This window comes from Stenotrophomonas sp. STEN018, from assembly GCF_056760235.1.
The window spans coordinates 1-57,671 of the sequence record NZ_JBRREK010000016.1 but is presented as its reverse complement, the minus strand read 5'-3'; the positions used below and the strand labels follow the sequence as shown (position 1 = coordinate 57,671).

Annotated in this window: 48 protein-coding genes and 2 tRNA genes (1 of these 50 running past the window's edge); 10 read left to right on the top strand and 40 right to left on the bottom strand. The window is 62.5% G+C overall.

Annotated elements, in window-relative coordinates; genetic code table 11:
- From ACVOMB_RS08515 to ACVOMB_RS08410, 22 genes are all read right to left on the bottom strand, one after another.
- Window positions 1–3,432, bottom strand: partial view of a protein kinase domain-containing protein gene (locus ACVOMB_RS08515; RefSeq protein ID WP_481530765.1) — the 5' portion only. The gene continues 108 nt to the left of window position 1, outside the view; the window shows 3,432 of its 3,540 coding nt (coding positions 1–3,432); its start codon is at window positions 3,430–3,432; its stop codon lies off the left edge, out of view.
- Window positions 3,433–3,437: 5 nt separating this feature from the next.
- Window positions 3,438–4,154 carry a PP2C family protein-serine/threonine phosphatase gene (locus ACVOMB_RS08510; protein ID WP_481530764.1) on the bottom strand — a complete coding sequence of 239 codons (717 nt, stop codon included), beginning with the start codon at window positions 4,152–4,154 and terminating at the stop codon, window positions 3,438–3,440.
- On the bottom strand, window positions 4,151–4,798 hold the full coding sequence (gene tagF, locus ACVOMB_RS08505) for a type VI secretion system-associated protein TagF (RefSeq protein ID WP_481530763.1): 648 nt from the start codon (window positions 4,796–4,798) through the stop codon (window positions 4,151–4,153). Before tagF ends, ACVOMB_RS08510 begins: the two co-directional genes overlap by 4 nt.
- A 2-nt stretch (window positions 4,799–4,800) precedes the next feature.
- Entirely contained in the window at window positions 4,801–8,325 is a 3,525-nt protein-coding gene (tssM, locus tag ACVOMB_RS08500; RefSeq protein WP_481530762.1) for a type VI secretion system membrane subunit TssM, read from the bottom strand.
- The gene (gene icmH, locus ACVOMB_RS08495) at window positions 8,322–9,560 is read right to left on the bottom strand and encodes a type IVB secretion system protein IcmH/DotU (RefSeq protein WP_481530761.1); all 1,239 of its coding nucleotides are present in this window, start codon (window positions 9,558–9,560) and stop codon (window positions 8,322–8,324) included. The genes tssM and icmH overlap by 4 nt, the downstream gene beginning before the upstream one ends.
- A gap of 4 nt (window positions 9,561–9,564) precedes the next feature.
- Entirely contained in the window at window positions 9,565–10,902 is a 1,338-nt protein-coding gene (gene tssK / locus ACVOMB_RS08490) for a type VI secretion system baseplate subunit TssK (RefSeq protein ID WP_481530760.1), read from the bottom strand.
- A 158-nt stretch (window positions 10,903–11,060) separates the two neighbouring features.
- Window positions 11,061–12,395: a type VI secretion system-associated FHA domain protein TagH gene (gene tagH / locus ACVOMB_RS08485; protein WP_481530759.1), complete on the bottom strand. Its 1,335-nt coding sequence runs from the start codon at window positions 12,393–12,395 to the stop codon at window positions 11,061–11,063.
- Window positions 12,396–12,450: 55 nt separating this feature from the next.
- Window positions 12,451–12,996, bottom strand: coding sequence for a DUF6931 family protein (locus ACVOMB_RS08480; protein ID WP_481530758.1), 546 nt, complete (start codon window positions 12,994–12,996; stop codon window positions 12,451–12,453).
- 5 nt (window positions 12,997–13,001) lie between these two features.
- Window positions 13,002–15,020: a type VI secretion system Vgr family protein gene (locus ACVOMB_RS08475; protein ID WP_481530757.1), complete on the bottom strand. Its 2,019-nt coding sequence runs from the start codon at window positions 15,018–15,020 to the stop codon at window positions 13,002–13,004.
- 114 nt (window positions 15,021–15,134) lie between these two features.
- The gene (locus ACVOMB_RS08470) at window positions 15,135–17,972 is read right to left on the bottom strand and encodes a serine/threonine-protein kinase (protein ID WP_481530756.1); all 2,838 of its coding nucleotides are present in this window, start codon (window positions 17,970–17,972) and stop codon (window positions 15,135–15,137) included.
- The gene (locus ACVOMB_RS08465) at window positions 17,942–18,490 is read right to left on the bottom strand and encodes an ECF-type sigma factor (RefSeq protein ID WP_481530755.1); all 549 of its coding nucleotides are present in this window, start codon (window positions 18,488–18,490) and stop codon (window positions 17,942–17,944) included. Before ACVOMB_RS08465 ends, ACVOMB_RS08470 begins: the two co-directional genes overlap by 31 nt.
- A 450-nt stretch (window positions 18,491–18,940) precedes the next feature.
- A complete protein-coding gene (locus ACVOMB_RS08460) occupies window positions 18,941–19,201 on the bottom strand; it encodes a PAAR domain-containing protein (RefSeq protein ID WP_481530781.1) in 261 nt (86 codons plus the stop codon).
- Window positions 19,202–19,297: 96 nt separating this feature from the next.
- On the bottom strand, window positions 19,298–20,443 hold the full coding sequence (locus ACVOMB_RS08455; protein WP_481530754.1) for a PI-PLC domain-containing protein: 1,146 nt from the start codon (window positions 20,441–20,443) through the stop codon (window positions 19,298–19,300).
- 24 nt (window positions 20,444–20,467) lie between these two features.
- A complete protein-coding gene (gene tssH / locus ACVOMB_RS08450; RefSeq protein ID WP_481530753.1) occupies window positions 20,468–23,194 on the bottom strand; it encodes a type VI secretion system ATPase TssH in 2,727 nt (908 codons plus the stop codon).
- On the bottom strand, window positions 23,191–24,255 hold the full coding sequence (tssG, locus tag ACVOMB_RS08445; RefSeq protein ID WP_481530752.1) for a type VI secretion system baseplate subunit TssG: 1,065 nt from the start codon (window positions 24,253–24,255) through the stop codon (window positions 23,191–23,193). Before tssG ends, tssH begins: the two co-directional genes overlap by 4 nt.
- Window positions 24,228–26,096: a type VI secretion system baseplate subunit TssF gene (gene tssF / locus ACVOMB_RS08440; RefSeq protein WP_481530751.1), complete on the bottom strand. Its 1,869-nt coding sequence runs from the start codon at window positions 26,094–26,096 to the stop codon at window positions 24,228–24,230. The genes tssG and tssF overlap by 28 nt, the downstream gene beginning before the upstream one ends.
- A complete protein-coding gene (gene tssE / locus ACVOMB_RS08435; RefSeq protein WP_481530750.1) occupies window positions 26,096–26,599 on the bottom strand; it encodes a type VI secretion system baseplate subunit TssE in 504 nt (167 codons plus the stop codon). Before tssE ends, tssF begins: the two co-directional genes overlap by 1 nt.
- A 12-nt stretch (window positions 26,600–26,611) precedes the next feature.
- Complete coding sequence (locus ACVOMB_RS08430; protein WP_481530749.1) at window positions 26,612–27,433, bottom strand: type VI secretion system accessory protein TagJ; 822 nt, start codon at window positions 27,431–27,433, stop codon at window positions 26,612–26,614.
- A gap of 5 nt (window positions 27,434–27,438) precedes the next feature.
- Window positions 27,439–27,939 (bottom strand): Hcp family type VI secretion system effector, encoded by a 501-nt coding sequence (locus ACVOMB_RS08425; protein WP_481511481.1) that lies wholly within the window; start codon window positions 27,937–27,939, stop codon window positions 27,439–27,441.
- A gap of 88 nt (window positions 27,940–28,027) precedes the next feature.
- A complete protein-coding gene (gene tssC / locus ACVOMB_RS08420) occupies window positions 28,028–29,521 on the bottom strand; it encodes a type VI secretion system contractile sheath large subunit (RefSeq protein WP_481530748.1) in 1,494 nt (497 codons plus the stop codon).
- Window positions 29,522–29,524: 3 nt separating this feature from the next.
- The gene (gene tssB, locus ACVOMB_RS08415) at window positions 29,525–30,031 is read right to left on the bottom strand and encodes a type VI secretion system contractile sheath small subunit (RefSeq protein WP_481530747.1); all 507 of its coding nucleotides are present in this window, start codon (window positions 30,029–30,031) and stop codon (window positions 29,525–29,527) included.
- A gap of 127 nt (window positions 30,032–30,158) precedes the next feature.
- A complete protein-coding gene (locus ACVOMB_RS08410; RefSeq protein ID WP_481530746.1) occupies window positions 30,159–30,374 on the bottom strand; it encodes a hypothetical protein in 216 nt (71 codons plus the stop codon).
- Here ACVOMB_RS08410 and ACVOMB_RS08405 point away from each other — a divergent pair.
- Both ACVOMB_RS08405 and ACVOMB_RS08400 read left to right on the top strand, forming a co-directional pair.
- The gene (locus tag ACVOMB_RS08405; RefSeq protein WP_481530745.1) at window positions 30,373–30,819 is read left to right on the top strand and encodes a helix-turn-helix domain-containing protein; all 447 of its coding nucleotides are present in this window, start codon (window positions 30,373–30,375) and stop codon (window positions 30,817–30,819) included. The genes ACVOMB_RS08410 and ACVOMB_RS08405 overlap by 2 nt on opposite strands.
- A 365-nt stretch (window positions 30,820–31,184) precedes the next feature.
- On the top strand, window positions 31,185–31,577 hold the full coding sequence (locus ACVOMB_RS08400; protein WP_481530744.1) for a hypothetical protein: 393 nt from the start codon (window positions 31,185–31,187) through the stop codon (window positions 31,575–31,577).
- Window positions 31,578–31,727: 150 nt separating this feature from the next.
- Here ACVOMB_RS08400 and ACVOMB_RS08395 read toward each other — a convergent pair.
- The 12 genes from ACVOMB_RS08395 to ACVOMB_RS08340 form a co-directional block, all read right to left on the bottom strand.
- Window positions 31,728–31,802 (bottom strand) — tRNA-Val (locus ACVOMB_RS08395).
- 63 nt (window positions 31,803–31,865) lie between these two features.
- Window positions 31,866–32,219 carry a PilZ domain-containing protein gene (locus ACVOMB_RS08390; RefSeq protein ID WP_481530743.1) on the bottom strand — a complete coding sequence of 118 codons (354 nt, stop codon included), beginning with the start codon at window positions 32,217–32,219 and terminating at the stop codon, window positions 31,866–31,868.
- A complete protein-coding gene (locus ACVOMB_RS08385; protein ID WP_481530742.1) occupies window positions 32,216–33,175 on the bottom strand; it encodes a DNA polymerase III subunit delta' in 960 nt (319 codons plus the stop codon). Before ACVOMB_RS08385 ends, ACVOMB_RS08390 begins: the two co-directional genes overlap by 4 nt.
- Window positions 33,176–33,209: 34 nt before the next feature.
- Window positions 33,210–34,268, bottom strand: coding sequence for an endolytic transglycosylase MltG (gene mltG / locus ACVOMB_RS08380; RefSeq protein ID WP_481530741.1), 1,059 nt, complete (start codon window positions 34,266–34,268; stop codon window positions 33,210–33,212).
- 72 nt (window positions 34,269–34,340) lie between these two features.
- Window positions 34,341–35,693, bottom strand: a complete 1,353-nt coding sequence (locus ACVOMB_RS08375) for an aminodeoxychorismate synthase component I (RefSeq protein ID WP_481530740.1) — start codon at window positions 35,691–35,693, stop codon at window positions 34,341–34,343.
- 313 nt (window positions 35,694–36,006) lie between these two features.
- On the bottom strand, window positions 36,007–37,269 hold the full coding sequence (gene fabF, locus ACVOMB_RS08370; protein WP_481530739.1) for a beta-ketoacyl-ACP synthase II: 1,263 nt from the start codon (window positions 37,267–37,269) through the stop codon (window positions 36,007–36,009).
- A 123-nt stretch (window positions 37,270–37,392) separates the two neighbouring features.
- The gene (gene acpP, locus ACVOMB_RS08365; protein ID WP_054659808.1) at window positions 37,393–37,632 is read right to left on the bottom strand and encodes an acyl carrier protein; all 240 of its coding nucleotides are present in this window, start codon (window positions 37,630–37,632) and stop codon (window positions 37,393–37,395) included.
- Window positions 37,633–37,783: 151 nt separating this feature from the next.
- On the bottom strand, window positions 37,784–38,527 hold the full coding sequence (gene fabG, locus ACVOMB_RS08360) for a 3-oxoacyl-ACP reductase FabG (protein WP_481530738.1): 744 nt from the start codon (window positions 38,525–38,527) through the stop codon (window positions 37,784–37,786).
- A gap of 85 nt (window positions 38,528–38,612) precedes the next feature.
- Window positions 38,613–39,557: an ACP S-malonyltransferase gene (gene fabD / locus ACVOMB_RS08355; protein WP_481530737.1), complete on the bottom strand. Its 945-nt coding sequence runs from the start codon at window positions 39,555–39,557 to the stop codon at window positions 38,613–38,615.
- Between the two features lie 321 nt (window positions 39,558–39,878).
- Window positions 39,879–40,844, bottom strand: a complete 966-nt coding sequence (locus ACVOMB_RS08350) for a beta-ketoacyl-ACP synthase III (protein WP_481530736.1) — start codon at window positions 40,842–40,844, stop codon at window positions 39,879–39,881.
- A 91-nt stretch (window positions 40,845–40,935) separates the two neighbouring features.
- Window positions 40,936–41,133 carry a 50S ribosomal protein L32 gene (rpmF, locus tag ACVOMB_RS08345; protein WP_057628937.1) on the bottom strand — a complete coding sequence of 66 codons (198 nt, stop codon included), beginning with the start codon at window positions 41,131–41,133 and terminating at the stop codon, window positions 40,936–40,938.
- A gap of 108 nt (window positions 41,134–41,241) precedes the next feature.
- On the bottom strand, window positions 41,242–41,748 hold the full coding sequence (locus ACVOMB_RS08340) for a YceD family protein (RefSeq protein ID WP_481530735.1): 507 nt from the start codon (window positions 41,746–41,748) through the stop codon (window positions 41,242–41,244).
- Between the two features lie 115 nt (window positions 41,749–41,863).
- Between ACVOMB_RS08340 and ACVOMB_RS08335 the strand changes: the two genes are divergently transcribed.
- On the top strand, window positions 41,864–42,436 hold the full coding sequence (locus ACVOMB_RS08335) for a Maf family protein (protein WP_481530734.1): 573 nt from the start codon (window positions 41,864–41,866) through the stop codon (window positions 42,434–42,436).
- Window positions 42,437–42,501: 65 nt separating this feature from the next.
- On the opposite strand, the gene ACVOMB_RS08330 is transcribed toward ACVOMB_RS08335, so the two are convergent.
- Window positions 42,502–44,343, bottom strand: a complete 1,842-nt coding sequence (locus ACVOMB_RS08330; protein ID WP_481530780.1) for a glycosyltransferase family 39 protein — start codon at window positions 44,341–44,343, stop codon at window positions 42,502–42,504.
- A 61-nt stretch (window positions 44,344–44,404) separates the two neighbouring features.
- Here ACVOMB_RS08330 and ACVOMB_RS08325 point away from each other — a divergent pair, with 61 nt between their 5' ends.
- The 4 genes from ACVOMB_RS08325 to ACVOMB_RS08310 are packed head-to-tail and all read left to right on the top strand — an operon-like array spanning window position 44,405 to window position 48,759.
- Window positions 44,405–45,331 carry an AAA family ATPase gene (locus ACVOMB_RS08325; RefSeq protein WP_481530733.1) on the top strand — a complete coding sequence of 309 codons (927 nt, stop codon included), beginning with the start codon at window positions 44,405–44,407 and terminating at the stop codon, window positions 45,329–45,331.
- 1 nt (window position 45,332) lies between these two features.
- Entirely contained in the window at window positions 45,333–46,289 is a 957-nt protein-coding gene (locus tag ACVOMB_RS08320) for a DUF58 domain-containing protein (protein WP_481530732.1), read from the top strand.
- Entirely contained in the window at window positions 46,286–48,238 is a 1,953-nt protein-coding gene (locus ACVOMB_RS08315; protein WP_481530731.1) for a transglutaminase TgpA family protein, read from the top strand. The genes ACVOMB_RS08320 and ACVOMB_RS08315 overlap by 4 nt, the downstream gene beginning before the upstream one ends.
- Window positions 48,235–48,759: a Slp family lipoprotein gene (locus tag ACVOMB_RS08310; protein WP_481530730.1), complete on the top strand. Its 525-nt coding sequence runs from the start codon at window positions 48,235–48,237 to the stop codon at window positions 48,757–48,759. The genes ACVOMB_RS08315 and ACVOMB_RS08310 overlap by 4 nt, the downstream gene beginning before the upstream one ends.
- 202 nt (window positions 48,760–48,961) lie before the next feature.
- Here ACVOMB_RS08310 and ACVOMB_RS08305 read toward each other — a convergent pair whose 3' ends face one another.
- The 4 genes from ACVOMB_RS08305 to dnaX form a co-directional block, all read right to left on the bottom strand.
- Window positions 48,962–49,309: a histidine triad nucleotide-binding protein gene (locus tag ACVOMB_RS08305; protein ID WP_282270728.1), complete on the bottom strand. Its 348-nt coding sequence runs from the start codon at window positions 49,307–49,309 to the stop codon at window positions 48,962–48,964.
- A gap of 50 nt (window positions 49,310–49,359) precedes the next feature.
- Window positions 49,360–49,959 (bottom strand): recombination mediator RecR, encoded by a 600-nt coding sequence (recR, locus tag ACVOMB_RS08300; protein ID WP_282270729.1) that lies wholly within the window; start codon window positions 49,957–49,959, stop codon window positions 49,360–49,362.
- A gap of 106 nt (window positions 49,960–50,065) precedes the next feature.
- Window positions 50,066–50,386 (bottom strand): YbaB/EbfC family nucleoid-associated protein, encoded by a 321-nt coding sequence (locus ACVOMB_RS08295; protein ID WP_057629296.1) that lies wholly within the window; start codon window positions 50,384–50,386, stop codon window positions 50,066–50,068.
- A 6-nt stretch (window positions 50,387–50,392) separates the two neighbouring features.
- Window positions 50,393–52,444 (bottom strand): DNA polymerase III subunit gamma/tau, encoded by a 2,052-nt coding sequence (dnaX, locus tag ACVOMB_RS08290; RefSeq protein ID WP_481530729.1) that lies wholly within the window; start codon window positions 52,442–52,444, stop codon window positions 50,393–50,395.
- Between the two features lie 139 nt (window positions 52,445–52,583).
- Here dnaX and ACVOMB_RS08285 point away from each other — a divergent pair.
- Window positions 52,584–52,676 (top strand) — tRNA-Ser (locus ACVOMB_RS08285).
- An 82-nt stretch (window positions 52,677–52,758) separates the two neighbouring features.
- The gene (locus ACVOMB_RS08280; protein ID WP_481530728.1) at window positions 52,759–54,180 is read left to right on the top strand and encodes a DUF6538 domain-containing protein; all 1,422 of its coding nucleotides are present in this window, start codon (window positions 52,759–52,761) and stop codon (window positions 54,178–54,180) included.
- 493 nt (window positions 54,181–54,673) lie between these two features.
- Here ACVOMB_RS08280 and ACVOMB_RS08275 read toward each other — a convergent pair whose 3' ends face one another.
- Window positions 54,674–56,248 carry a MobA/MobL family protein gene (locus tag ACVOMB_RS08275; protein ID WP_481530727.1) on the bottom strand — a complete coding sequence of 525 codons (1,575 nt, stop codon included), beginning with the start codon at window positions 56,246–56,248 and terminating at the stop codon, window positions 54,674–54,676.
- Window positions 56,249–56,504: 256 nt separating this feature from the next.
- On the opposite strand from ACVOMB_RS08275, the gene ACVOMB_RS08270 reads away from it, so the two are divergent.
- The gene (locus ACVOMB_RS08270; RefSeq protein ID WP_481530726.1) at window positions 56,505–56,966 is read left to right on the top strand and encodes a hypothetical protein; all 462 of its coding nucleotides are present in this window, start codon (window positions 56,505–56,507) and stop codon (window positions 56,964–56,966) included.
- The last annotated feature ends 705 nt before the right edge of the window (window positions 56,967–57,671 follow it).

Here is a 57,671-nt window from a genome sequence, read left to right as displayed (position 1 = left end):
TCCCCGCAATGCGGCACCATCGCCGCCGCTCACCCATTCCCATACGTTGCCTGTCAGGTTCACCAAACCCCAAGGGTTCGCCTCGCGGCCGCGCACACCAGCAGGCCCTCCGGCCTGCTCAGCGGTTGCGGTAGGCGGAATGCAGTTGGAGTCAGGGGCTTGCCGCCATCGCTGACTGGCCTGCGCTGCATGCAGCCACTCGGCATCGGTGGGCAAGCGATACCGCCAGCCGCCGCTGGCGCGCGTCAGCCAGCGCGCATAGCCCTTGGCCTGGCCAAGGGTGACGTTCTGCGCTGGCAAGCGTCCCAGTTCGGCGCTGGTAACCGTCCGTACCGCGCATTGGCCGGTGGCACGGCAGTAGACATTGAAGTCATCTACCGCGATCTCGCCGCGTGCCAATGCAAACGGTTTGCCGCCGGCCATACCCGGCACAACCATCATCATTGGCCCACGGCCTTCGCCCACCGCGTCATAGCAAGGGCGCGCACGACCAGCCAGCCCGTCGCAGGGATCCGGGCCATCCGGAACCGGCGGTAGCGGTTCCTCCTCGCTTGCGGCGCTCGGCAGGGCAGCAGTCGCACCGCGTTTGGTCGACGCCGGTGCCACAGCCGGCCGCGGGGTGGGACCTGCCTTGGGTGCCACCTGGTCCGGCGAGGGTTCCGCCCCGCCAAGCTGGAGACGGTTGCGTAGCGAACCTTGCGGCAGCTGTCCGCGCGCCTGCATCTCGCGCTCCAGCCGCGCCATCGCCGTACCGTCAGTGCGGAACTGGCTGTCAAGCCGTTGCCGCAATTGCTCCCGTTCACCGGCCGGGGTAGCGTCATTGACCGCCATTACCGCAGCAACCAACTGATAGCGCGCCTGCAGCTTGGGCAAGCTGGTGTTGCTCACCAGGGTCGCAATGCCACGCGTCACCGCCTTCACTGCCGCCGGGTAGTCGCCCTTGGCGAATTGTGCATCCGCCTGTGACTGGTAGGCCTGTGCCAGCAAGGCAGGCGCCTGCTCGCGCACGAACGCCGCGTCTGGCTGCAGCGTCCGCAAGCGTGCAAACAGGCTCTCGGCCTTGTCGATATCGCCGGCTGCAACGGCGCGCCGCAATGATTCGCCGCGTGCTAGCACTTCGGCCTGCGCACGCTCCGCCTCCAGATCGGCCATCGCTGCCAACTGCCGCTGCTGAAGATGCGCATGCTGCTGTTGCAGGGATGGCGTCTTCGCTGCGTACTCCAGAGCGAAGTCCAGCAGGATCAGGTCATCGGGCAGCTGAGCGGGCGAATCGTGGGACGCCAGCGTCGCAGCAACGGCCTCACCCAGACGCAGCTGCGCACTTTGCAACTGCGCAGGATCATCGCCCAGTCTGGCCATGACAGCCGCCATCTTTGCCTGCCAATCAGCAGCCGCCGAGGGCGCCTGCAGCAACTGTTCGAAGCTGGCCGTTGCCTGGGCAACGCTACCGGCCGCCGCAGCATCGGCTGCCGGGCGCGCAAGGCTACGCAGCTTTGCCTGCTGCAGCTGCAGACGCAGCGATTGCGGGAACTGCTTCGTGGCCAGCGCCAACTGGCTGCGTGCCAGCTCCCGCTGACCTTTGGCAAGTGCAGTGGAAATTGCCTGTGCGTAGCCCACTTCAAGATCAGGGTTGTGCAGAAGCGGGCTGCCGGGATCAATCATGCCTATCCGTGCCAACGTCTCCTGCAGGCTGCCGGCGCCTTCCGCGAACAGATTGCCTGACCCGAGCAGTTGCTCACCGAGCCGGGTATCCAAAGTATTGAGCTGACTGTCACGCTCACTTTCAATCGCGGCGCGACGCGCGTCCATCGCAGGCGCGTAGAGACGCAAGCGATCACGCAAGGCAAAGACCTTGGCGATGCCGGGAAAGTCAAACCGACCTGCCTCCGGTTTCCACAACTCATCAAGACGGCGCACAAGAAACTGGCGTACCAGGTCGCCGCTTCCAACAAGGAACTGCGCACGCTGCTCGTCATCCAGCGACTCCAGCCCGGCCACGGCCTGTGCTTCATCGCGATAGCGGTCCGGTGCGGTAGCACTGAAGCCCTCGACCACCTTGTTCAAGCGACTGGACGCATCATGCCGCCATAGGCCAACACCCGCCGCAACCAGCACCACAGTCGCCGCTGTGCCATAGCCAACGACGGGTAGCACACGCTCGCGCCAACTCACATCGCGCAGACCTTCCAACAACGCTTGCACGTCCGGCAGACGCTTGTTCTGTTCAAAGGCCACCGCAGCAGACAAGGTCTGGTACTGGCGACGGCTCAACCCGGGGATCCGCGGCAGCCGCCGGCCCTCTTTCAACGCAACTTCGGCACTGTTCTTGTCAAATGGGTGTCGTCCGGTGAGCAGTTCCACACACACGCAGCCCAACGCATAGATGTCGTCAGCAGGTGTCGGTGCCTGTCCACGCAACATCTCCAGGCTTGCATACGCGGGAGTCAGTGCGCCCAACGTAGCTGCATCGAATACGGTCTGTTCACCGCTGGCATCCGCCTTGTGCTGACCAGCGCGGGCGATCCCGAAGTCGAACACCTTCGGTGCACCGTCCAGGGTAACCATCACATTGCCGGGCTTGAAATCGGAATGAACGATGCCCGCTGCGTGCGCGCGTCCCAAAGCGCGTGCCATGCCCTCGATCAGCGGCCGTGCTCGCGCCAAGGACATGCCATTGGAGGCCTGCTCGCGGATGTAGGTACGCAGGTCACTGCCGGCGACATACTCCATCGTCATGAAGACGATGCCTTCGTCCTTATCGAAGTCGTGCACGCGCACGATATTGTCATGAGCAAGCTGCTGCGAACGGCGCGCCTCACGCTGCAGCGCAACCAACGAGTCCGGATGGCGACGGAATTCGTCGCTCAGGACCTTCACCGCCACCCATGGATCGCGATCGCGCGCCTCGATCTTGCGGGCATCCTGCGCCAGGTAAACCACACCCATGCCGCCACGACCGAGCTCGCGTTCCAGCAGGAACCGTCCCTTCAACGTGCTGCCGACCGACACGTAGCGGTCACTTGCGGCAACCACATGCTCCCAGCCGGCAGTTGCCGCGCTGTGTGAATGGCTACCGGTACTACTGACGTCCCGCGGCGCAGCTGCCACGTCATTGGCAGGCAGTACCCGAGTGACATCGTCTGCTTTTTCGCCTGCGCGTGGCGCTGGTTTGATCACCGTTACATCATCATCGGCAACGGCTGCCCCCAGCTGCGTCCGCATGGACTGCATGCGCTCCAGCAACGTACTGATGGTCACCTCATCAATCGCATGCTCTTCACGCATGCGCCACAAGGTCTCAAAGCCGATGCGATACTCTTCTTCAGGCAGGGTCTGGCACTTGTCCAAAGCCGCCAACATGGCGGGAAGATCAAGCTCCCCGGAGCGGAAAGCAGTAACCAATTCGACCACGGAAGGACTGTCCTCTTGCACGTTCTTTACTCCTGGATACGCACGACAACGGCTGATACGTTGTCGCGGGCGGCTCGCCCAAGCGCCAATTCAAACAATCGCGTAAGTAACGCGCGCGGCTCGCGCACTCGACGACATTCCATATCCAACTCAGCATCGGGAATTTCCTTGTTGATACCGTCGGTACACAACAGGAACGGAGTTCCACTGGCGTGACTGGCCACAACCCAATCGATCAACAGCGGTTCCTGTGCACCCACCGCGCGCGTCAATGCACCAGCGTTTGCACCAGCACCGGAAAATTGAGTGACGTCGTCACGCATGCCGTGTACATGGTCACGCGTCAGCTGGCGCAGGCCCCCACCTGACATGCCGTAGGCGCGGCTGTCGCCCACCCATCCACACAGCATGAAGTCCCGGTCGTAGACCAGCACGACCACCGTTGAACCGATCACATCTACCTGCTGGGCATGGGCACGCTGCAGCAGCTCGCCATTGACTTTCTCAAGCTCGTCCTCGATCGCCTCGACAAAATCGGCAATGTCTCCCTGCCGCTGCATGGCCCCAAGCCGCTGCACGATCAGCGCGCTCGCATAGTCTCCGGCGGAGTGTCCACCAAGACCATCAGCAACTACCCATAGCCCGATTTCGTCACGACAGAGAATGGCATCCTCATTCAGACGCCGCACTTTACCGGTATCGGTATGCCCTGCTGACGCATAGGGTTGGGCTACTGCATTCATGCATCCACCTCCATCGAACGTTCGACCAGCATTGCCTGCAGGCAGTCATGCGTCTGCGGCAGACCAGGTAGCGCACAGGACACCGTTGCGTCGCGCCACCAGATGCTGCCGCCCTGCTCCAGGCAGCGCGCCCACAGCTCCCGACGTTCACGCAATACAGGCCCGATTTCGCTGCTGCGGAGCGTTTCATCAGACGCGCAGCCACTGTCCTCACCATCAAGCGCCAGCACCCGCTCATTGAACTCTTCGATGCTGCCAACCGTGCCACTGGCTACCGCGACATGCAGGCACCAGGCTGCGTCGAACCAGGGCAGGTTTGGCCGCAGCAACCCACCAGCATCCGTATCGGCCCGGATCACCTTGCCAATCAGCAGCGGAAAGCGCCGCCCCACGCGGTCCACGCCAGGCGCAACCACGCCTGCGAACGCGCTGCTCCCGCAGGTTGCAGGCGCACAGAGGAAAGCCCACGGCCTGATGCGTGCAGCGCTTGCCGTCGCCCACGCAGGCACGGTCGGCAGCAACTGGCTCACGTGTGCGTCCCAAGCCTGCACCAGTCCCTGCGGCAAGCGACGCTGCACGAAATCGCCCAGCCACGGCAGCTTTCCGTAAAAACCACTGTCTGCGTTGGCACTACTCAAGCCCATCATCAACTCCCGCACCGGAACCGGCTGACATCGCCGTCCAGAAAGGGATGACGCAGATTCGCCGCCTGCAGGGGCAACTGCGCACCATGGCCCTCCAGGTCCAACGTGGCGACATATCGCAGATCCGACTCGGCACGCAGCTGCGATGCCTGCAATGCGCGGATGAACGCCCAGTCCCCCAGATAGACAACGCCGCCCAAGCGCTTGCCGGCGGCATCGAAAGCGGTGAACGAGACGCGTCCCGGGGTTGGCCCCGGCCATCTCATCGGCATGCTTGGCGGGGCACCTTCGCGGTAGTCGTAATGCTGGCCATCAATGTCGATGTCCAACCGCGATACACCCTCACCGAGCTCCGGTGCCAGCAAGGTGAACCCCACCTCGGGCAGATTGCCGTCGCGGAAGTACTTGCGCTTGATCACATCGGCCAGTTGCATGTGTGTTGGCAGTGCTGGATCACTCGCGGCCGCGTTGGCTGCGTCCTTCCACTGCCAGCGCGCGCCACTGGTATCGAGCAATCCCGCCAGGGTTTCGCGGTACAGCGTGTCGAAGCGCCCTCCATGGCCGAACAACTCCCCAAAATTCTGCACAGGAATCTCGGCAACGGCGCCTGGGTCGAACGGGTAGCGGCCATCGACGAACTGTCTGCACACCTGTGCTATCGACTGCGCCACTTTGGCATCCACCTGCGCCTGGGCCTGACGATTGAGCTGCACCGAGCTTTCACCGGTCAGCCCAAGCAACCAGCCCGATACCGGTGGCGGCAACTGCGCGGCCTGCTGCCGGGCCAACAGCAGCGCTTCCGCAGGAGTGCCGGTGCTGGTCCCAGCCGGAGCCAGCAGGTCCTGACCCAGCCGTTGGAAGGTGGCCAGCACCTGGTCCAACGGCGTCGCGCCGGCAGCCCCGGCGCATAGCTGGGCCAGGGCGGCAAAGTGCTCGCTGATCGCAGCACCCGGCTCGACCGGGGCCGCACCACTGCCCTTGCTCGCAAGTGCCGCTTTCAAGGCGGCACCGCCCGGCACAGCGCCTGTCGCTTGCGCTGCAGCCTTTCCTGCCGCGGCTGCGGCTTTCCCCGCCGCAGCATCTGCGGCCTTCTCTGCCGCACTCTGCACCGGTGCACGCATCATGTTCTGGGTGTGCTCGCCCACCAGCACCAACAACAGACGCAATGGCGAGCTGGGGCCGGCAACCTTGGCCAGCGTCGATGAGGCGCCGTCGCTACCGCTGTCACTGACCAATTGCAGGTCGCCGAGCAGGCCATTCCAGGCACGTATGTAGTCCTGCTCATAGAGACGCAACACCTCGCCAGCCAGGCGCGCGCGCGTCAGCTCATCCATCGGCTGACTTCCAATGACCCAGTCATCGGCAACAAACTGCGCAACCGATTCATCAATCCCCGTCGTCGCCAGCTCGGCAAATACCGGCTGCGTATACAACGCTGGCCAGGGCGCGGATAGTGCCACGCCACTGCGGCGACGGAACGCATCAGCCAGCAGGCCCAAGGCACGATCAAGCCGCAACGACGGCCGCGGTTGTGCCTGCGCGGAGAGCTTGAGGTTGCTGTATACCAGCGTGGCAAGGTTGGCTGAGCGCAAGGTATTGCGTGCCTGTTCCACCAGCAGCGGTTCTGGCGTGATGACCCGCAGCCGACCAGGCTGCTCGAGCAGCATCGCCACCTGTGCATCCAGCGCTTTCACCAGCACAGGATCGTCCTCGAACAAGCGCTGTGCATCCAAGCCCGCAAGTGTGCGCAACTCCGCAGCCTGCATGTGTGCTGGATCACCCAGCATCAAGTAGCCCTTGAGGTAGTAGTACAGCGCCTGCGGTTCGGCTGCGGACTTCTGCAGGCCGCGCCGCAACTGTGTCGCCAGCCCAGGTATCAGCAGGGCATTCATCTCACGTGCTTGCGCCTGCTGCAGCTCCTCGCCGATGGCTTCACGCTGATACAGCCCCCAGCTCTGCGACCACGGCTTGTCGGCCGGAGCACGCGCCACTTTGGCTACCGAGTCCACTGCCTGCAGGCGCTGCAGCGTACGCTCGTAGTAACCGCGCAGATCCTTGGCGGCGGAAGGATCTGCAACCTGCGGGCGGTCGTCCATTGCCCGTTGCACCTGCGCAAGATAGTCACGGTTACCGCTATAGCTGGCTAACATCCCGAAGCTGCACACCGCGGCCACCAGCAGCGCCGCAATGCACCCTGCCGCGTGCAGCACGGTGCGCCGTCGCTCCCGTTGTGGACTGAAACCGGCCAGACCAGATTCGCGTAGTACCACCGAGCGCAGCAGCTGTTCGATGAAGAACGTCCTGGGTTGCGCGTTGGGCTCAGGAGCACGCTGCGCATCCAGACCAAACGTGCGGGCCACGGCACCCAGCATCCGATCTATCGGCGTTCCCTCCTGGGTACCCGAGGTCAGATAAACGCCGCGCAACATCGGTGCAGGTGCCAGCGCCTGACCACTGAAGGCCGCTTCGATGAACTGCCGCGCCACATCACCGATGGTGGCGAACTGCTGCGGGAATGCCAGCATCGCCGCCCGCCGGCTACCATCGCGCTCATCGTGCAGGCGTTGCAGCAGGCGCGCGTTGAGCCGGTCCAGCAGGCGTGCGAACGCCTCGGAGAACGCCAGCGCTGCGCTACCGTCAATCGATTTCTGCAGCGGGAACGAAGTGCCCCAGACCTGTGCCCGCTGCTGCGGGCTCAGATCGTCGAAAAATTCGCTGAAGCCGGCAAGCAGGTCACACTTGGTCACCACCAGATACACCGGCACCTGCAGATGCAGCTGCTGATGCAGCTCATCCAGACGTCGCCGGATCGCCTGCGCATGCAATTGACGCTCGCCCGGGTCCAGCGTGAGCAGATCCGACAGGCTCATCGTGACAACCACACCGTTGAGCGGCTGACGCGGACGGTGCCGGCGCAACAGGCGCAGGAAATCCTGCCATCCACTTGCGTCTACCGCGCGGTCCGAATCATGCGTGGTGTAGCGCCCTGCGGTATCCAGGAACACCGCCTCATCGGTAAACCACCAATCGCACTGGCGGGTGCCGCCAACGCCGCGTACCGATTCATTGCCAAAGCGGGCTTCCAATGGAAAGCGCAGGCCAGAGTGCTGCAACAGCGTGGTCTTGCCCGAGCCCGGCGGGCCGATCACCGCATACCACGGCAGGGCGTACAGATTGCGGCTGCCCGGACGCCGACGCAGCAACTGCATGGCCTCGTGAAACCGGCTCTCCAGTTGGCGCCTTTCGCCCGCGCTGCGCTGCGCCACATCATCACCGTCACCCAGCGCGGTAGCCATGCGACTGGCACGGCGTCGCTGCAACCAGCTGCGTACTGCCCACGTCGCCAACGCCAGCACCGCGAGCACCGCCAGGAACAACAGGCGCGCCCAGGCCCCGGCCAGCGGCTGGCGCCCAGCCAGCCCGAGATAGGGACCGCCAAACCAGACCAGCGCGGCCAGCAGGATCACCCCAAGCAGGATCACCCAGCCACCACGACGCAGTTTTTCCAACACCACAGCCATCATCAATCTCCCGGCTGGTAGAGAATTTCCACGCGGCGATTGCGCGCGCGGTTTTCCGCCGACTGCGTCGGTCGTGCCAGCGGTTGCGAGTCACCTGCGCCGGTGAACTCCACCCGTGCGGGATCGCGCAAACCACGCCCCAGCGCGCGTGCGACTGCCTGCGCACGCGCTGCCGACAACGCGAAGTTGTCTTTGTAGGTCAACGAACGTACGGGCTGATCGTCGGTGTGACCGACGATGACCACCCGTCCCGGCAGCAGATCCAGAGCCGCCGCGACCTTGCCCAACAAGGGCTGCTGCGTCGGGTCCACTTCGACACCACCAGAGGCGAACATCGCACTGCCGTTAATGCGCACCCGCGCATTACCATCGGGCTGATCCTCCACGGTCAACAGCCCGGCACGCTGCTCGGGTGCCAACAGCTCACCCAAGCGCAACCTCGGGGCCGGTCGCGCATCATCGGGTACCCGCCCGTTCTGCAATCCAATCGTCGCCACCTGCGCGCTGATCGGCGCGGAGAGGTCGTTGAGCCTGGTGTGCAACCACAGGAACACGCCGAGAACCAGACAGGCAGCGGCAATGCTCACCACCCACAGCGGCAGCCATCGCCATAACCGCGAGCGCCTGTCTTCGATGCCCTGCCACTGCGGGGACAGCCCGTCCGGCGCGGTCCCGCGCTGGCTGCGGATGCTGCGATACAGATCGTCCTGGATGGATGACAGCCGCATCGCCCCGTCCGGTTCAATCTGGTAGCGCCCTGCAAAGCCCATTGCCAGGCACAGGTACAGCAGCTCCAGCAACTCGATGTGCCGCGGCACGTCCTCGCGCAGATGGTCAAGGATGGCGAAAAACTTGGAGCCGCCATAGGACTCGCCGTGGAATGTCACCAGCAGGGTGCGCTGCGCCCAACCACTGCGTTCACCCCAGGGGGCGTTCAACACCGCTTCGTCCAGCGCCGCGCACAGCACATAGCGCGCGGTCATCACCGACTCCGGACTGCAGCGCGCTTCGCGCACACGCGCCTCGAACTTGCGTATCTGTGCTTCTGCCTGCTCACGCAAGCGCATCACATCCGGCGCGTAGGTGCTGCGGCGCAACTGCTCGGCCAGCAGCAACAAGGGGGTGGCTGCCTGCGTCAACGGGTTGAGACTGCCGTTGACGAAGTCACCGATCCCGGTCTGGGTCGCATCGTTGTCAGCAGCAACCGACTGCACGGGGCTCTTCCAATCACGTGCATTCATCGCCCTACCCCCTGATCGCCCAGAGTTGCAGCGTTATGCCCGGGAACTCGTTGCCCAGATGGAACGCAAGACCGCCGGCGCCTTGCAACGCACGCCACATCGGTGTCTGTTTGTCGAATTCAAAATAGACATGGCCGGCGTGGTACGGGATCTGCCGTGGCGCCACGGCCATCGGGGCCAGGGCTATACCCGGCAGCTGCAGGTTGACCAGGTCGCGAATCTGTTCAACCGGGCCGATCTTGGCCATCGCCGGCAACCGCCGGCGCAGGTCATCGGCAGGCAGGTCCGCCTTGGCGGCCAGCACGAACTGAGCACCGTCAAGCAAACCCGGGTCCGGAATCACCGCCACCCATACACCAAATTTGCGCGCCTGCACCGGTATCGCCAGTGCGGTCTGCTCAAGCACCGCACTGAGGCTGGCGCGCAGCGCGGCAATCAACGGCTCAAAGCTCTCACGTTGGGCATCGTGCAGATAGGGAGCAAATGCTGGCGGACGCTTGCCCGGCGCAGTGAACGTGGCCAGTTCCCCAGCCAGTGCCAGCAGCTCGGTGTACAGGGCTTCCGGGTGCAGACGGGGAACTGCGGCCCAATAGGCCAGACGTGGCTGCCAGCGGTTGACCAGCTGCAGCATCAGGAAGTCGGCGATCTCCGCTGCGCCACCACGGTCGCTGACCGCCACCCGCGCAGCCAAGGCTTCACCGCGCTGGTGCAGCAAACCGAGCAGCTCGACCAGAAACGTAGCCAGCCTTGGCGCGGCTTCGCAGGCAGTAACGCTGGCGATGAATCCGTCATCCAACTGAGCACGTCGGTCGGCTCGCACCTCCACCAGTTGCGCAAGCGGTATCCGCGCCAGACCTTCCAACGGCTGCGAGGCCAATGCCAGCCGCGTGCTGAGCCCGGCGACTTCCATCAACACGCGCTCATCGACGCTGCCGGAATTGTCCAGTGCTTCCAGCTCTCTTACGCCATAGCGATAAAGCTGGTCCTGCGGCGATTCGGGCCGGCCGATATCCGGTTGCGCGGGTTGTCGCAGCGGCAGCGTCAGATAGATGGTCTGGTCACGCGCATTGAGGTCCAGCTCCAGCGGCGGCGGCAATGGATCGTCACCGGGCATCGCGAACGGCGTGCCGTCGGCAAACACGCCGCGTGCGCGACGCACGCCCAGCTTGCCCACCGCCAGCAGGTCGGTTTCCAGCTCCAACTCGCTGAAGCCCCAGCCATGGGCCTGCAACGGCGTCGTGCGCAACTCGACGTAACGCTCGATGTAGCGTTCCTGCTGCTGTAGATGCTGGGGGCGAAGGAACAAACCTTCACTCCAGACGACCTTGTTGCTGTATGCCATCGGCTCTGCTCGCAGGTTGCGGTGTGCAGGCCCTTGCTACACCGGTCAGAAATCGTGAACCGGACATTCCCGCCGGCCCGTTCTCACCGTCAAGCGCGGTACGCGCGAGCGATGATGGGTTGCGGCGATTCTGGCTACTGAGGTGGGGCAGCAGCCCGTCATTTCGTCTCAGACCTGCGTGAGCTTTTGTAGCGTGCCAGCTGCGTTTCGTAAGCGCGGGCGAAATCCTCGCCAAACAAACGACGGAAACAATCATCTGGATCCCGCGACAGCGCCTGATACTGCGCTCGATAGCGCTCCCAGTAGCGGCCTTTGCCACCAAGGCCAAAGCGACGTCCATCGCGGTCCACATCCTGCTCCAGACGATCAGGATCGAAGCTCCGCAGCACCGCGTCATAGCCTGCGCGCATACCCGCCAGCATCGCCATCTGATGGCAACGGATATCGTCAAAGGCGTCTTCAAACGCCGCTGCGCCCGTCAGGAAGGCACCGCCTTCGCCACCGCCGATCTTGTGCAGCGCGTCCTGCGCGGTGGCTGCGAACTTGAGTGGATTGTTCTCCGTACGCTGGATCACCGTCACCGGCAGCCGAAAACTGTTCTTGACCTCGGCGCGCGCACGCAGGACCTCCATCACTCCTTCGGTGACAATGCGCAGGATCCTGTCCTGCTCCATATCACGCCCCACGCTTGGCACGCCGACCGCGTGCGATGCGGCCGGTGGCTTCGCCGTGGCTGACGGGTGATCGTCGCCGGACAAATCCCAGTCCTCAGGCAGCTGCGCGCCCGCGCCGAGCACGCTTGGCGGACGGAAGTGGTCCTGCGAAGAGGCACTGTGATGCCATGCGGACCCGTCACTCTGCGCCGGTACGGGCCGCGGCGCTGGCGCACTTGCCTGCAGCAGCTGCAACGGGTCCAGTTCAAGCGGCGCCCCCAGCACCATCATCAGGTCGACATGATCACGGCCGGCCCCAGCTGATGGACCCGGTGCTGCCGGCGACGCCACCATCGCCGGCGGCTCCTGGCTTGCGCCGATGCCCTGCCACAAATGGTCGAACGGATCCTCCACCGGGCCGGTTGCGACGGGTGCCCTCGTAGCAGGACTGAAAGCCACCTGGGTCAGGTCCGGGTTGTACTCGTCGCTGGCAAGCGGCAGAGGACCAGGCGCGCCGATGGTCTGCAGACGAACTTCGATTTCGAAACTATCCACCTGCAGCCGGTCCGTATCCCCCAGCATCGCCGGCTCGCCACGCGTCAGGTTGGCGCCGTTGAGCAGCATGCCATTGGTGCTGCGGTCCTCGATGAAGTACATCCCATTGAGATAGCGCACCATCGCGTGCACCCGCGACACGCCGGATGCCGGTAGCACCCAGTCACAGTCCTCGGCACGGCCGATGCTCCCGCCCTGCTGGATGAAAGTCTTCTGCGCGGAGCTGCCAAATTGGGAGGCGTGACGACCGCTGACGGTAAGGATCAGGTTCTGCTGGGAAGACACGTAGGTAGTACTCCAGGTGAAACAGGTTGTGTAGGCAGGTGCTGTGACTACAGAGTCATCCGGCCATGCCATCGAGCACGGCCAGCGCCTGTCGAACATAGCCTGCACGGCGCTCGTGGAAATTCGCTGTGTCGATTGCCGCCAACAGGTTCAGCGCAGCCACCACGGCGCGCGCAGTGAGATGCTCCGGGGGCACCACCACCTGCTGACCGACAGGCGCCAAACTGCCCTCGGCCCAGCCCGCGCTTGCCGCAAACCACGCACCCACACTCCCATAGCCACCTGCGTTGGCATACTCGAACGCTGCACGACGGTGCTGTTCAGTAGGCTCACGCAACCAACGCTCCGCCAACGCCGCGCCCGCACGGGCCTCTGGCTCCAACGCCTGCCCGCGCGCGCATTGACACAGCCAAGCGACCACGTAGCGTTTTGGCATTACCCGCGCGGCCAACTGCAGTGCGGCCTGATCATGCCCAGCCTCGAACAGCGCGCGGACCGCGCCCGGCGCAGTCATCCCACTCTTGAGCAACGCGCGCGCCGCTGGATCGATCTGCATTTGGTCGCATGCGTCGGCAAAGACCATGGTTTGGCTGGCATCCATGCAGGTCACCCGATCAGGATCAGCGGCGCGGCCATTTTGGCCAGCGCATCAGCAGACAGGTTCAGCATCGGCGCCTTGACCTCGGCCTGGGCACCGGCCTGCACCTGCAGCATCGCATCGGAGTGCATCTTCAGGCTTGCCCCGGCACCGATGTCCATGGTCGCCCCGGCCTTGATGTTGACCTGTACCTTGCCCTCGACGTTGACCGCCTGCGACCCCTCGATCACGATCTTGACCCCCTTGATGGTGATCTCACCGGAGCTTTTCATCACGATGCTGGATGCACCCGTGACCAGCTCGATCTCCGAGCCTGCATCGAGCTTCAATTTCTTCTGCACCGTGGTGGTTGCATTCGCACCAACGGTGAGCTGCTCCTCGTTGTCAACCTCGATCCTGCGATCGTGCTTTACCTTGCCGAGCTGATCGTTGTCGATTGTGTAGCGCTGATCATTGCGCACGTCCAACTGCTGGTCGTGCTCGATCAACAGCAGCTGATCGTTCTCAACCTCGACATGCATGTCTTTCTGCGCGTGCAACAAGAAGTCCTCGCTGCCCTTGCGATCCTCAAAACAGATCTCATTGCAGTCGGCGGCACCGCCATCTGGATGGCTGCGGCTGCGTATGCCGCTACGGGTGCGCTGCTCGGGCAGCGGGTACGGCGGCATGTGGTCGGCATTGAAAACGCTGCCAACGATCAGCGGCCTATCCGGATCACCGTCCAGGAAGGCAACAAGCACCTCCTGCCCCACCCGCGGAATTGCCTGTATGCCCCATCCTTTGCCAGCCCACGCAGAGGCAACACGCACCGGGCAGGATACCTGCGCATGCTGCCGGCCGGGCTTGCTCCAATGGAAGTTCACCTGTACGCGGCCATTCTTGTCGACGGCGATGTCTTCCTCGCTCTCGCCGGCAACCACCGCGCTCTGCACTCCAGCGATGCGCGGGCGCGGCGTAGCGATGGCCGAGCGGTAGGGCAGTTTTCCCGGCAACGCCTGGAATTCGCAGGATACCGTTACCCCTCCACCCGCGGCCTCACCTTCCTCGAGCACGGTCTGCGCGGAGGTCACCAGGTACTCCTGGTTCCAGTCCGCCTGCGGCCCATGTTCCAGCTTGAACAGCTGGCCGACGCCCAGGCCCCATGCATTGGTGTGGCCCTGGAAGCAGGAACGCTCGACGTTATGTGCCTCTGCCCGCACCTGCGCGTAGCGCCGCCCATCTGCTTGCACTGGATGTGCACCGTGCCACTGGTAGCCTTCCAGCCCGCCAACGCCATGCAGCCCCTCCCCGCCGAGGCGCTCGTCACCCAGCAGGCTTGCGCGTGGCTTGAGTGGGTCGTACTCATCGAGTTGATAGCGCGTTGGATGCACCTGCAGACGGTGACGCCAATTGCTCACCGCAGCCTGGTGTCCGCCCGTCGCCGCGGCTGCGCTCTGCCACTGCATGACCTCGAACGGTGCCAACCGCCCGTGGCCACCAATGCCGTCGGCCAGCACCAGCGTATGCTTGCCATGCGCGTTCTCGAAGTAGTAATAGATGCCCTCCTGCTCAAGCAGGCGCGACACGAAATCCCAGCCACTTTCGTTGTACTGCACGCAGTACTCGCGCGGTGGGTAGGTCCCCGACAGGCTCATCCGCACGTCGCTATAGCCGATCTCGGACAGGTACTTGCGGGCGATGTCCGGCACACTCATGTCGACATGGATACGGCAATCCTGGCGCCTGCTCAGCAACCAGAGCTTTGGCACCACCGCGAACGACAACCGCACATTGACCAGGCCATCGATTACCACCCCATCGAGCTGCTCGACCGCGGCGATGATGCCGTGAAAGTGACGCTGCTTGCCGTCAACATCCAACGACACTGTCATCGGTGTGCCCAACAGTGCTGGTAGATCAGGACTGGCGTTGCCGCACAGCCCTTCGATCTCGTACCTGAAGGGCTGGCCCAAGGCCTCGCTGGCCTGCAGCCGCACGAACCGGAGCTGCTCGCCGAGCTCAGAATGCAGGGAGATCGTGCGTGCCATCATCAATCCGTAACTCAAGGAAATTGCCGAAGTCCGACGTCACGTCCGAACTAGTGCCGCTGACTGGCCCGGCGATGCTCACATGACGCAGCACGTGGCGACCGACAATTTGTCTCAATGCCCGGCATGGATTGCAGCCGAGGACGAACTTGATGCCACCGGCACCGCCAACGCCATGACCGCTGCTGCGCGTACAGATCGCAGTGAAGCATTCAATGTCGTCGGGTCCTGGGCGACTACCGGATCGAGGTAGCGCGACCGGATCAGGGCCATACCGTCATGATCGCCCATGCGCTGCAACACCAGATACAAGCGCGACGCGCTTTCCGTGGTGTGCGCATCCAATACTCCTCGCCGGGCATCACGCATCCGCAACGCGGTTCGATGCGCCGCAATCGAAGCGGCCAGGTTCCCGGCGTGGTCTTCAATTCGACCCAGCACATCCCAGGTGGCCGATATCAACGCATGGTCCGGCGTGACCTTGCGGTAGCCATCAAGCGCCACCAACGCCGCCTTGCGGGCTTCCGCATGGCGATCCGTGTTTGCCAGCATGCTGGCCAATCCGCCCTGGCTGAACAGAGTATCGGGGTGCAATTCCCCCAATACGCGCCTGCGGGTCGCAAGCAGCTCGCGCTGCATGGCGATAGCCTGGTCCAATTTGGCAGGAGCACTCTGCTTGGCCAGCAATCGAATCATGTCGGCCTTGCTGCGCAAGGTGTCAGGATGTGCAGCCCCTAACACCCGCTGGCGCCGCTGCAGCAGATCGGTCATGAACACTTCGGCCGCTGCCCACGCATGTGCGTCCTGCGCCAGCCGGACCCGATTGGCACCTTCCAACGCCAACGCCTGCAAGGTTTCCGGGTGATCCACACCCAACGTGCCCTGGCGAATGCCAGCCACTTCCGATGCCAACGCCAATGAGCGCTCATACTCCCCCGCACTGTTGAGCAGGTCAGCCATCATCAAGCTGGCAGACAGTGTCCTCGGCGCACTGCTCCCATAACGGGAACGAAGCATTGGCAACAACGCCTGCATCCGCTCCAGCGCCTGCTCACGCCGCGACATCCTGGTCAACGTACCGACGATGTCCACCCCCAATTCCATCATGCCTGCGCCCAGCGGACCGGACCGCTGCGTCCAGTCCCGCTCCAGCTTCAACTGCAGCGCCAGTGCTTCTGGCTGTCGCCCCTGTGCCAGCAGCACGCGCGCCTGCAGCGCACCGGCACGCAACCAGAGCGGGTCGGTGTCGGGCACGTTCGCAGCCGCGCCGTGCGTGCCCAGCAGAAGCTGGTGCGCAGCATCGAAACTGCCTTCCCGGTACAAGGCATCTGCAAGATCCACTGTGGCGTCCAGCATCCGCTCAGCGGGCTGCTGCTGAACTCGCAGGTCCTGCAACACAAGCTGCAACTCATGCACCGCCCCTGGGTAACGCCCGATCGAGGCCAGAACCCCGGCCAGTGATTGCCGCAACTCAGTCGCAAGCACCGGGTCATCCTTGAAGTCCACCTGCAAGCGCTGCAAGGCATGCGCCACCACATAACGCTCAAGCAGGTCACGCGCAACTTCTGGCGGTGCGCGTGCGCCAGCACGCTCCATCGCATGGCCCATGGCATCCACATCAACGCTCTGCAACATCTCTTGTTGAAACGCCACCGTGCGCTCCAACTGCAATCGACGCTGTGCGGCAACCTGCTGCTGCGCATGCGCCTGCGACAGGGCCCATAGCGACGCCAGCAGCGCAACCCCTACGCATACCAGAACCAGCGATACCGTCGCCACGGGCAGGCGGTGGCGGCGCAGGAACTGACGCGCCACCAACCACGGCGAAGCAGCCGCTCCCAAGGGCAACTTTTGCCGTTGCCAACGCTCAAGGTCCGCCATCAGATTGGACACCGCCTCATAGCGACGGCCGCGCTCAGGATCGGTGGCCTTGCGCACGATGGCATCCAATCCGTCCACCAATGCACGCCGTAACCGGCGCGGCGTGGAACGGCAGTCCAAGGCAAAACGGGCTTGCGCCTCACCCGGCAACGACGACAGTACCTGCAATGGCGACAGCACCGTACTGGCCAGGGCACTCGGCACCTGACCACACAGCAATTGATGCAGCAGCACCCCCAGCGAGTACACATCGCTGCGTACATCAATGCCGCCATCCCTGCCAGCCTGCTCAGGACTCATGTAGCCCGGCGTCCCTGCAGCGAATTCCCCCGGCGCATCCACCAGGCCATCGATGGCGATGCCGAAGTCGATGATCTTCGGTTGCGCGCGGCCGTCCACATCCCCCACCAGCACATTGCGCGGCTTCAGGTCACGATGGATCACACCTTTCTGGTGCGCGTGTTGCACACCTTCGCAGACCTGCATGAGCAGCTGCACACGCTGCTCCAGGCTCGCCCTGCGTCCGCTGCACCAGCTGTCGATGGCCTCGCCATCGATGTATTCCATGACCAGATAGGGACGCTCGTCTTCGTGCAGACCCGCGTCGTAGATCTGAGCAATGGCAGGATGATGCATCTGCGCCTGCATCCGGCACTCAAACTCGAAGAATGCGCGTTGCCGCTCGTCCAGCCACGGATTTGCCACCAGTTTTATCGCCACCCGCTGCTGATAGGCTCCATCGGCGCGATGCCCCAGATAGACCCGGCCCATACCACCGGCACCGATCAGGCCGTCGATTGCCCAAGGCCCGAAGCGGGTGCCCGGCTCCAAAGGCGGCGCCATCAAGCTGGCCACCGCCTGCTGCAACGGCCCCCGCAAGCGCAGCGTGGCCTCCGAAGCCACACCGAGCATCGCTTCCAACTCTTGCAGCAGCGGCAGATCATGCCCGGCCTCGCGCTGCGCAAACCCGCCCCATTCTTCCTGTGGCAATGCCGTTGCCCGATGGAAAAGCATTTCCAAACGGTGCCAGCGCTCGGCGCTCAACATCGCGTCAGCCGCGATACCAACCACGTGCGAACGAAACGCAGGTCGCGCTCGATCGTCGGCAATGATATCGCCAGGAGTTCCGCCGCTTCCGCCGCCGTCATACCCACAAGCTCGGTCAGCGCAAAGGCCTGTGCCTTGCGCATATCCAATAGGGACAGATCCTCGAATGCCTCCGCGATGCCGGCCAGGTCCACCGGTGCGAGCGCCGGATCGACCAGCCGCATGGTCAAGGCAATCATCTCGCCACTGCGCTTGGCGCTGGCTTGTGCCCGCGCAAGCCCTATCAGCAACTGCCGCATCTGCAGCGCCGCCAGCGCGTAGAAATGCTCCCGCGACGCGAACTCACTTTCGCGCGAGGACAGCTTCAACCAAGCCTCGCTGACCAGCTCTGTCGCCTGCAGCCCCCCGCACATGCCCCGCGACAGGTTGCGCACCGCGATGCGATGCAACTCGTCGTACACCAGGCGTGCAAGTGCATCGCTGGCCGGCGTATCTCCACCCTGCCAACGCGAAAGCAGACAGGTAATGGAATCCTGTGCCATGGGTGGCGTAGCAGTGTTCACAAGCCCTTATCCCCCGCATCAGTCCCGGCAACGAGCAGGGCATCAGGGTCCCAGGGGCATCGAGCCCTTCTGCCCCCCCCAAAGCCTCATGCGCACAGCCCGCCACTTCTGTGCAGACAGACACTAGCCCGACTGGTAGCCATGGCAATACCCGAGAATAGGTAACAAGCACCACCACGAGGCGACAATTCGTCTCACTACAGAAAAAGCATGAAGGAGCTCACATCGCTACTACGGCCGCGCGGCGGTCCAACATTGGCACAACGCATTCCAACCTGGCCGATCAGCCCAGGTGATAGATCTCGTAAGCACCAGAGGTACCTGCGCCGGCAAGCTTTTTGAATGAAACGGAGATCGTATCGGTCGGCCCGTCGATCTTCCCTGCCTGGAAACAAACAGTTGTCCGCAAAGGCTCAAAAAATAGTTTGATCAGCCCACCAACACGGTGAAGCAGCCGAGCACGATTACCCCGCCGTGCGCGGTACTGTCGCCCATGCGCGCAGCTGGCAAGCCCTTGATGAAAACCTTGGCCGAACCTTTGACGATGGTGTCCGGCGGCCCTACGCAGGTGCACATATCGGTCACCCGTGCTGCCGGCAATTTGCCGATCAGCACGGTGGGCGCACCTGGCGCAAGGATAGGCCCGCCCACATGCGGGATGATGCCCGTCACCATCGGGCAGGCGTGCATGTCGGTCAGTCGGGCTGCGGGTTGCAAGATAAAAATCCTACGTTAAGAAACAAAGGCAACAGCAAAGAACCGGCAGGAGGCGAACAGTCAAAGGCTTCAGGTCAATCCAAAGTGCAGCATCGCGGTGCGCACCGCAAGCAGGTCCATGTCGTTCAGATCAAAAATAGCCTCGCACTTCTGTGCGTCGGCAAAATCCACCATTACGAAATTAGGCATGAAACGCTTGATGACTTGGCCATGCGGAACGATCCCATTGGGTCTAGCACCCACCGGGATGTTCAAATTCATATATGCCCCCATGCCCTGCAGCCAAAGTCTTTTCATGCTATCGCCGAACTGTGGCGGCGGCGGGGTGTAATTCGCCCCCCCAATCCCACCCTGGACGGCCGCACGCATTTGAGCCGGGCTGTTCCAATTATGCTCATCTCTTTCCCGGATGGACTTGAACAAGCCCGTGGTCGTCCAGTACATCATCCCAAATGCTTCCGGGTCGGCACCATTGATTGCGGCGCCCATTATTCTGTTTTGTTTTCTTACGTTATCTGCAAGCTTTTGGTCAAAATCCTTGTTGTCGAGCGAAGTGCCACCCTTCCCGACATACTGCAATCCATCTTCCGTGTCGTTGTATGGCGAAACCGCACCGTCCGAATACAGATTTTTAACCGGCATGATGGATGCAATAGTCGGCCTACCCCTTAAAAGCGCGTTTTCCCGCCCCGTACTCACGCCACCGGCCGCTGACGATGAAGCCAATTCCCTTAGCTTCGCGATTTCCTTATAGCCATCCTTCGTAAATAGAACAGCCACCTTGCCAGCAACATCCGACAGTCTTTTCCTGCTCAGATTGCCGCCGCCGGAGTACATATTCTCAGCAAGCACATCAACGCATTCGTTGGCAATGTCTTTCCAGCCGGAGCACTTGTCAAACTTCAGAAGCAAGAACTCAGAAGGATAGTTCGAAACAAAGCTCTTTGCTTCAGCAAGTATCCTTGAAAGTCCAATACCCTTGGTGCCCGCCACAAGAACACGCCCGACTTTGGTCCCGTGATAGGACGTCAAGCCACCGGTAATCCCCTTCATTATTCGAAGATCAAAAATCCGGATTCCCGCAACCGCCTGGGCATAGATGTTGAGCGCCTGCGTCTTGGCGTTATCACTGCCATTTACAATCGCCGCATCATGCGAGCCCGCAAAAACAAGCGTATTCAAGCGGCGCTCGCTATACCTGTCATAGCTAATCATATATTCACCAATTGCCTTTATTTTCTATTCGATTGAGTAGGAGAACTCACCACCGGAAGCTCCAACTTCAACCCCGGAAATACCTTGTCCGCCAATTGCCCGCCCCAGGAACTCCCGGCTTATTTCCGGAAGCATCGTATTGGTCAGAATCGCGTCGATCATCCGCCCGCCTGATTCGCCTTCGTTGCAACGGCTGACCACCAGTTCGACCACGCTGTCGTCATAGTCGAACGGGATCTTGTAGCGCTGCTCGACACGCTTTTTGATGCGATCCAGCTGCAGGCGCACGATCTGGCCCAGCATGTCCGGGCTCAGCGGGTAGTACGGGATGGCAACCAGGCGCCCCAACAGGGCCGGAGGGAACACCTTCAGCAGCGGCTCGCGCAATGCCTTGGCCATGCTTTCCGGGTCCGGCATCAGCTCCGGGTCCTTGCACAGGCTGGCGATCAGGTCGGTGCCTGCATTGCTTGTAAGCAGGATCAAGGTATTGCGGAAGTCGATACGGCGACCTTCACCGTCCTCCATCCAGCCCTTGTCGAATACCTGGAAGAACAGTTCGTGCACGTCCGAATGGGCTTTTTCAACCTCGTCCAGCAGCACCACCGAATACGGACGACGGCGCACGGCCTCGGTCAACACGCCACCTTCGCCGTAGCCGACGTAGCCAGGAGGAGCACCCTTGAGCGAGGAAACCGTATGCGCTTCCTGGTACTCACTCATGTTGATGGTGATCAGGTTCTGCTCACCGCCGTACAACGCCTCGGCCAAGGCCAACGCGGTCTCGGTCTTGCCAACACCGGAGGTGCCGGCCAGCATAAATACACCGATCGGCTTGGAGGGATTGTCCAGGCCAGCTCGGCTGGTCTGGATGCGCTTGGCGATCATCTCCATCGCGTGGTCCTGGCCGATCACCCGCTTGCCAAGCAACTCGGGCAAGCGCAGCACGGTTTCGATCTCGTTGCGGGCCATGCGCCCCACCGGAATGCCAGTCCAATCGCCAACCACCGCAGCCACGGCCTGGTAGTCCACGGTCGGCAGGATCAACGGGCTTTCGCCCTGCAGCACCGCAAGCTCGCCTTGTACCTGCTGCAGCCTTGCCAGCAACGCCGGCCGATCCACCACAGCGGCAGTCGGCTCCGTAGCCACCTCAGCACCCACGTGTGCCTCAAGCGCACTACCCGTGCCTTCAACCGGTGCACCACCACTGCGCAGCTGCGCGCGCAGCTCCAGCAATTCATCAACCAACGCCTTCTCCGCGTCCCAGCGGACTTCCAACGCAGCAAGACGCTCACGTTCACCCGCCAGCGCGATCTCCACCACCGCGGCCCGCTCGGCGGTTTCCACGCCGACCGCAGCTTCGCGGGCGATGATGCGCTGCTCGGTTTCAAGCGACTCGATACGTCGACGACTGTCATCCACCTCGGCCGGTACCGCATGCAGGCTCACCGCGACGCGCGCGCAGGCGGTGTCGAGCAGGCTGACCGACTTGTCCGGCAACTGCCGGGCCGGGATGTAGCGATGGCTCAGCTTGACCGATGCCTCCAGCGCCTCGTCCAGGATCTGTACCTGATGGTGCTTTTCCATGGTGCTGGCCACACCGCGCATCATCAGCACGCCCTTGATCTCATCCGGTTCGTCGACCTGGATGGATTGGAAACGCCGGGTCAACGCCGGGTCTTTCTCGATATGTTTTTTGTACTCGGCAAACGTGGTCGCGCCAATGGTCCGCAAGGTGCCACGTGCCAGTGCAGGCTTGAGCAGATTTGCCGCATCGCCGGTACCGGCTGCACCACCTGCTCCCACCAGCGTGTGGGTTTCGTCAACGAACAGGATGATCGGGCGGGTGCTGGCCTGCACTTCTTCGATTACCGCACGCAGGCGCTGCTCGAACTCACCTTTCATGCTCGCGCCGGCCTGCAGCAAGCCCACATCCAGCACACGCAGTTCCACTTCCTTCAATGCCGGTGGTACGTCACCACGCACGATGCGCTGGGCGAACCCTTCCACCACCGCCGTCTTGCCGACGCCCGCTTCGCCGATCAGGATGGGGTTGTTCTGACGGCGGCGCATCAGGATATCGACCACCTGGCGGATCTCATCATCACGGCCAACGATCGGGTCAAGCTTGCCATCGCGCGCCTGCGCGGTCAGGTCAGTGGTGAAGCGCGCAAGCGCTTCCTGCTTGCCCATCGCCGCTGGCGCAATCGCCCCACTTGCCTCGCCCGGCGCACCCGCATTGCCCAGCTGGAAACCATCGCTCGGGCGCTGGCCTTCCTCAGGTGAGCTGGCAACGATATCGGCAAAGCGCTCGCTCAGCGCCTCCGGCTTGAGCTTGTCGAACTCGCGCGAGATTCCGCTCAGTACGCTGCGCAAGGTACGCACACTAAGGATACCCACCACCAGGTAGCCAGTGCGCACCTGCGCCTCACCGAAGCTCAGCGATGCATATACCCAACCCCGCTCCACTGCCTCCTCGATGTTGGATGACAGGTCGGTCACACCGCCCGCACCGCGCGGAAGGCGGTCCAACGCAGCGGTGACATCACGCGCCAGATGCGAAGGCTCAATCTGGAAGTGACGGAGAATCCGGTGCAGGTCCGAATCAGGCAGCTGCAGGATCTGGTGGACCCAATGCACAAGCTCGACATAGGGGTTGCCACGCAGCTTGCAGAACACCGTGGCGCTCTCGATCGCACGGTAAGCCAGCGGGTTGAGCTTTCCAAACAATGCACTACGACTAATCTCGGTCATGGTGAAGCTCCTGGTGATTCACAAAAAGCACTGGCCAAACGCGGGTGGACGACCACTTCATCAGCATCCGTCACACTCCAGGCGCGTTGCCCTATCCAGCTGTCCAGGCCAATCCGGCCACTACGGCCCAGCCGCATGGGCGGTACCTGATCGGCACGCAAAAGCAGTTGCAGGTCCCAGGACTGGGTATCGCCGACATAGCTGCGCACTGCCGCCGTCAACTGCGCCAATGCATCTCCGCCCGGCAACCACTGCCGGAACGACACCAGATCCAACGGACCTATCCGCACCCGGAAGCGATGCTGGCAGCCGCGCACCTGCGCACCCAGGACGGCACTGCGGCCAAGCTGGTTGGCGCGGCCACGGCCAAGTTGCAGGCGACTGTCGGCAGGCAGCCGCATCCACTCGCCAACGAACTCGACAATCTGCACGGGCACCCGCATGGCTTGCTGCAACAACCCCTGCAAACCCTCGCGGTTGCGCGCCAGCGCGCCCAGCCTTCCGGCGAAATGTCGTTTGTAGTTATCCGGCAACCGGTCGCGTCCTTGCAGCCCCGGCGTTGCCAAGCCAACCAGAGCCCCGAGGTACAGGGCAAAGCGATCATCATCACCGCGCTCGGCCTGTACCACCGGCTGCGCATCGGCCCAGGCCCGGTAGAACAGACCTTGCAGGCGGTGATGGAACACATCGGCAAACGCCACGAAACTCCGGTCGCGCGCATGCAGCTGGCGCTGCATCGCGTACTCGGTCAGGTGAAGTGGCAACGGTGCATTCGGCCCGAACAGGCCCAATACAAGGCCATGCAGTGCGGGCGGCGCGCCGGTCTGACTCACGTCGAAACGCTCGATGTCGCTGTTGGCAAATGCCAGCGACGGCGAGTGCCGTAGCCGTACCGGATCATCGGCCGGCCGCACCGAACGCCCGAGCCGTGGATGCTGCGGGTGGGCACGCTCTATCAGGCGCAGCGCGGCAAACAACTCAAACGCGTACGGCCGCTCGGCGAGCGCAGCAAACAGCTGCGCCTGCGTCGCAGTTACAGCGGCGCCAGGGCGCCCGGACATGCCGTCCATCGCGCTACCTCGTTGCGTTCGACCGTGCGCAGCACCGTCTCGGTGAATGAGTTGACCGACACGTAGCGGGCAAAGAACTGGCGCAGAACCCCTCCAAGTAGATAGGCGCCGGTTCCCTCGAACGCGTTTTCCTCGCAGGTCAAGGTGATCTCCAGACCACGGCCGAAGGTGATCGGACCAGGTATCGGAATGCGCCTGACGATGGGGCGTGCCTGCACCGACTTGATTCCCTCCAGCTGGCGCTGGGCGCCTGCATCGTGAGCATCGCAGTAGAGCGAGAGCATCTCGCGCAGTGCGTTGACGCCCTGCCCATCGCCCACTTCGAACAGCGACAGATAGTTCAACTGCAGGTGACTGAGCAGCTTCCACGCGCTCTCGCCGCCATCCCCTGCCGGACGTGGCCGGGTTGGACCTGCGACGCATCGCACCGAAGCAACCGGGGCACCGTTGTCCATCTGGAAGTCACTCTGCCCCTTCCCGACCGGTAACTGCAGCGCCAGGTCGCGGTTGCTGCACAGCAGTTCCAGCCCAAGCTGACGCAGCCGGCTTGGATAGGATCTGTCGCGCGCATCCACCAGACTGACAAACAGCTCGCTGCCCACATAACTGGAGCGCGCACCCTGCCGACGCTGGCGGGCCGACAACTGCCGCGGCTCCCGGCGCACGGTGTAGTACGCCGCATGCGGATCGTGCCAGGTGCGCGCGTCGCCGCCGTAGAACGGCTCGAAGCGCTGTTCCGACTCCTGGCTGTCGCCGAAGCCATCCACGCGGGTCACGCTGTGGATCTCGAAGTCCACCGGCCGGGTCCGGTCCACCAGGACATGGTGCTCGTTGCGCCCCGCATCCAGATGGATGCGGTCCGCACGCCGGGGAAAGAGATTGATGGCCGGGGTGCAGAACAGCCTGAAGTTTTCAGCCGAGACCGCGTTGTGCAGGCTGGCCACGCTACGATCGAACAGGACGACGATCTCGAAGACCTGCCCCGGGATCCGCTGCAGAGTCCGCCGCAGCGCACTGAACTCAACGAAAAGGAAGCGCTCCGGGCAGGCAAAGTATTCCTGCAGCAGCCGATAGCCACTGAAGGAGCGCCCGTCATGCGGCAGCAGTGCTTCGCTGTCGTCAAAGCCGCGCGCATGCACACCACTTGCGTCATGCCACGGCGACACGATTCCGCCGCCCCTCACCTGGTAGCCAACGGCGTTGCCCAGCAGCTGCTCATACAGACGCTTGCCGGCTTCACCGGCAAGGAACAGCGGCAAAGCATCCATCGCCAGATCCTGCACCGGCACACCCACCTGGGTCTCAAGGCGCAGGCGCAGCCCCGAGCGCACCACCGCCCCGGCGGGCAGGTTGATGCCCGCTGCCGCCAATGCGGCCGGACTGTCGAAGTACTTGGCCTCCACCATTGCCAACGGCCAGAGCGTTACTTCGTGCGCGGTGCGGTACTCACAGGCCGTACGTTCTTCAGCACCGACCTGCCCTCGCAAGGCACTATGCCGCGCCACCCGATGTCCAGCGGCAAGATTGGCATCGCTCAGGTCAGGATGCAGCTGCACCACCGCCATCGAAGGCAGGGGAGCCAGGAAATTCGGGTAGACCATCTCCAGCAGGTGCTGGGTGAACACCGGATACTGCGCCTCCAGCTTCAGCTGGACACGTGCGGTCAGGAAAGCGAAACCCTCAAGCAGACGCTCGACGTAAGGATCGGCACATTCAATGCCATCCATCCCCAGGCGGCCAGCGATCTTCGGAAATTCGCGCGCAAACTCCGCGCCCATTTCGCGGACATGCTGCAGCTCGCGGTTGTAGTGACGCAGCAAGCGTGGATCCATCAGGCATAGCCCTCGACCAGGTCCAGCTTTCCTGTCTCAAGGTCCACTTCGGTCTTCAGATACAAGGCCAGCGGGATCGGCTGCGCCCACATGTCCGAGCGGATGTCGAACACCAGCGATTTCCGGTCCATGTTCGATTGCTGCGCGCGCACCGCAACCTGCAGCGTGTTGGCAATAAGGCGTGGTTCGTAGGCCAAAATGGCCATGCGCAGCCTTTGCTGCAATTGATTCACGTTGATCCCCGCCAACTGCGTACCGGTCAAATCCGGGATGCCGAAATTGATCACCGACGATGCAACATCTGGATAGTCGGCCAGGGCCGCGTCACTGGCCATCTGCACGCAGTTCAACAACCATGAAAGGTCACGGGTCACGCATTCGCGCAGGCGACTCGGCGAAATCACCCGTTGCTCTCGACTTTCGGAGCTGCGCAAAGGCTCATCATCGGTCAGGCGATCCAGCAGGGATGGCTGCAATCGCTCGGTGGTGGTCAGCTCAGCCATCGGCGAACACCCTTACACCGCGTCAAACACGATCGTGGTAGTTCCCAGCAGCGGGTACTCGCCTTCGTCACTGGCAAGCATGCGCTGCCCGAGGCCGCGCCCTTGCTCGTCCCAATGCGTACCACGTGCAAGCCGCAGCGCATCATCTGCACTGGTTTCAGTACCCGGATAGCGCGCTGGGATGAATACGATGGACTGCGTGCCATTACGCCAGAAAATCTCCGCTGGCAACCACAGGATGTCGCGCAGATCCTTGGGGGCGTCCAGTCGCAACTCCTGCACCTGTGACAGCGGCACCCAGGCGTAGCCGCCCTGACTGATCACCTCAAGGCAGGGCCCGAAGCGTGCGTCTGCATCGCCCAACCAACTGAAAGCGACGCCATCAATATGCCCTGCTACCGCCGGCGCCTGCTCCAGCGCCGACTCGCGCAGCGGCGCTACTGCTTCCACCTGCCCCTTCTGCTCCAGCAGCAGTGCCTGCAGCAACGGTGCCAGCCATGGCTCCGGCGTGCCGAGAACATGCGGCATGCATTGCCCGGCCAACACCTGTGCACGCAGCGCTTCCGCACGCAGCAGTACCTCACAGGTTGTCGCCATCAAGCTCAGGTTGGCATCCAGCTGCACCGCGGCCTGCAACTGCTCACCCGCCCGCCGCCACTGCCCCATCACCGCCAACAGCTGAAACAGAAAAACGCGTTCATTGGCATCTGCAGGCGCCGACCGCACACGTGCGGTCAGCGCTTGCAGCGCCGGTTCCAGCTGGCCTGCACGCAGCAGCGCCGCGGCCTCGTTGGTCGAACCGGCAACAGTGCCGGTGGTCAGCTGGATGCTCATGACGATCAGCCCTTGGCCACAGCCTGCATGTCGTAAGTGAACGTCTTGGCTGCGCCATCCGCGTTGCCATCGGGCTTCTGCGGCTGGAAGCCGTACTGGAACTTGCCGAAGTGCAGGGTAATGTTCTCGGTCAGGCGATCTTCGCCACCGGAGCCACCGGTCGACACCGACGTGATCAACACGCCGTTGCTCAGGTGAATGGTGACGTAGTCGGTCTGCTCGCCGGTTGCGTTGGTCACGTACAGCCATGCCTCATCCAGGCGTGCACCCGTGGAAGCGGCCTGCAACAGTGCGTTGGAGCTCTTGTCGACGTACTTGGTGATGGAGATATCCTGCACGTGCGCCTTGCCACCCGAGCTGACGCCGCCACTATGCAGGTCGCCGCTATTGCTCACGCCCCAGGACCAAGCCAACACCGGGATTTCGCCCTTGTGCTTGCCATGGGTCGAGCCACCCTCGATGGTGACCGTGCCGCCCTTGAACTTCAGATGCATGTCAAATGCCATGAAACCACTCCTTCATTTTCGTGTGATCGCGTAGATCAATGGGAAACACCGACGACTACCCAGCCACCGGCGTGGTTGAAACCTTGGATCAGGCCTTGGCCTGGGACGGCAGACGCGATACCAAGCGCAGCGACACCGTCAACCCTTCCAGCTGGTAATGCGGCTTGAGGAAGAACTTGGAGGTGTAGTAGCCAGGCGCGCCTTCGACCTCCTCCACAATCACCTCGGCAGCGGCGAGCGGATGGCTGGCCTTGTACTCCTCACTGGAGTTCGCAGGGTCACCGTCCACGTACTGCAGGATCCAGTTGCCCAGCCACTTCTGCATCTGTTCGCGGTTGGAGAACGAACCGATCTTGTCGCGCACGATGCACTTCAAATAGTGTGCAAAGCGGTTGCAGGCAAACATGTACGGCAGGCGTGCGGCCAATGCAGCATTGGCGGTTGCATCCGGGTTGTCGTACTCGGCCGGCTGGTTCAGCGACTGCGCGCTGATGAACGCTGCCATATCCGAATTCTTGCGATGCACCAGCGGCATCAAGCCCATCCTGTCCAACTCGGCCGAGCGACGATCCGTGATTGCCACTTCGGTCGGGCACTTCATGTCCACACCGCCGTCGTCGGTGGGGAAGGTATGTGCCGGAAGCCCTTCAACCGCGCCGCCGGACTCGATGCCGCGGATGCGCGAGCACCAGCCGTACTGCTTGAAGGAACGGTTGATGTTCACCGCCATCGCATAGGCCGCGTTCTGCCAGGTGTACTTGGCCGAATCAGCGCCGGCAGTGTCTTCCTCGTAATCGAACTCATCGACCGGATTGGTACTGGCCCCGTACGGCAAGCGCGACAGTGTTCGCGGCATCGCCAGGCCGATGTACTTCGAGTCCTCGGAGTCGCGCAGCGAGCGCCATGCCGCGTAGTCCGGGGTGGTGAAAATCTTGGCGAGGTCACGCGGATTAGCCAGCTCGTTCCAACCATCCATGCCCATCAACTTCGGCGCTGCTGCCGATATGAAGGGTGCGTGGGCAGCGGAAGCCACCTGTGCAATGCCGGCCAGCAGCTCCACATCCGGCGGCGAGTTGTCGAAATAGTAATCACCCACCAGGCAGCCATACGGCTCACCACCAAGCTGGCCGTATTCCTGCTCGTAGATCTTCTTGAAAATCGGGCTCTGGTCCCATGCAGTCCCCTTGTAACGCTTGAGGGTCTTGCCGAGTTCCTTCTTGGAGATGTTCAGCACGCGGATCTTGAGCTGCGTGTCGGTCTCGGTGTTGTTCACCAGATAGTGCAGGCCGCGCCAGGCACCTTCCAGCTGCTGCATATCAGCATGATGGATGATGTGGTTCAGCTGCTCGGTGAGCTTGCGATCGATCTCGGCGATGTACGCCTTGAGCGTCTGCGATACGTCATCACCGACGATATCGGCACGACTGAGCACCTGCTCAGCCAAGGTACGCACTGCGGATTCAACCTCTTCCTTGGCGCGCTCACTCTTCGGCTTGAATTCCTTGTTGAGCAGGGCGGCAAAGTCGCCACTCTCAAACGCGGCTTCAACGCTGCCAGACTCTGCCAGCTGTTCAGTATTCATGGCTTATTCCTGTTCCGGCTCGCCGGGCTTGGGGGCAGATGCAAGCGCCTGCATCAACGCGGGATCACGCATGGCCTGCGCAATCAGCTCCTCCGCGCCAGCCTTGCCATCCATGTACGTATCCAGATTGGCCAGCTGCGTGCGGGCCTCAAGCAACTTGGCCAGCGGGGCTACTTTGCGCGCGACCGCAGCCGGCGAAAAATCGTCCATGCTTTCGAACGTGATATCGACGTTCAGGCTGCCCTCGCCGGTCAGCGTATTCGGAACCGAGTAGGCTACGCGCGGCTTCATTGATTGCAGGCGACTGTCGAAATTGTCGACATCAATCTCCAACGACTTGCGATCTTCCAGCGAGGGCAACTCACCTGCGTTCGCACCGGACAGATCCGACATGACGCCCATCACGAAGGGAAGCTGCACTTTTTTCTGTGCGCCGTACAACTCTACGTCGTACTCGATCTGCACACGCGGTGCGCGATTGCGCGCAATGAACTTCTGGCTGTTTGCCACGACTTTGCCTCCGATTAGACCGATCAGTTCCGGCACGAAGACAGCGGGCCGGAAGCAGGCGGGTCCTACCCTCCATCTTCATGCCTTCGACTTATCTCCGTCATATGCACCACGCACTGCCGGTGAGTCACATTGCGTCATCACCACCGCAATCCAGCACCGAGTCGAACGAACCCCACTCAATGCCGGCGAAGTCTAGGAACGGCCACGCATCGCACACACGACAATCCGTCTCAACCTTTACGCCGAAAATGAAATCGCAGATTGGATGATGGTTTTCTGTCGCTTTTTGCGTTTTGTTTAAGTAACGGACCCCAAATTGTGGGTCGCGGCGACGAACCATGACCATTGCAGGACACAGCACACACTCTCTTACGCACTCTCTTGTACTCACCGACAGAATTTGTCCGATCAAAGAGATCGACTATTCAACGAGCTTCAATAGCAGGCCACTGGAAGCTGAGGACGTACTGCTGCATGACATCATCGACTATATCGATGGTCGAATTGGCGACTACGATCTTGGCGAGCGCATGATTCGCAGTGCATTCAACCTATCGCGCGCCACGCTCTACCGCCGCTTCCAGCCGCTCGGCGGCATCGCCAGTTTCATCCGCGACAAGCGCCTGCAACTCGCGCATATGCATCTGAGAGGCAACCCTACCTGCAGTCTCACTTGGCTGTTGTATGAAGTTGGGTTCTCATCAGAACGGCAGTTCCAACGTTCATTCCAGGCTCGCTACGGCATGTCGCCCGCAAACTGGCGCAAGTCCTGCCAACTGTGTTGAAAGAAACCGATCACACCGCCCAGGCAGCCTGCAAAGAAAATTTGTTCCCGAACAAAGCGCATTCGATGCTCCGTCTTTTTTTCACTGGATGACTGTCGGTAACCGCCGTGACGGAAACCCAAGACCCAGCACGTGCGAACCGTACAGAGCGCTCTTGATCGTGCGCAGCAAGCTGTCCTGACGCGCTGCGGCTGCACATGATCAGCGCATGCGTTGAGCATCGAAGAATCCTCATCGAACATGAAGAAACAATCCAGCTGTAGGCAGCAGCACCGCCCTACCTGATATGGAGTCGTCGCAGCTGTAGGGAGCACGCAGGAGCAGCGTAGCTCGCGCATCAGGCAACCACTACCCGGAGCAAGCCCATGTCTTGGAACCCCTTCTCTTCAGGTTCGTCATCATCGCCATACACGATGAGAAATTTCAGGGACACAGCGCAAAGCTTTTTCCGAGCGACCACCGGCCAGTCACCGCGGGTGTCCACGTTCTACAACTCGCTGACCGATGATGAGCTCAACCAGCCAATAACAGCACTGAATATCGGCAGCTTTGTTCGCAGGGAAAACCATGCAGTACTGCATGGCACCACCCCGGCAACACGCGAGGATCTTCTTGCAATCGCAGCCATCCCGCTAAGAGCGGTTGCTGCACACACGGTTGCGCAGAATGTTGTCGTTGGTCAGCAGGGATTCTTTGGCAACAGCGAATATCAGCAAGAAGCGCTGATTGGCACGCTGTCTGGTTTGCACGGTCAATGAAGCCCTGAAAAGGCTTCAACAATCGACTGGATCGCTCGGTATATCCGGATCGCATGAACGCAGCAGCGCCACATGCTGCTACCGGCCCAACCCTGCAGGGCTCCATGAACGAAAAAAGCCACCCGGAGGTGGCTTTCTCTTGATGTCGCTTGGTGGGCGGTACAGGGATCGAACCTGTGACCCTTGCCGTGTGAAGGCAATGCTCTACCGCTGAGCTAACCGCCCGTGTTGCGAGCCGCTCATTATAGGGGCCTGAGCGAACACGTCAACCGCTTTCTTCACATCGATTTACATCGTCTGGGTCGGCTTGTCCGAGCTGGAGGTGCCGGCCAGCAAAGTCTCGATCTTGTTGCGGATGGCCTCGCCGTCGGCGCCTTCAGCCAGCTGCACGCCGATGCCGGCCTGACGGTTGCCCTGTGCGCCCAGCGGGGTGACCCAGACCACCTTGCCGGCGACCGGCAGGCGCTCGCTGGAGTCTGGCAGGGTCAGCAGCAGGAACACCTCGTCGCCGAGAAAGTAACGCTTGGGCGTGGGTACGAAGACGCCACCGTTCTTCACGAACGGCATGTAGGCGCCGTACAGCGCTGCCTTGTCCTTTACCGCCAGCGAAAGGATGCCCTGGCGGGCGTTCATCGCACTCATCGAATTGTCCCCTTGGATTGCACTTGGTTGGCCGCGCCCCATGCCAGCAGCAGCTCCACCACGGCCAGGTCGGCGCGGATGGTGGTGCGCAGCAGATCGCGGGTGCGATTGGCGGCATCAAACCAGGCGGCCAGCTTGTTCAATCGGGCCGGATCGGTCAAGCCGTCGGCTGCTTTCTTCAGTGCCAGGTCGGCAGCATGGCGCAGGCGCAGGTCGGCGTTGTCGTCGCCGGTCCAGCGCTGGGCCAGCTCGACGCTGCCCAGCTTGCCGGCCAGCAGCTGCTCCAGCTCGCTGGCGACCTGCCGGCGCAGGGCCATGCCCTCGCCTTGCAGCCATTGGTCGGCCAGCGCCGGGTGGCCGCGCGCGGCGTCCAGCGCTTCGCGCGCCACGCCTTCGGTATAGCCGCGCGCCTGCAGCCACGCCATGGCTTCCTCACGCGGCGGCATGCGGAACTCCAGGCGCTGGCAGCGGCTGCGGATGGTCTGCGGCAGACGCGCCGGGTCGGCGCTGAGCAGCCACAGGTAGCGACCGGGCGACGGCTCTTCCAGCGTCTTCAGCAAGGCGTTGCAGGCGGAGCGGTTGATGGCATCGGCCGGATCGACGATGACCACCTGGGCGACGCCGTAATGCGGGGTCAACGCCAGCTTCTGCGAGATCTCTCGCACCTGATCGATGACGATCTCGGTGCGCAGTTTGTCGCCGGTCTTGTTGGGGATGAAGCTGGTGAACTGCAGGTCCGGATGGGTACCGGCAGCGATCAACTGCGCGTTGCGCTGGCGTGCCGCTGGGTCCGCGCCGTGGTTGAGCACATGCGCGGCCAGCCGCAATGCCACCGCGCGTTTGCCCATGCCGGCCGGGCCGCACAGCAGCAGGCCGTGACCAAGCCGGCCCACGTCGAGTGCGGCCACGGTCTGGTCATAGACGCGCTGCTGCCAAGGGGCGAGTGCTTCGCTCATCGGGACATCCTGTACATCATTCGGGTCATGCCGCTCATTGCGCCGCCGCCTCGCTGCGCTTGGCGCGTAGCCGCTTCAGGTACTCGGCCACAGCGGTGTTGTGATCGGTATAGGACGCGGAGAACACGTGCGCGCCACTGCCATCGCCGACGGCGACGAAGTACAGCGCATCGCCCGGTGCCGGCTTGGCGGCGGCGTGCAGCGCATCGCGGCCGGGCATGGCGATCGGCGTTGGCGTGAGGCCGGCGCGGGTATAGGTGTTGTACGGCGTGTCGGTGGTCAGGTGGATCTTGCGGATATTGCCGTCGTAGGCGCTGCCGATGCCGTAGATCACGGTTGGGTCGGTCTGCAGGCGCATGCCCATCTTCAGGCGCCGCGCGAACACGCCGGCAATCTGTGGGCGCTCACTGGCCAGGCCGGTTTCCTTCTCGATGATGGAAGCCAGGATCAGCAGTTCGTATGGCGTTTTCAGCGGCAGGTCGTCGCTGCGCTCGGCCCAGGCGGCGGCCAGTTCCTTTTCCATCGCGGCGTGGGCGCGCTTGAGCACGTCCACGTCGCTGTCGCCACGCTGGTAGACGTAGGTTTCCGGCAGGAAGCGGCCTTCCGGGTGCTGATCGGGGAAGCCGAGCTTGGCCATCAGCTCAGTGTCGGCCAGATCGGTGGTTTCGTGCTGCAGCGGCTGCGCACGCGCCAAGGCGGCACGTACCTGACGGATGTTCCAGCCCTCGACGATGGTGACGCGGTACTGCAGCACCTTGCCCTGGCGCATGTTCAGCAGCAGCTGGCGCGGCGTGGGTGCCGGCTCCAATGCGTATTCGCCGATCTTGAGCTTGCCGGCGGCATCGAGCTGGCGGGCCAGCAGCTGCCATTGCAGGTCATCGCCTTCGTCGACGCCGGCAGCTCGCAGCTTGCGCAGCACGCTGGTGAGGGAATCACCGGAGGCGATGGTGATGCTTGCCTCGGACGGGGTCAGCGGCGCATCAGCAAAACTGCTCTGCCGTTGCCACAACCAGGCCGCACCTGCGCCAGCCAGGGCAAGCAGCAATACCAGCACCGCCAACACCAGCAGACATCCGCGCTTGGCACCCGCCATGGTCACCCCGTCTTCAAAGAATTGACGCGCAGGATACCGCGCTGGCGGCAACGCCAGCCAAAACGGCGTTCATCATTGTGGATCGAGCGCACGCAACAGGCCGCGCGCCTTGGCCCGGGTTTCGTCCAGCTCCTTGTCGGCCACCGAATCCACCACGATGCCGGCACCGGTACGGAAGCTGGCGGTGCTGCCCTGCACTTCCGCGGTGCGGATCAGGATGTTCAGGTCCATGTCGCCATCGCGGTTCAGCCAGCCAAAGGCGCCGGTATAGGCACCGCGCGCGGTCTGTTCCAGCTCGGCGATGATCTCCATGCAGCGCACCTTGGGGCAGCCGGTGATGGTGCCGCCGGGGAAGGTAGCAGCGATCACTTCGCCCGGGGTGACGTCCGGGCGCAGGCGCGCGCGCACGTTGCTGACGATGTGGTGCACGTGGGCATAGCTCTCCACGATCATCAGTTCATCGACCTCGACGCTGCCGGGTGCGGCGATGCGGCCCAGGTCGTTGCGCTCCAGGTCGATCAGCATCACGTGCTCGGCGCGCTCCTTGGGATGGCCAACCAGTTCCTGGATGCGCGCGGCATCGTCGTCGCCTGCGAAGCGCGGGCGTGTGCCGGCAATCGGACGGGTCTGCACCACATCGCCGTTGACCGAGACCAGACGCTCCGGCGAGGAGCTGACCACAGCGCGACCGGCTGCTGTGAACAGGCCGGCGAACGGCGCGGGATTTGCGGTGCGAAGGCGCGCGTACAGCGCTTCGGGTGCAAGTGGCGCGTCGAACTGGGCCTGCCAGCGGCGCGACAGGTTTACCTGGAAGACGTCGCCGGCATGCAGGTAATCGATGACCTTGTGCACGCCATCGGTGAAGCGCTCGCCTGCGTCTTCGCCGATGGCGCTCGGGCCGTTCCAATGCGGCAAGGCTGGCAGCTGCGCTGCATCGGCTTGATCGTGTTGGAGCTGACTGAGCAGGTCTGCGGCGTCGTCTTCGGCGATGGCGATGCAGCGGCCGCTGTCGCGTTCGCGCAGTACCGCTGCCGGGCAGCGCAGCGCGATTGCGGTTGGCAGACCATCAGTGCGCTGTGGCAGCTGCAGGATCGGTTCGACTTGTTGGGCGAGCTCGTAATCGAGCAGCAAGGCCCAGCCGCCGCGGAACGGGATATCCGCTTCCATCGGGTTGCGGGCTTGGTGCAGGGATTGCCAGTCGCGGTCGAGGGCTGAGAGGAAATCGCCTTCGACTGAGGTGCCGTCTTCGCGCTGCAGGCTGCCGTTTGCATTGAGCAGCAGCTGGCCGCCACTGGCGATCAGCAGCATGTCCCACTGGCCGAGCTTTCCGGCAGCGGTGGATTCAAGCAGAACCGGATAGCGATGCGGTGCGAGCCGATGCAACGCCAGCAGGTCGGTGTCGGCGTGCAGGGGGAGGATGTGCATCGTGGGCCCGAGGAAAGTCTGGAAAGCTGGCTATTCCTTCTCCCGCCTGCGGGAGGAGGTGCCCGAAGGGCGGATGAGGGGGAGCCTTTAAAGCTTTTAGAGCTTTGAAGCTGCCCTCACCCCAACCCCTCTCCCGCTTGCGGGAGAGGGGCTTTGAGCAAAGCGTTGAGCAAAGCTAAAGCCAAAAGCTTCAAGCAAAGCGAAAAGCAGAAGCGTCAAGCAAAGCAACAATCAACAGCTTCGAGCAAAGCGACAGGCAGGAGCTACAAGCAATGCGAGAAGCTCAAGCCTCAAGCAAAGCCGTAACTTTGCTTTAAATCCGCTTGAACACCAGCGTGCCGTTGGTGCCGCCGAAGCCAAAGCCGTTCGACATCACCACGTCCACGTCGGCCTTGCGGGCCACGTTCGGCACGTAGTCCAGGTCGCAGCCTTCGCTCGGGTTTTCCAGGTTGATCGTCGGCGGGATGATGCCGGTGTTCAGCGCCATCACCGAGAAGATCGCTTCCACGCCGCCAGCCGCACCCAACAGGTGGCCAGTCATCGACTTGGTCGAGCTGACCAGCATCTTGTAAGCGTGCGCACCGAAGGCAGTCTTCATCGCCATGGTCTCGCCCAGGTCGCCCAGCGGCGTGGAGGTGCCGTGTGCGTTGAGGTAGCCCACCTGTTCCGGGGTGACGCCTGCGTCCTTCATGGCCGCGACCATGCAGCGGGCGGCGCCTTCGCCGTTCTCGCTCGGTGCGGTCATGTGGTACGCGTCGGAGCTTGCGCCGAAGCCGGCCAGCTCGCAGTAGATCTTGGCACCACGTGCCTTGGCGTGTTCGTACTCTTCCAGGATCAGGATGCCGGCACCGTCGCCCAGGACGAAGCCGTCGCGGTCCTGGTCCCACGGACGCGAGGCCTTTTCAGGCGCGTCGTTGCGAGTGGACATGGCCTTCATCGCACAGAAGCCGCCCAGTGCGGTCGGCGAGGAACCACGCTCGGCGCCACCGGCAACCATCACGTCGGCATCGCCGTACTGGATCATGCGCATCGCCGTACCGATGGAATGGTTGGACGTGGCGCAAGCCGACACTGCCGAGAACGACGGGCCCTTCAGCCCGGCGATGATGCTCAGCTGGCCCGGCAGCATGTTGATGATGGTCTTGGGCACGTAGAACGGCGAGATCTTCTTGCCTTCGTGGAAATCGATGGTCTGCTCTTCGATGCCGAGCAGGCCGCCGATACCGGCACCGACGATGGCGCCAATGCGCTCAGCGTTGGCGTCGGTGATTTCCAGGCCCGAGTCGTGCAGCGCCATGAAGGCGGCACCCAGGCCGTAATGGATGAACGGGTCCATCTTCTTGGCATCCTTGCCACTGACCCGAAACTTGCCGAACAAGGGGTTGTCGGCGGTGATGTCGAAATCCCTGACCTCACCTGCAATCTTGGTGGTGAAGCGCTCCAGGTAGCCATCAATGACATTCGTCAGCGGGCCAATGCCCGAGCGGCCATTGATGATGCCTTCCCAACTGCTGGCCAGATCATTGCCCAGCGGCGACACCATGCCCATGCCGGTAACAACTACGCGACGACTCATTGCGGATTCTCCTGGCCCCGCACGCGGGGAGATTGAAGCTTAAAAGCACAGGGCCGCATCAGCGGCCCCATGGGTTTGCAACGCGGCAGACATGCTTGCCAACCGCGCCTTGTCAGACCTGGATCAGGCCTTGACGTGTGCCTTGACGTAGTCGATGGCAGCCTGGACGGTACCGATCTTCTCGGCTTCTTCGTCCGGGATTTCGCACTCGAACTCTTCTTCCAGCGCCATCACCAGCTCAACGGTGTCAAGCGAGTCTGCGCCCAGGTCATCGACGAACGATGCGCTGGTGGTGACTTCTTCTTCCTTGACGCCAAGCTGCTCAACAACAATCTTCTTGACGCGTTCTTCGATGGTGCTCATTAGGATATCGCTCCAGATGGAGTAGTGGTTCAAAAGACGCCAGCCCCCAGGGCTGGCCGTGGGATAGTGTAGTGGAAACCGTCGCGGCGGTGTTTCTGAACAAAAAAGCCACAACGATCAATCACTTGGGTGCAGTCCATGCACGCCACGCTTACGGCATGTACAAACCGCCGTTCACGTGAAGGGTTTCGCCGGTGATGTAGCTGGCCGACGGACCGGCCAGGAACGCCACCGCTTTTGCGATGTCTACCGGCTCGCCGAGGCGGCCCAGCGCGATCTGGCCGAGCATCGCCGCCTTGGCGTCCTCGGGCAGATCCTTGGTCATATCCGTGTCGATGAAGCCCGGTGCGACCACGTTGACGGTCACGCCGCGGCTGCCGATTTCCTTGGCCAGCGACTTGGAGAACGCAATGATGCCAGCCTTGGCGGCGGCATAGTTGGCTTGGCCGGCATTGCCGGTGACGCCGATGACCGAAGCGATATTGATGATGCGGCCCTTGCGCGCCTTCATCATGCCGCGCATCACCGCCTTGGAGGTGCGGTAGACGCTGGTCAGGTTGGTGTCGAGGATGGCCTGCCAGTCCTCGTCCTTCATGCGCATCAGCAGGTTGTCGCGGGTAATGCCGGCGTTGTTGACCAGGATGCTGATGGCACCAAATTCCTTGCTCACCGCATCGATCAGCGCATCCACCGCGCCCGGCTCGGTCACGTTCAGTGCGCGGCCGTGGCCGCCGAGTGCTGCCAGACGCGTACCGATGGCGGCGGCGCCGTTGTCGGTGGTGGCGGTGCCGATCACGGTTGCGCCCAGCGCGGCCAGTTCGTCGGCAATGGCGGCACCGATACCGCGGCTTGCACCGGTTACCAGCGCGATTTCACCCTGCAATGGCTTGCTCATTTCTGTTCCTTGTATGCATGGCACCGCGCACGCGCAGCGCCCATCATGACCGGGCGCAGGTTGCGCCCGCGTCGCAATCGGTTGCTCAGTTTGCCCACTCTTCCAATGCACCGGCAAAGTCTGCCGGGGTGGCGAGCGGACGCCCTTCGATGTTCTTGTCGATGCGCTTGACCAGACCGGTCAGCACCTTGCCCGGGCCGCATTCGGCCACACGGGTGACACCGCGCGCGGCCAGCGCCTGCACGCAACCGGTCCACTGCACCGGCTGGTACAGCTGCTGCACCAGCGCCTGACGAATGGCATCCACACCGTCATGCACCTGCGCATCCACATTTTGCACCACCGGCAAGGCCGGCTGCTGCCACGCCAGCCCGTTCATCACCGCAGCCAGACGGTTGGCGGCTTCGCGCATCAGCGGCGTGTGCGACGGCACGCTGACGGCCAGCTTCACCGCCTTGCGCACGCCCTTTTCAGCCAACAGCGCCAAGGCGCGATCCACTGCAGCAGCGTCGCCACCGATCACGATCTGACCGGGCGAGTTGAAATTGGCCGGCACTACGACTTGGCTACCCGCGGCCTCGGCGCAGACTTCCAGCACCAGCGCGTCTTCGGCGCCGAGCACGGCGGCCATGGCGCCAACACCGGTCGGGGCAGCGTCCTGCATCAGCTGGCCGCGCAGACGCACCAGATGTGCGCCGTCGTGCAGCGTAAGAGCGCCAGCAGCGACCAGTGCGGTGTACTCGCCAAGGCTATGCCCGGCCAATACCGCAGGCTTTGCGCCGCCCTGTGCATTCCACAGGCGCCATACCGCGATGCTGGCGGCCAGCAAGGCCGGCTGGGTGAATTCGGTGCGATTGAGCTGCTCTTCCGGGCCGCCTTGGGTCAGCGCCCACAGATCAACGCCCGCGCCTTCGGAGGCCTCGGCAAAGGTGTCACGGATCTGCGGGTGCAGTTCAGCCAGTTCGGCCAACATCCCAATGGATTGCGAGCCCTGGCCGGGGAATACGAAAGCGAGTCGGGAGTCAGTCACGCGGTCTTCTGCTGCTTCAATCGAAGGCCGGAATAATAAGCGCGAAAGCGCCCGCCCGTCTGTACTGGCGCGTATGCAGCAGCACGGCCTTGTAGTGCCGAGCCATGCTCGGCAGGGGCTCTACCGATAAAGCCTTGGCGCGTATGCCGGCATTTCTTTGTAGAAGCGGCGTAAGCCGCGAAGCCACTGCAACGTCAACGGCGGTAAAGCCCCCCTCCCCAGCCCTCCCCTTGCCTGCGGCAAAGGGAGGGAGCGTAGTGCCACTAACGACAACGGGCAGCCATTGGCTGCCCGTGCGGTACATATCTATGCGGGAGACGCTTAGTAGCGCAGCAGCGCCGAGCCCCAGGTGAAACCGCCACCGAAGGCTTCCAGCAGCAACAGCTGGCCGCGCTCGACGCGACCAGAACGGATCGCTGCATCCAGTGCCAGCGGCACCGAGCCGGACGAGGTGTTGCCGTGCTTGTCGACGGTCACGATCACCTGGTCCATCGGCATGTCCAGACGCTTGGCCGTGGCTTCAATGATGCGCAGATTGGCCTGGTGCGGGATCAGCCAATCCAGGTCGGACTTGTCCAGGCCGTTGGCCTGCAGGGTTTCATCAACAACCGAGTCCAGCGCCTTGACGGCGTACTTGAACACGTCATTGCCCTTCATGATGATGTTGCCCGGCTTGTCGAAGCCGACCGACACGCCAACCGGATCCCACAGCAATTCTTTCTTGCTGCCGTCGGCATGCAGATGGGTGCTGAGAATGCCGGTGTCTTCGTCGGCCTTGAGCACGACGGCGCCCGCGCCATCGCCGAACAACACGCAGGTGGTGCGGTCAGTCCAGTCAACGATACGGGTCAGGGTTTCCGCACCGATCACCAAGACGTGCTTGGCGTCACCGCTGCGAATGAATTTGTCAGCCACGCTCAGGGCAAACAGGAAGCCCGAACATGCCGCATTGACGTCAAACGCTGCCGCGCCAGCCACGCCAAGGCGGGCCTGAATCAAGCAAGCAGTAGACGGGAAAATCAGATCCGGCGTGGTGGTACCCACGATGATCATGTCCAGCTGCGACGCCTCAATGCCAGCAGCTTCCAGCGCGCGCAAAGCCGCGTTGTAGCCCAGGTCACTGGTGGTTTCGCCTTCGGCAGCGATGTGCCGCTCACGGATACCCGTGCGCGACTCGATCCACTCGTTGGTCGTTTCGACAATCTTGGTCAGATCATCGTTGGTCAACACTTTCTCGGGCAAATAACTACCGGTGCCCGCGATCCTCGAGTAGATCCGCTTGCTCATGCTGTTTCCTATTGCGCGAAGCCGCCCGTAGGCGGCCCCGGAAGAATCGGTGCAACAACCGCCACGCTCAGGTGGCGGCAGCCGTCACAAATCAATCTTCTTCAGCGACCAGGGTCGACTTGGTCGTGATCACCTTCTTGCCGCGGTAGAAACCGTCAGCAGTGATGTGGTGACGCAGATGCACTTCACCGGTGGTCGGATCGGTGGACAGCTGCTTTGCGCTCAGGGCGTCGTGGGCACGACGCATGCCGCGGCGGGACGGGGTAACACGGGATTTCTGCACAGCCATGGGATTGCTCCAAACTCGGTTTCGTTTGCTTCGTCGTTTAATTGCACAGGACGCCAGCGTCCAGCACTACTCGCTTTCGCCGCAGCCGCCGACGATTACCGGCCGCAATTATTTCTTCAGCGCCGCCAATGCCGCAAAGGGATTGGCCTTGCTCAATTCTTCTTCGGTCGCGGTGAAGTCCTGTTCGACTGCCTCGCTTCCCGGCGCCAGTGCAACCACCGGCACCGCCAACACCAACTCGTCTTCCACAAGATCCAGCGGACGCAGATTGCCGTCTTCAGGCACCAGCATCGCTTCGTATTCCTCTGGAAGCGCAGATTCTTCTTCTTCGTCCTTGATCAAGCCCAAGCGCTGCTTGATCGACACCGGCAGCAGGAAACGCTGCATGGTGCGCTGACAGATCAAGGGCAGCTCGGTATCGATGGTCAGATCGACATAGGACACCTGCAAGATGTTGTCTCGATCGAATTCCAGTGAATACGTGCACTGGCCTTCAGTATCGGCAACCAGACCCTGCAAGCGGGTCAATTCAGACAAAGGCACCTGGCCGTCAAAGCGCCTGCGCGCCATGACCATCCGCCAAGCATCCAGCAATTCGGGTACGTTCGCGGACATAAGCTGCAGAATGTTAAGGAGTAGCCACGCCGCTGTCAAATCCGTAGCGGCGGAAACATTGTCAGACCGGCGGCGGCGCAGCAGACTGGCCGTCCCGAGCTGCGTATTTTTACACATGAAGCCCCTGATTCTCGCCTCCACCTCACGATATCGCGCTGAATTGCTTAACCGGCTCAGGATTTCGTTCAGTTCGGCCGCGCCGGATGTGGACGAAACCCCGCTCCCCGGCGAGCCGCCGGCAGCCCTGGCGCAGCGCCTGGCCGCCGCCAAAGCCGAAGTGGTGGCTCGCCAACACCCCGGCAGTTGGGCCATCGGCTCGGACCAGGTTGCCGAGCTGAATGGACAGCCACTGGGCAAACCAGGCACCCGCGAGGCCGCCTGCGCGCAGCTGGCGGCGATGTCCGGCCATGAGGTCCTGTTCCACACTGCGGTCTGTGTGAGCGATGGTATTGCGCAGCATCAGGCTATCGATCTCACCCGCGTGCGCTTCAGGACCCTGCAGATGGCTGAGATCGAGCGCTATATCGATGCCGAACAGCCCTTGGATTGCGCTGGCAGCTTCAAGTGCGAAGGCCTGGGCATCAGCTTGTTCGAAGCCATCGACAACAGCGACCCCACCGCGCTGATCGGCTTGCCGCTGATCCGGACCTCGCAGTTGTTGCGGCAGGCTGGCTACCAGCTGCCCTGAGCTGCTGCCGACACGTTCAATACATGATCTGCGCGCCAACACACGGCGCGCGGCGCAGACACGAACTACTTGACCTCGAACGGCTGCTCGACCCAGGTTTCGACACTGCCGTCATTGCCATGCAGGCGCAGCCCCAACCAGTGTGTACCCGGCTTCAGGCCTGAGGTATCCAGGCGTGCGTCGAAGCCAGTGTTCGGATGCTGCGGATCGGTGGATACCTTCCAGAACGGGCGCACGTCGTAGGCGCGCCCATAGGTAGCGTCTCCCACGCTACGACCATCCAGCAGCAGTTCAACCCGCGACAATCCCACGCCATCCTTGAAGGCCCAGCCTTTGACTTCCAGCGCACCTTCCACAACCTGATTGGCCAGCGGGGTTTCCACCCACGCCATTGCCGGCGTCACACATGGCCCTTGCTGCTTTTCAGCCGGCAAGCGGAACAACAGGAAACGCTGAAAACCGTGATCCAGCGAGATCACCCGCGGCGGCGGCAATGGTCCCACCAGCTCGCAATCCTTGTGATAACGATCCAACAAGTCGCGGTAACGCTGGTCACCCGGCGCCAATACCAGCAGCACCGGCGTCGAACGGCTTCCATCACTGATCAGTTTCCAAAGCGCCAGCTGCGCAGTGCGCCCATGCCTGTCATTGAGCGCGTGCGGCAGCACCTTGATTGCAGGATCGTTGAGGCGGAAACCCAGCTCGGCGCCCACCTTGAAGCTGCCTGCCAGCAACTGGGTGTCTTCCGGCATCTGCGAGAGTTCCTCGCGCACACCTTCGGCCAACTGCTGCCAGCCTGCGAAATTTCGCGGGTAGTACTTGCTGCCCGCCAAGTGTTCACGCAACCCGGGCGAAGCGGCAACCAGGTAATAGCTCATCGCCAGCAGCAGGCCCAGCGAGGTGAACACCCACAGCGCACGCCGCCAAGGACGCGACCAATGATTGAGCAGTGCCGGTACGCAGACCAGCAACGCCAGATAGCCCGGCAGCGGCCAATGGAAACTGACCCGCTCCACATCGGTGAAGAAGCCCAGCGCGAAGATCAGCAAGGTGGAAGTGGCACCAACCAGGGCAAAGTAGCGCCATTGCAGGTGATGGAAGCCCCCCTGCGCATTGCGCAGGCCCTTGCCAGCCACCACCGCCATCGCCACGAACAACAGCGGCGTCACCAGCAGCGGCTGGATCACCAGGAACAACAGCCCCTCAGGCTGGAATGCCCACGGGTGACGTTCGACCAGTTGGAACTTGAGCCCGGCATCCTGGTTATCCAGGTTCCACGCCAGCAGCGGCGCCCAAGCCGCCACACCCACCGACAACGCAATCCACACCCGCGGATCGCGCAACGCCTTGCGGCCCTCAGGCAATAGCAGCAAAGCAATGAAACCCACACCAATCACACCTATGAAACGGTAATGACTCAGTGCGCCAATCAACAGCCCGCAGGCCAGCAACAAGGCACCACCAGCGCCCACGCCACGCAGCAGCCGCGCACCGGCATCCAGACATAGCAAGGCAGCAATCGCCATCGGCACGTCCGGCACCGCCAGGATGCCCAGCGTCGCCGACAACGGCATCAACAAGGCCAACGATCCCGCGCGCCAGCCCATGCGCACGCCGAACCAGCGCGTACAGATACCGGCGACCATCCATGGCAGCGCCGCGCCCATGATCAGGAACGGCAAGCGCACACCCAGGCGGTGATCACCGGCAACCTCGACACCGAGGCGTGTCAACCATGCGGTCAGCCCGGGCAGGTCCGAATAGGCGGCGGCCAGATGCTGGCCTTCCTGCCAATAGAACGCTTCGTCCACGAACAAAGGCAATTGAGATGCCAACAGCACCTTGGCTGTGGTGACCAGCACCCACAGCACAAGGAACGTTACGTATGCGCGTTGCTCGCCCCTGATTGCCACGTACACTTCCTTCAGCCCAAAAATCGAGACGACCATGACAGTGGCGCCGCCAAGAATGCTAACCGAAGTAACACTACAGTCCCTATCGGCAGCGCAACAGCAGGTCAATTCTCTATTGCTCGGCAAGGCGCAGGAGGTGCGGATGGCCTTTGTCGCACTGCTGTCCGGCGGGCACCTGCTGATCGAGGACCTGCCCGGGCTCGGCAAGACCACCTTGGCCCATGCCATGGCCTCCAGCCTGGGCCTGCAGTTCCAGCGCGTGCAGTTCACCTCCGACCTGCTGCCCGCCGATGTGCTCGGCATCTCGGTTTACGAAGCGCATAGCCGCAGCTTCCAGTTCCATCCCGGCCCGGTGTTCTGCAACCTGCTGCTGGCTGATGAAATCAACCGCGCGCCGCCACGCACGCAGAGCGCCCTGCTCGAAGCGATGGCCGAGCAGCAGGTGACGCTGGATGGCGTGACCCACCGCCTGCCGGATCCTTTCTTCGTGATCGCCACCCAGAACCCGGTGGATATGTCCGGCACCTTCCCGCTGCCGGACTCGCAGCTGGATCGCTTCCTTCTGCGGCTGACCCTGGGCTATCCCAATGCCGACGCCGAGCGCGCCCTGCTGGCCGGCGAAGACCGCCGCGAGCTCATCGCGCGGGTAACACCCTGCCTCTCCGAGCAGGACATCCGCGTGCTGCGCGAGACCGTGTCGCAGGTGCATGCCAGTGACGCCTTGATTGACTACGTGCAGGCCTTGATCACCCGCAGCCGCCAGCACCCGGGCGTGCGCGTCGGCCTGTCACCACGCGCCGGTATCGCCCTGCTGCGCGCAGCCAAGGCGCACGCGTTGCTGCTTGGCCGCCAGCATGTGATTCCGGAAGACGTGCAGGCATTGTTCATCGCCGTCGCCGGGCATCGCTTGGTCGCCGAGGCCGAAGCGTCCTCCGGCCCGACGCTGGCCCGCGCCATCCTGCACAGCGTGCAGGTGGACTGAAGTGCTGGCAGCGCTGCGGCAACGCCTGCAATCCTTGCAGCTCCTGGCCCGCCCGCGGCAGCCGGAACAGCTGCCAGTACAGTTGGACAGACGCCGCATCTACGTGCTGCCGACTGGCTTCGGCCTGTTCCTGGCCGCCCTGCTTGCGGTGATGCTGCTCGGTGCCTTGAACTACAACAACAACCCGGCACTGTTGTTGGCGCTGGTGTTGGGTGCAACCGCGCTGGCCAGCAGCGTGCAGGCGCACCTGCAGTTGTCGGGCCTGCGCCTGGAAGCCGTTTCCGCCGACCCGGTGGCCGCTGGCAATCCCATCCGCCTGCGCCTAGCGCTTGCGCGCAGCGACCGCCGCCTGCGCCGCGCACTACAGCTGGACTACCAGCAGGCCAAGACCCACCTCAATCTGGAGCAGAACAGCCAGGCCGAAGCCGATCTCTGGTTGCCCACGCAGCAACGCGGCTGGCTGGATCTATCCCGCATTCGCATTGCGACCACCCAGCCGTTGGGCCTGGTCCGCGCCTGGGCATGGTTCTGGCCGGACTCGGCCCTGCTGGTCTATCCCGCACCGGAAGCCAATGCGCCACCGCTACCGGATGCAGGCAGCGCTTCCACCCGCACCCGCGTGCATCCGCAGGGCGAGGAACTGCAGCAGATGCGCCCCTACCGCAGCGGCGACGCACGCCGCAGCATCGCCTGGAAACACTCGGCACGACGTGACGAACTGCTGGTGCGCGAGTACGAGCGCCCCTACGGCGCCGAACTGGTACTGGACTGGCAGCAACTGCATGCCCTGCCCCACGAGCGCCGCATCTCCCGGCTCGCACGCTGGGTGGATGAAGCCGAACGCGAAGGCCGCAGCTACCAGCTGCGCCTGCCAGGCCAACCACCACTGGGGCCGGCCAACGGCGACGGTCACCGCCACCTCTGCCTGCGCGCCTTGGCGCTGCTGCCAGACGCATGAAGACACCCTCACCTGCGATAAGCACCAGCAGCCGCCTCTGGATCAACCTGGTCACGGCGCTGTCGCTGCTGCCCCTGCTGCTGCAGCTACCCGGCGTACTGGCCGTTGTGTTCGGCGTAACCACCTTGCTGGTGGCGCTGTGGTCGTGGCGCCGCGCCATGCCCCTGCTGTTGCGCCTGCTGCTGATCGGACTGATGCTGGGCTGCATCTACTGGCAGATGGGCGCCAATCCCGGCCGCGACAGCGGCTGCGCCCTGCTGGCGGCGATGCTGGCGATCAAATCCAGCGAGCTGCGCACGCTGCGTGACGCGCGCAGCCTGATTGGTTTCAGCCTGTTTGCTCCGTTCGCCGCCTTCCTGCTCGATCAGGGACCAAGCACCTTGCTGATGTCGGCCGCCGCCGTGGTGGCCGCCCTGCTCGCACTGCAACGCCTGGCCGATGAAGAAGTGGGCATCAGCCACCTGCCACCGCGCGCACAGCTACGTACGGTTGGCGGGCTCATGTTGCTGGCGCTGCCCTTGGCCTTGTCAGCATTCTGGCTGGTGCCACGCCTGCCCACGCCGCTATGGGGCACGCCGGACCGGGCGGTGGGGCGCCCCGGCCTGTCCGACAGCATGCAGCCCGGCGGCTTGAGCGAAATGATGGCCGATGACAGCCCTGCGCTGCGGGTAGAGTTCTTCGGCCCGGTGCCGGCGCAGGACCAGCGTTACTGGCGCGGCCCGGTACTGACGCGCTTTGATGGCCGGCGCTGGTCCAGGCTGGAAAGCCAGCGCTCCGCGCCGCCACCCAGCGTCAGTAACAGCGCACAGCGCTGGGACTACCAGATCGAATACGAACCCACCGACCGGCGCGAACTGGTCGCGCTGGATCTGCCCCTGCAGGCGCCTGCCGGCAGCCAGTTGGATGCCGACTACAGCCTGACCGCAGCGCAATCACTTACCGCACTGACCCGCTGGCGCATGCAGTCCAGCCCCGCTCAAGCGTTCCAGGCTGAGCTGCCGGCACAGCTGCGGCGGCAGACCCTGCGGCTGCCGGAAGGTTTCAATCCGCGCACATTGGCGTTGGCCAAACAATGGCGCAGCCAAGCCGGCAACGATGACGCGGCACTGGTGCAACGCAGCCTGGACTGGATCCATCGCGAGTTCGCCTACACCTTGAACACGCCGCTGGCCGGACGTCACTCCGTCGACGAATTCCTGTTCGACCAGAAGGCCGGTTACTGCGAGCACTTCAGCGCGGCATTCGTGGTGCTGATGCGCGGTGCAGGCATTCCAGCGCGGGTTGTCACTGGCTATGCCGGCGGCGTGCGCAACCGCTTCGGCAATTATTGGGTAGTGCGGCGTCTTGATGCGCATGCCTGGGCCGAAGTCTGGTTGCCGCAACGCGGCTGGGTTCGGGTTGATCCCACCGCCGCAGTCGCGCCGGAGCGCATCTACGACACGCTGGAAGACCGAATCGGTGACAACAACACCAGCGGGCTGAACTTGTCCGGTCGCTGGAGCAGCCTGCTGCAGTACAGCGATTTCCTTCGTCGCGGCTGGAATACCGCCGTACTGTCCTTCAATGCCGAGCGTCAGCAGCGCCTGCTCAGCGGTATCGGCATCAAACAGTTGAGCCCCTCGCAGCTGGTTGCCTTGTTTGCCGGCTTTGCCGTTCTTGCCTTGGGCTTGATGGCCTGGTTGCTGGCCCGTGGCGAACGCCAGCGCGACCCGCTGCTGCGCGCCTGGCACCGGCTGGACCGCCGCTACCAACGCCTCGGACTGGGTCGCGAGCCCTTTGAAACCGCCAGCGACTGGGCCAGCCGCGTTGACCGTGCCCGCCCCGGCAGCGATCTGCCGACGCTCAGCCAGCGTTTCACTCAGGCGCGCTACGCTGGCGTCCGATCGGATGTCGTTTCATTATTGGCGGACCTGCACAGGCACCGCCCGAAACCCGGAGTACGAACATGAAGACCCGCATCCTCCTAGTTGCCGCCGCCAGCCTGGTGCTGGCTGCCTGTGCCACGGCGCCCAAGCCGCTGCAGGGCCAGTTCACCCCCGTTTCACCGCGTGATGCGGTGGCACAGAAGCAGACCGGCGCGCCGGTACGCTGGGGTGGCCGCATCATCGAAACCATCCCCGGCCAGGGCGAAACCTGCTTCCAGATGCTCGCCCGCCCGCTCAATGCCAGCGGCCGCCCGAGCACCACGTCCAGCGATGCCAGCGATGGCCGCTTCTTGGCCTGCCGCAGCGGCTTCTATGATCCGGCGGTGTTCGAGCCGGGCCGCGACGTGACCTTCATCGGCCGCATCAATGGCTACCAGAGCACCAAGATCGGCGAATACGACTACCCGCTGCCCAAGCTCGCCGCCGACGTGGTCTACCTGTGGCCGGTACAGCGCGAAGTGGAAGTAGTGCCTGCCTACCCGTACGGTCCTTGGGGCCCGGGTTGGGGTCCGGGCTGGGGCTGGGGTTACCGCGGTTGGTGGTAACAAACTGAAAACGCCGCCCAAAGGGGCGGCGTTTTTTTTTGCATGTTTTTTTGTAGGAGCGGCGTAAGCCGCGAAGCCAAAGATCCCTCCGCCGCAAGCGACATAGCGCAGTCAGAAACTGCTGGATCGCGCGAACAGGCTTCGCAGTTGCTTGGTTGCTACCGGCTTCGCGGCTTGCGCCGCTCCTACAAAAGCAGCTTTCTCACGCGCCAAAATGCCCCAACGGCGCACCGGCCAGCAGATGCAGGTGGATGTGGAACACGGTCTGCCCGGCATCTTCGCGGCAGTTCATGACGATCCGGTAGCCGTTCTCGGCGAAGCCTTCCTGGCGTGCATAAGCCGCCGCAGCCAAGGCCAACTTGCCGATCAAATGCGCCTGCGCCGGCTGCAGATCATCCAAGGTCGGGATGACTTCGTTCTTCGGAATGAAAAGCACATGCACCGGCGCCTGCGGGGCGATGTCCTTGAAGCCCAGCACTTCATCGTCTTCGTAGACGATGGCGGCGGGAATTTCGCGGCGGATGATCTTGCCGAAGATGGTATCGGTCATGTGGGGGCTCGCTGCAGTAAACGACCTACAGCTTACAACCCCGGCGCGGCTTATTCGCCGACTTCGCTGCGGCTGCCAAAGGCATGCGACAAGGTGCCGCGATCCACGTATTCCAACTCGCCCCCCAAGGGCAGGCCCTGCGCCAAGCGGCTGGGACGCACCTTGTTGCGACGTGCCAGCTGCGCCAGGTAATGCGCGGTGGCCTCGCCTTCAACCGTGGAGTTGGTGGCGATGATCAGCTCGGTGACTTCGCCCTGCGCCAAGCGCGTCTCCAGCTGATCCAGACCCAGCTCGCGTGGGCCGATGCCATCCAGTGGCGACAAACGCCCCTGCAACACGTAATACACCCCGCGATAGCTGGTGGCGTGCTCAATCGCCAAACGATCGGCCGGTGACTCGATCACGCACAACATCTGCCGCTCGCGGCTGCTGCTGGCGCAGACCGGGCACAGCTCGGTTTCGCTGAAATCGCGGCATTGCTTGCAGTGGCCGATCTTCTCGATGGCCTCGGCCAGCACCTCCGACAAGCGCTGGCCACCGTCACGGGCGCGCTCCAGCACGTGGTAGGCCATGCGCTGCGCGGTCTTCTGGCCAACACCGGGCAGCACCCGGAAAGCTTCGATCAGTTGTTCCAGCAGCGGCAGGCTCATCGCAACGGTCTCATCACAGCAGCGTATCGCTAAAACAAACGCGCGAAGCCCGGAGGCTTCGCGGCGCGGGGGCATGCATGCGCCGGGCCAGCCGGCGCGGGCCACATCAGAACGGCAGCTTCATGCCCGGCGGCAGCTTCATGCCGGCCGTGGCCGAGCCCATGCGGCTCTGCGACTCGGCATCGATCTTGTTGGCGGCATCGTTGAACGCGGCGGCGATCAGGTCCTCAGCCATTTCCGGATCGCTCAGCACCGACGGGTCGATACGCACCTTGCGGCACTCCTTGGTACCACTCAGGGTCACGCTGACCATGCCGCCGCCAGCGCTGCCGGTGACTTCCAACTTGGCGATTTCTTCCTGGGCCTTCTGCAGGTTTTCCTGCATTTTCTGGGCCTGCTGCATCATTTGGGCGATATTGCCGCGCATGGTTTTTTACTCTTTGAAAGGACGGATGGAATCGGCCACGACCCGTGCACCCTGCTGTATCAGCTGCTGCACCTGGGGGTCGGCCATGAACACGGCTTCGGCCGCAGATTGTTGTTCACCGCGCTGGCGATCAGCGCGCTGATGCAAGGTCTCAGCCTGCGCATTGCCAGTTTCAATGATGATCTTAGGCGTGCTACCCAAGGCCTGCGACAGCGCCTGCGCCAAGGCATTCAAGGCGCGCTCAGACTGCAGGTACTCAAAGCCCGGCAACAAGGCCAGCCGCAGCACGCCATGCTGGAAGTTGACGAAGGCTGCATTGGCCGCCAGTTCGCGCGACGGCCCGCTCAGGCCGCTATCGTCGATCAGGTCCAGCCACTGCTCGGCCGTGTTCAAGGCACGACCGCTCTGTGCCGGTGCCGAGGCGGCCGCCGGTTCGATGGCGATACCGGTTGGGCGAACCGGCTCGGCCTGCTGAACCGGCTGCGGCGCAGCGACGGGCGCAGGCTTCGGCGCCTCAATCGATGCTGCAACAGGCACTTCAATGGATTCGGGCGCTTCGGGCATGGCCATCTCGGCCGCCATCGCCTCGTCACGCGCGTTCGCTTCCGCCGCCTCAACCGCCCATGGCGGCAGATCTTCGTCAGCAGTTGCTGGCTTGGCGGCTTGAGCTTGAGCTTGAGCTTGGGCCGAAGCTGCTACCGGTGCCTGCACGGGCTCGGGCTTGAACGCTGGCTCAGCGGCCGCAGGTGCAGATTCCGGCGCAGCCTGCTGCGCAGCAACCGCTGCCGGTGCGGACACAAGCTCGGGTTTGGGTTCTGACACAGGTGCAACCGGGGCGACCACAGCCGGTGCAACCTGCGCTTCAACCGGCTTGGCGGTTTGCGCCGACGCTGCGGCAGTTGCAGGTGCGGTTTGCGTGTTGCCGCCCACACCTGCGCCAGTCCCGGATGCGCTGCCTTCCGGCGTCGCCGGTACCGCGCCTGCCGGGCGGAATGCCAGCATGCGCAGCACGGTCATTTCAAAGCCAGCACGCGGGCTGGGTGCCAGATGCAGATCGCGACGACCGCCAAGCGCCATCTGATACCAGAGCTGCACCACTTCCGGCCGCAGGCGCTGGGCGAAGGCCACCGCGTCGACGCCTTCACCCGGCACCGAAGCGCCCGGCACCAGCTGCTGCACCTGGATGCGGTGCAGGCCTTCGGCCAGGGCATCCAGCACCCCGCTCCAGTCCGGCGAGAATTCGGCCAACCCAGCGACCACCTGCAACAAGCGCGCGCCTTCGCCATCGGCCAAGGCATCGAGCATCGCGCTGACTTGGGTGCGATCGACCGTGCCGAGCATGGTGCGCACCACGTCGTCGCGCAGCGCGCCGCCGGCATAGGCAATGGATTGGTCCAGCAGCGACAGGCCATCGCGCAGCGAGCCATCGGCCGCGCGTGCCAGCTGCACCAAAGCGCTGTCGTCGAACTCGATCTGCTCGGCAGTCATGATCCGCGACATCTGGCCGTGGATCTGCTCCTCGTCCAAGCGCTTCAGATTGAACTGCAGGCAGCGGCTGAGCACCGTGACCGGAAGCTTCTGCGGATCGGTGGTGGCCAGCAGGAACTTCACGTGCTCCGGTGGCTCTTCCAGCGTCTTCAGCAGCGCATTGAACGCCGCCTTGGAGAGCATGTGCACTTCGTCGATCAGGTAGACCTTGTACTGCCCACGCGAGGGCATGTACTGGGCGTTCTCGATCACCTCGCGCACATCGTCCACGCCGGTATTGGACGCGGCATCGATTTCCAGCAGGTCGATGTAGCGACCGGCATCGATGTCCAGGCAGGCCCGGCACTGACCGCAGGGGTCGGCGCTGGTGCCGTTCTCGCAGTTCAGCGATTTGGCAAAGATGCGGGCAATAGTGGTCTTGCCGACACCCCGGGTGCCGGTGAACAGAAAGGCGTGGTGGACGCGGCCACTGTCGAGCGCATTGGTAAGCGCGCGGACCACGTGTTCCTGGCCCACCAACTCGGCAAAACGCTTCGGACGCCACTTGCGGGCAAGGACGAGATAGGACATCAGGCAACCGTCTTCATCTGAAGCCCCATTGTGCCATGGCCAGCCTGTCCGCCAGCACCCTGTTCAGGGGGTGCTTGTCGGCGGGCTCAAGTCCCTATAGAATCCACGCCCCTGCCGAGGCATTAGTGCGGCAGGATCCGGAGAGGTGTCCGAGTGGTTGAAGGAGCACGCCTGGAAAGTGTGTAAGCGTCTAAACCGCGCTTCGGGGGTTCGAATCCCCCTCTCTCCGCCAGACTCTGCAAACCCCTGAGAAATCAGGGGTTTTGCTTTTCTGGGCCCAGCAAGGGGCAGGACACAAATCGGGACACATCCCGATGAGAGTTCCCCATCACTTGATCAAGACGCCAGCGGGCTTTTCGTTCCGTCAGCGCGTGCCAGTCGATCTCCAGCCCCTTCTGGGCTGCCGAATTCTCAAGCGAAGCCTTCAAACGCGCGAAATGCGTAGCGCCCAGGCTTGCGCCCTGGTCCTGGCCGCCCGCTATGCTGAAGTCTTCAGCGCCATCAGGAAGAACGGCATGGGCGAAAAGACGGCAGAGCAATGGCTCCAAGAGCTTCGGGGACGACAGCTCCATGACTACACCCTGGAACGAGACGCCAATGGCACCCTGCGTATCCAAGCGGAGCCAGGCGAAGACACCGAGGCTCTGACCCGCGCTATTGAGAGCATTGGCCGGGTCAACCCTGCGTTCTTCGGCGCGGCAGCCGCCCCAGCAGCTCCCTCCAAGCCCCAGCCCAGCAAGATCCTGTCGCTGGTGGAAGCGCGCGATCTTTGGCTCAAAGCCATTGCCCCAGACACCATCCCCAAGACCTACAGCATCAAGAAGTCGGCCATTGACGGGTTCGTGCGCGTCACTGGCCCTGACTATCCCTTGCCGAGCATCAACCGGATCGACCTGTCGAACTTCTATCAGTCGCTCGCCGACGCTGGCATCTCAACCCCGACCCGGGTGAACAAACAGTCCTACCTGGGCGGCTTCTTCGATTGGTTGATTGCCGCTGGCTATTACACGGACAGCAATCCGGCCCGAAGCCATGTCTCATACGGCAATAGCGCGAAGCGAAAGCGGCGGAAACTGGGCTTCAAGGCCTTCGACCTGAAACAGATCAGCCTCCTCTTTGCTCCCTCGGCCTTTGCCACCTTGTCACCTGCCGCGCGCTGGGCAGCCTTGTTGGGCCTGTATACCGGTGCCCGCGCCTCTGAAGTTGGGCAGCTACTGGTGAGCGATGTGCAAACGGAGGGAGGCGTGGCCTACATCCATATTAATGACGACGGCGAGCACCAGCGCCTCAAGAGCGAGGCCAGTATCCGGACTGTCCCGATCCACGCTGACCTGATGGCCCTGGGCTTCGGCGACTATGTTGCCAGCCTGCCCACCTCAAGCCGTCTCTTCCCTCAAGCGAAGGCCAATGCCATCAATGGCGCGGGGAACTGGATCTCCAAGGCCTTTACCCGCCAGCTCGCTGAGCACGGAAAGACCTGGCCCAAGGCCAAGCGCGGTTTCCATTCCCTGCGCAAGACGGTCATTCAGCAAATGCAGGGCTTCGGTGTCGCCTCAGAAATGCGCGCCCAGATCGTCGGCCATGAGCTTGATGATGAGCACCATCCCGTCTACAGCCGGGAATTCACCCCGGCAGAAAAGCTCAATGGGCTGATCACTCCTGAATTCAAAACAGCAGGGCTCTCATCCTTGAGCTTCAATCTTGAGCTCGCTGCACTGAAGGAGTTGCTGGGATAGAGAATCTCCGCGCCAGGAAAATTACATGGAACGTCTAGGAGTATCTCTAACGGGCCAACATTGGCACTGACAAACGCCGCAACTATTGCGATCAACGCAAATAGTGCTTTTATGAGAGCTCCCAAACGTTAGGAGCTCCATATGCCGTTAGAAAGAAAGCTGGCTATCGCTAGTAGAGTGCTATGCCCTTTGATTGCCCAAGACCGGACCCGAGACACTCAGGAGCGGATCGAGGACATCATCCATGCCCTCGAAATTGCTGACGAACTGATCAACCGATGCATGGCTCCAAAACCCCCGGCTGACGACCACACTCTAAAACCTGCCGTTAGGGTCAGAGAAGCTGTGGTAGAACGCGATCAGGTGCAGCTCAGCGACATGATCTCGGAGCGTCGAGGCGCGGTGTCCAAGCCCACTCGGGGACCTACCTACCACTGAGTTTTCGAAACGAGGTTGGCTAAAGCCCCGGTTCACCGGGGCCTTCGCTTGCGTGTCAATGCAACCGTGCTCCGGGCTCCTTGCTCTGCTTCATCGCAGGTAGGGCATCAGCTGAAGCGGACGCTGCAGGAGAGTCAGTGGGTGTCTCCTCCAACACCGGATATCTCCGAAGCAACACTTCGCTCCAATTCTCCAGCTGTGAGAGGGACTCATCTGTTCGCCGGTTGTAGTCTTCCTGAGCCTTCGGGCCTGTGGCTTCATGGGCGCGTTGATACTCCAGGCGCCCCAGTTCGAAAGTCCGAACCCGGCGCGCCCGACGCCGCGACCAGTCTGAGCGATTCAGGATCCCTGGACGTGGGTTTTGGCTTTCGAAGTTCTCCAAGGCAAATTCTGCTTGGGCCAATACGTGCTCGGCACGGTCTTCAGCTTTCAGCCTACGCTTAAAGCGTAAAGCGTCCCGTTTCAACTTCTTCAGTCTTACCAGCAGTTCTTCCAAGTCGCCACGGAGCTTGGGCGCTGCGAGATGAGCGGATATCAAGGCGGCACTGTTGCGCAGCAACCTGCGCGTGAATTTGAGCCTATCTCGCAGCGCCTCAATCCACGCCTCGGCCCATATTTCTAACACGGCCTTCAACGCCTGCTTGGATGCGGTGGCCTTCGGCTGCCGCGCCCCTTCATCTGCGGCGATCCCAACCGGCGAGTTTTCACCCATCGTCACATTGACCAGAGAAGTCACCCCACCAGCAGACAGCATCGGTTGGATGGCTGGATCCGAAGGAGCCGCGCGCAGGCCGACCGATAAGGTCTGATCGGATGCGGGTTCCATCAATCTGCCCTGATCTGCTAGGTCAGCGACGGCGCGATCCCAAGCGGCGCTATTGGCTTGGTCGATCCTGTCATTGCGCTGCTTCAAATCCGTATCCATACCTCTGCGGTGCAAGGCAGTCGCGTCTCTGCCCATATGAAGTCCTGGAGCTCGGGAAAGCTCCGCCGCTGTCAGCTCGTCTCCCTGCTCTGCGGCATCAGCCGCTTGGTCCTTAAGGCTACGGTGATCGACACGGGCCGAGACACCGGCTACGGCCAGGTGAGCATTGATGGCTTCCCCTACCATCTGGCGAATCCATTCCACTTCGCCTCGCCCTGAAGGACCACCATCCAGCTCCCTGGTCTTGTCCTTCAGGCCCTCTGCGTCCACCCGCCGAGTCGTCGCTAGGATGTGGACGTGATAGTTGAGGCCATCTGCCGTTTGCGGCTCATGGATACTTGCCTGGACTGCGAACCTATAACGCTGGACCAGACAGCGCGATATCTCGGCTGCCAAGTCTGAACGCTGCTCATTGCTCAGTTCGTGTGGCAGCGCAACTTCGAACTCCCTGGCGACCGTGGCGTCTTTTCGGCGCTCTGAGGCCTCAGCTGCAGGCCAGAGCTGTCGAGGATCGAAAGCCCAGTCCGGCGCTTCATCTGGCGCCAGACATCGGGTTTCGACAACGCCCCCTCGCCTACGGTAGTCGTGCCGGAGACCGGTGCGGTCATCGATGATGAGCAGGCCTGCGCGGTAGGCTGCTGCAGCGGTGGATGCGTGCCCCTGGGCACGGCTAAAGGTCTTTACTCTGGTGTGATAAATGGCCATTGATGCTCCTTGTTCTGGCCCCCGCACTTGCCTTTATGCCTACGATTTAGGCTTTGGCAAGCGCTTTTTTAGGGGGTCAAGGGGCACAGCCTCTTGCGCACGCATTGCCCGAAGGGCAATGCCTAAGTGCGCTCTTGCCTTTGACGAGGGACACAGCTGGACACAACAGAAAATTAGCCTCTACGCAAAAGATCAAAACTAAAGTGCCGTAGAATCAATAGATACAATCCCAAACCAACAAATCAAGGAAGAATGAATGAAAAGAAAGACTCCTGCGCAACAACTCCTGCATAAAATTAGACCCCACCATGGTCAGCGACCAATAAGAAGATCAGCCATTGACTGCCTCACAGCTTTCAACGAACACTTGAAATGGCTTAAAGATCGACACCTTAAAAAATCGTGGTCCGATGAATACATAATCTCAGTAGCCTTCCGAAAATCAAGAAAACTGGAAAGCGCGGCCGAGGAGATGGCTTACTGCCGGGTTCACCTCAAACTGGCGGTCGATTTCTTTCAGGCGATGTATGATGAGATAAATTCAAATAAGAACAAACCAGCGCCGAACAGTCTAAAGAAATACTCCGAACTCATAACTGATTTCATTTTCGACCTTATGCCCATTGCAACCTATCTGGAGCAAAAAAAGATCCAAATTACGAATTCCTCAGAGGGGGCAAGTTTTATGGCGTCGAATCCTTCCAGATCTTCAATCTAAGCGTGGATTTATCCGCCAATTCCAAGTTAAGTGAAAATCAACCTAGACTTGACCACAAAACGTCTCAGATAGCTTCGGTGTTTCTGCTTCGACAAGCTCTAGAAGCCAAGTTTGAAAGAATTGTCGCCGTAAGCTTACAAGATAGGAACGGTGATACACCGAGACTTAAGCACAATTTCCACTACGACTTCGTAAAGTCGAAAATTCATCTTTACGAGTTCAACAATACTAATTTCACTTCATTAAAGACGATTTACGAATGGTGCAGCACGGTTGTACATAGACCATATCAACCACTTGCATGGCAGATCAGCTATGCTCACCATATATGTGGGCCTCTATGGCACTCGGGACCGCTTAACAGACACGGCGGCTATTCAGTCTACGGTGGAGTCCGGATCCTGAACGTTGATAACCTACGATCAGAATTTATCAACCACTTCAATTCATCGTACGATCATGGCATCTGGTGCGTCGAGAATTATGCACCCGAGGCTGTCACGGATTTCTACAACTAACCGTTCAGATAGCGGATTCATCAAAAATCCAGATAGCCCCGCCTCACTGCGGTGAACTCTTTATCCAAAACACTAAGGAAGGTCTGAACAATCAGCTCATACCCTTTGTTATGCAGCGATTGAACTAGCGCAGTCGGCAGCCTGCATCAAATCGGTAACTTTCATGCCTAACTTCGCACAGCAGGAC

What these genes read in the sequence shown, in the direction of transcription:
- ACVOMB_RS08510 (WP_481530764.1), bottom strand. Translation starts at nt 4,154, where the DNA reads ATGAATGCAGTAGCCCAACCCTATGCGTCAGCAGGGCATACCGATACC.
- tagF (WP_481530763.1), bottom strand. Translation starts at nt 4,798, where the DNA reads ATGGGCTTGAGTAGTGCCAACGCAGACAGTGGTTTTTACGGAAAGCTG.
- icmH (WP_481530761.1), bottom strand. Translation starts at nt 9,560, where the DNA reads ATGAATGCACGTGATTGGAAGAGCCCCGTGCAGTCGGTTGCTGCTGAC.
- tssK (WP_481530760.1), bottom strand. Translation starts at nt 10,902, where the DNA reads ATGGCATACAGCAACAAGGTCGTCTGGAGTGAAGGTTTGTTCCTTCGC.
- ACVOMB_RS08480 (WP_481530758.1), bottom strand. Translation starts at nt 12,996, where the DNA reads ATGGATGCCAGCCAAACCATGGTCTTTGCCGACGCATGCGACCAAATG.
- ACVOMB_RS08475 (WP_481530757.1), bottom strand. Translation starts at nt 15,020, where the DNA reads ATGGCACGCACGATCTCCCTGCATTCTGAGCTCGGCGAGCAGCTCCGG.
- ACVOMB_RS08465 (WP_481530755.1), bottom strand. Translation starts at nt 18,490, where the DNA reads ATGGCACAGGATTCCATTACCTGTCTGCTTTCGCGTTGGCAGGGTGGA.
- ACVOMB_RS08460 (WP_481530781.1), bottom strand. Translation starts at nt 19,201, where the DNA reads ATGCACGCCTGCCCGATGGTGACGGGCATCATCCCGCATGTGGGCGGG.
- ACVOMB_RS08455 (WP_481530754.1), bottom strand. Translation starts at nt 20,443, where the DNA reads ATGATTAGCTATGACAGGTATAGCGAGCGCCGCTTGAATACGCTTGTT.
- tssH (WP_481530753.1), bottom strand. Translation starts at nt 23,194, where the DNA reads ATGACCGAGATTAGTCGTAGTGCATTGTTTGGAAAGCTCAACCCGCTG.
- tssG (WP_481530752.1), bottom strand. Translation starts at nt 24,255, where the DNA reads ATGTCCGGGCGCCCTGGCGCCGCTGTAACTGCGACGCAGGCGCAGCTG.
- tssF (WP_481530751.1), bottom strand. Translation starts at nt 26,096, where the DNA reads ATGGATCCACGCTTGCTGCGTCACTACAACCGCGAGCTGCAGCATGTC.
- tssE (WP_481530750.1), bottom strand. Translation starts at nt 26,599, where the DNA reads ATGGCTGAGCTGACCACCACCGAGCGATTGCAGCCATCCCTGCTGGAT.
- ACVOMB_RS08430 (WP_481530749.1), bottom strand. Translation starts at nt 27,433, where the DNA reads ATGAGCATCCAGCTGACCACCGGCACTGTTGCCGGTTCGACCAACGAG.
- ACVOMB_RS08425 (WP_481511481.1), bottom strand. Translation starts at nt 27,939, where the DNA reads ATGGCATTTGACATGCATCTGAAGTTCAAGGGCGGCACGGTCACCATC.
- tssC (WP_481530748.1), bottom strand. Translation starts at nt 29,521, where the DNA reads ATGAATACTGAACAGCTGGCAGAGTCTGGCAGCGTTGAAGCCGCGTTT.
- ACVOMB_RS08405 (WP_481530745.1), top strand. Translation starts at nt 30,373, where the DNA reads ATGACCATTGCAGGACACAGCACACACTCTCTTACGCACTCTCTTGTA.
- ACVOMB_RS08410 (WP_481530746.1), bottom strand. Translation starts at nt 30,374, where the DNA reads ATGGTTCGTCGCCGCGACCCACAATTTGGGGTCCGTTACTTAAACAAA.
- ACVOMB_RS08400 (WP_481530744.1), top strand. Translation starts at nt 31,185, where the DNA reads ATGTCTTGGAACCCCTTCTCTTCAGGTTCGTCATCATCGCCATACACG.
- ACVOMB_RS08390 (WP_481530743.1), bottom strand. Translation starts at nt 32,219, where the DNA reads ATGAGTGCGATGAACGCCCGCCAGGGCATCCTTTCGCTGGCGGTAAAG.
- ACVOMB_RS08385 (WP_481530742.1), bottom strand. Translation starts at nt 33,175, where the DNA reads ATGAGCGAAGCACTCGCCCCTTGGCAGCAGCGCGTCTATGACCAGACC.
- mltG (WP_481530741.1), bottom strand. Translation starts at nt 34,268, where the DNA reads ATGGCGGGTGCCAAGCGCGGATGTCTGCTGGTGTTGGCGGTGCTGGTA.
- ACVOMB_RS08375 (WP_481530740.1), bottom strand. Translation starts at nt 35,693, where the DNA reads ATGCACATCCTCCCCCTGCACGCCGACACCGACCTGCTGGCGTTGCAT.
- fabF (WP_481530739.1), bottom strand. Translation starts at nt 37,269, where the DNA reads ATGAGTCGTCGCGTAGTTGTTACCGGCATGGGCATGGTGTCGCCGCTG.
- acpP (WP_054659808.1), bottom strand. Translation starts at nt 37,632, where the DNA reads ATGAGCACCATCGAAGAACGCGTCAAGAAGATTGTTGTTGAGCAGCTT.
- fabG (WP_481530738.1), bottom strand. Translation starts at nt 38,527, where the DNA reads ATGAGCAAGCCATTGCAGGGTGAAATCGCGCTGGTAACCGGTGCAAGC.
- ACVOMB_RS08350 (WP_481530736.1), bottom strand. Translation starts at nt 40,844, where the DNA reads ATGAGCAAGCGGATCTACTCGAGGATCGCGGGCACCGGTAGTTATTTG.
- rpmF (WP_057628937.1), bottom strand. Translation starts at nt 41,133, where the DNA reads ATGGCTGTGCAGAAATCCCGTGTTACCCCGTCCCGCCGCGGCATGCGT.
- ACVOMB_RS08340 (WP_481530735.1), bottom strand. Translation starts at nt 41,748, where the DNA reads ATGTCCGCGAACGTACCCGAATTGCTGGATGCTTGGCGGATGGTCATG.
- ACVOMB_RS08335 (WP_481530734.1), top strand. Translation starts at nt 41,864, where the DNA reads ATGAAGCCCCTGATTCTCGCCTCCACCTCACGATATCGCGCTGAATTG.
- ACVOMB_RS08325 (WP_481530733.1), top strand. Translation starts at nt 44,405, where the DNA reads ATGCTAACCGAAGTAACACTACAGTCCCTATCGGCAGCGCAACAGCAG.
- ACVOMB_RS08315 (WP_481530731.1), top strand. Translation starts at nt 46,286, where the DNA reads ATGAAGACACCCTCACCTGCGATAAGCACCAGCAGCCGCCTCTGGATC.
- ACVOMB_RS08310 (WP_481530730.1), top strand. Translation starts at nt 48,235, where the DNA reads ATGAAGACCCGCATCCTCCTAGTTGCCGCCGCCAGCCTGGTGCTGGCT.
- ACVOMB_RS08305 (WP_282270728.1), bottom strand. Translation starts at nt 49,309, where the DNA reads ATGACCGATACCATCTTCGGCAAGATCATCCGCCGCGAAATTCCCGCC.
- recR (WP_282270729.1), bottom strand. Translation starts at nt 49,959, where the DNA reads ATGAGCCTGCCGCTGCTGGAACAACTGATCGAAGCTTTCCGGGTGCTG.
- ACVOMB_RS08295 (WP_057629296.1), bottom strand. Translation starts at nt 50,386, where the DNA reads ATGCGCGGCAATATCGCCCAAATGATGCAGCAGGCCCAGAAAATGCAG.
- dnaX (WP_481530729.1), bottom strand. Translation starts at nt 52,444, where the DNA reads ATGTCCTATCTCGTCCTTGCCCGCAAGTGGCGTCCGAAGCGTTTTGCC.
- ACVOMB_RS08280 (WP_481530728.1), top strand. Translation starts at nt 52,759, where the DNA reads ATGAGAGTTCCCCATCACTTGATCAAGACGCCAGCGGGCTTTTCGTTC.
- ACVOMB_RS08275 (WP_481530727.1), bottom strand. Translation starts at nt 56,248, where the DNA reads ATGGCCATTTATCACACCAGAGTAAAGACCTTTAGCCGTGCCCAGGGG.
- ACVOMB_RS08270 (WP_481530726.1), top strand. Translation starts at nt 56,505, where the DNA reads ATGAAAAGAAAGACTCCTGCGCAACAACTCCTGCATAAAATTAGACCC.